At 35.0% G+C, this 57,671-nt stretch carries 49 protein-coding genes (1 of these 49 running past the window's edge); 19 read left to right on the top strand and 30 right to left on the bottom strand.

Annotated features, from left to right (window positions below; translation table 11 throughout):
• Positions 1-591: 591 nt before the first annotated feature.
• The 6 genes from ACL9RH_RS04245 to ACL9RH_RS04220 all read left to right on the top strand — a co-directional run bounded on the left by ACL9RH_RS04245 (position 592) and on the right by ACL9RH_RS04220 (position 10,843).
• Positions 592-2,118 (top strand): hypothetical protein, encoded by a 1,527-nt coding sequence (locus ACL9RH_RS04245; RefSeq protein WP_422692097.1) that lies wholly within the window; start codon positions 592-594, stop codon positions 2,116-2,118.
• A 151-nt stretch (positions 2,119-2,269) separates the two neighbouring features.
• Entirely contained in the window at positions 2,270-5,389 is a 3,120-nt protein-coding gene (locus ACL9RH_RS04240) for a LodA/GoxA family CTQ-dependent oxidase (protein WP_422692096.1), read from the top strand.
• Positions 5,390-5,391: 2 nt separating this feature from the next.
• Positions 5,392-6,513: an NAD(P)/FAD-dependent oxidoreductase gene (locus tag ACL9RH_RS04235; protein WP_422692095.1), complete on the top strand. Its 1,122-nt coding sequence runs from the start codon at positions 5,392-5,394 to the stop codon at positions 6,511-6,513.
• 671 nt (positions 6,514-7,184) lie between these two features.
• Positions 7,185-8,180: a hypothetical protein gene (locus ACL9RH_RS04230; RefSeq protein ID WP_422692094.1), complete on the top strand. Its 996-nt coding sequence runs from the start codon at positions 7,185-7,187 to the stop codon at positions 8,178-8,180.
• Positions 8,167-8,577, top strand: a complete 411-nt coding sequence (locus ACL9RH_RS04225) for a MauE/DoxX family redox-associated membrane protein (protein ID WP_422692093.1) — start codon at positions 8,167-8,169, stop codon at positions 8,575-8,577. Before ACL9RH_RS04230 ends, ACL9RH_RS04225 begins: the two co-directional genes overlap by 14 nt.
• Positions 8,564-10,843: a TonB-dependent receptor domain-containing protein gene (locus tag ACL9RH_RS04220; RefSeq protein WP_422692092.1), complete on the top strand. Its 2,280-nt coding sequence runs from the start codon at positions 8,564-8,566 to the stop codon at positions 10,841-10,843. Before ACL9RH_RS04225 ends, ACL9RH_RS04220 begins: the two co-directional genes overlap by 14 nt.
• A 233-nt stretch (positions 10,844-11,076) precedes the next feature.
• Here ACL9RH_RS04220 and ACL9RH_RS04215 read toward each other — a convergent pair whose 3' ends face one another.
• The 15 genes from ACL9RH_RS04215 to ACL9RH_RS04145 form a co-directional block, all read right to left on the bottom strand.
• On the bottom strand, positions 11,077-11,610 hold the full coding sequence (locus ACL9RH_RS04215) for an OmpH family outer membrane protein (RefSeq protein ID WP_422692091.1): 534 nt from the start codon (positions 11,608-11,610) through the stop codon (positions 11,077-11,079).
• A gap of 135 nt (positions 11,611-11,745) precedes the next feature.
• Positions 11,746-13,257 carry a hypothetical protein gene (locus ACL9RH_RS04210; protein WP_422692090.1) on the bottom strand — a complete coding sequence of 504 codons (1,512 nt, stop codon included), beginning with the start codon at positions 13,255-13,257 and terminating at the stop codon, positions 11,746-11,748.
• 274 nt (positions 13,258-13,531) lie between these two features.
• On the bottom strand, positions 13,532-14,713 hold the full coding sequence (locus ACL9RH_RS04205) for a hypothetical protein (RefSeq protein WP_422692089.1): 1,182 nt from the start codon (positions 14,711-14,713) through the stop codon (positions 13,532-13,534).
• An 83-nt stretch (positions 14,714-14,796) separates the two neighbouring features.
• A complete protein-coding gene (locus ACL9RH_RS04200) occupies positions 14,797-15,762 on the bottom strand; it encodes a hypothetical protein (RefSeq protein WP_422692088.1) in 966 nt (321 codons plus the stop codon).
• 323 nt (positions 15,763-16,085) lie between these two features.
• Positions 16,086-16,889 carry a helix-turn-helix transcriptional regulator gene (locus ACL9RH_RS04195; RefSeq protein WP_422692087.1) on the bottom strand — a complete coding sequence of 268 codons (804 nt, stop codon included), beginning with the start codon at positions 16,887-16,889 and terminating at the stop codon, positions 16,086-16,088.
• Between the two features lie 248 nt (positions 16,890-17,137).
• Positions 17,138-17,470 carry a helix-turn-helix domain-containing protein gene (locus ACL9RH_RS04190; RefSeq protein ID WP_422692086.1) on the bottom strand — a complete coding sequence of 111 codons (333 nt, stop codon included), beginning with the start codon at positions 17,468-17,470 and terminating at the stop codon, positions 17,138-17,140.
• On the bottom strand, positions 17,467-17,901 hold the full coding sequence (locus ACL9RH_RS04185) for a transposase (RefSeq protein ID WP_422692085.1): 435 nt from the start codon (positions 17,899-17,901) through the stop codon (positions 17,467-17,469). The genes ACL9RH_RS04190 and ACL9RH_RS04185 overlap by 4 nt, the downstream gene beginning before the upstream one ends.
• A gap of 213 nt (positions 17,902-18,114) precedes the next feature.
• Positions 18,115-18,576 carry a hypothetical protein gene (locus ACL9RH_RS04180; RefSeq protein WP_422692084.1) on the bottom strand — a complete coding sequence of 154 codons (462 nt, stop codon included), beginning with the start codon at positions 18,574-18,576 and terminating at the stop codon, positions 18,115-18,117.
• Positions 18,577-18,859: 283 nt separating this feature from the next.
• Entirely contained in the window at positions 18,860-20,236 is a 1,377-nt protein-coding gene (locus ACL9RH_RS04175; protein ID WP_422692083.1) for a tetratricopeptide repeat protein, read from the bottom strand.
• A 616-nt stretch (positions 20,237-20,852) separates the two neighbouring features.
• Positions 20,853-21,392, bottom strand: coding sequence for a carboxymuconolactone decarboxylase family protein (locus tag ACL9RH_RS04170; protein ID WP_422692082.1), 540 nt, complete (start codon positions 21,390-21,392; stop codon positions 20,853-20,855).
• A gap of 358 nt (positions 21,393-21,750) precedes the next feature.
• A complete protein-coding gene (locus ACL9RH_RS04165; RefSeq protein ID WP_422692081.1) occupies positions 21,751-22,074 on the bottom strand; it encodes a hypothetical protein in 324 nt (107 codons plus the stop codon).
• Between the two features lie 111 nt (positions 22,075-22,185).
• Complete coding sequence (locus ACL9RH_RS04160) at positions 22,186-22,938, bottom strand: SDR family oxidoreductase (RefSeq protein ID WP_422692080.1); 753 nt, start codon at positions 22,936-22,938, stop codon at positions 22,186-22,188.
• A 56-nt stretch (positions 22,939-22,994) separates the two neighbouring features.
• Positions 22,995-23,480: a DUF1097 domain-containing protein gene (locus ACL9RH_RS04155; protein ID WP_422692079.1), complete on the bottom strand. Its 486-nt coding sequence runs from the start codon at positions 23,478-23,480 to the stop codon at positions 22,995-22,997.
• Between the two features lie 31 nt (positions 23,481-23,511).
• Positions 23,512-24,252 (bottom strand): SDR family oxidoreductase, encoded by a 741-nt coding sequence (locus tag ACL9RH_RS04150; protein WP_422692078.1) that lies wholly within the window; start codon positions 24,250-24,252, stop codon positions 23,512-23,514.
• A gap of 98 nt (positions 24,253-24,350) precedes the next feature.
• Complete coding sequence (locus ACL9RH_RS04145; RefSeq protein WP_422692077.1) at positions 24,351-25,283, bottom strand: helix-turn-helix domain-containing protein; 933 nt, start codon at positions 25,281-25,283, stop codon at positions 24,351-24,353.
• A 201-nt stretch (positions 25,284-25,484) separates the two neighbouring features.
• Here ACL9RH_RS04145 and ACL9RH_RS04140 point away from each other — a divergent pair, with 201 nt between their 5' ends.
• From ACL9RH_RS04140 to ACL9RH_RS04110, 7 genes are all read left to right on the top strand, one after another.
• Complete coding sequence (locus ACL9RH_RS04140) at positions 25,485-25,943, top strand: hypothetical protein (protein WP_422692076.1); 459 nt, start codon at positions 25,485-25,487, stop codon at positions 25,941-25,943.
• A gap of 104 nt (positions 25,944-26,047) precedes the next feature.
• Positions 26,048-27,133, top strand: a complete 1,086-nt coding sequence (locus ACL9RH_RS04135) for an efflux RND transporter periplasmic adaptor subunit (RefSeq protein WP_422692075.1) — start codon at positions 26,048-26,050, stop codon at positions 27,131-27,133.
• A gap of 14 nt (positions 27,134-27,147) precedes the next feature.
• On the top strand, positions 27,148-30,309 hold the full coding sequence (locus ACL9RH_RS04130) for an efflux RND transporter permease subunit (RefSeq protein WP_422692074.1): 3,162 nt from the start codon (positions 27,148-27,150) through the stop codon (positions 30,307-30,309).
• Positions 30,302-31,771 (top strand): TolC family protein, encoded by a 1,470-nt coding sequence (locus ACL9RH_RS04125; protein WP_422692073.1) that lies wholly within the window; start codon positions 30,302-30,304, stop codon positions 31,769-31,771. The genes ACL9RH_RS04130 and ACL9RH_RS04125 overlap by 8 nt, the downstream gene beginning before the upstream one ends.
• Positions 31,772-31,955: 184 nt before the next feature.
• The gene (locus ACL9RH_RS04120) at positions 31,956-32,543 is read left to right on the top strand and encodes a TetR/AcrR family transcriptional regulator (protein WP_422692072.1); all 588 of its coding nucleotides are present in this window, start codon (positions 31,956-31,958) and stop codon (positions 32,541-32,543) included.
• A 96-nt stretch (positions 32,544-32,639) separates the two neighbouring features.
• On the top strand, positions 32,640-33,446 hold the full coding sequence (locus ACL9RH_RS04115; protein ID WP_422692071.1) for an SDR family NAD(P)-dependent oxidoreductase: 807 nt from the start codon (positions 32,640-32,642) through the stop codon (positions 33,444-33,446).
• Positions 33,447-33,612: 166 nt separating this feature from the next.
• The gene (locus tag ACL9RH_RS04110; protein WP_422692070.1) at positions 33,613-33,846 is read left to right on the top strand and encodes a hypothetical protein; all 234 of its coding nucleotides are present in this window, start codon (positions 33,613-33,615) and stop codon (positions 33,844-33,846) included.
• A 44-nt stretch (positions 33,847-33,890) separates the two neighbouring features.
• Here the strand turns inward: ACL9RH_RS04110 and ACL9RH_RS04105 are convergent, their stop codons facing one another.
• Positions 33,891-34,739, bottom strand: coding sequence for a helix-turn-helix domain-containing protein (locus ACL9RH_RS04105; protein ID WP_422692069.1), 849 nt, complete (start codon positions 34,737-34,739; stop codon positions 33,891-33,893).
• A 75-nt stretch (positions 34,740-34,814) separates the two neighbouring features.
• Between ACL9RH_RS04105 and ACL9RH_RS04100 the strand changes: the two genes are divergently transcribed.
• Positions 34,815-36,191 carry an MFS transporter gene (locus ACL9RH_RS04100; protein ID WP_422692068.1) on the top strand — a complete coding sequence of 459 codons (1,377 nt, stop codon included), beginning with the start codon at positions 34,815-34,817 and terminating at the stop codon, positions 36,189-36,191.
• A gap of 207 nt (positions 36,192-36,398) precedes the next feature.
• On the top strand, positions 36,399-36,788 hold the full coding sequence (locus tag ACL9RH_RS04095; RefSeq protein ID WP_422692067.1) for a hypothetical protein: 390 nt from the start codon (positions 36,399-36,401) through the stop codon (positions 36,786-36,788).
• A gap of 141 nt (positions 36,789-36,929) precedes the next feature.
• Here ACL9RH_RS04095 and ACL9RH_RS04090 read toward each other — a convergent pair whose 3' ends face one another.
• The 3 genes from ACL9RH_RS04090 to ACL9RH_RS04080 form a co-directional block, all read right to left on the bottom strand.
• Complete coding sequence (locus ACL9RH_RS04090; protein WP_422692066.1) at positions 36,930-37,580, bottom strand: HD domain-containing protein; 651 nt, start codon at positions 37,578-37,580, stop codon at positions 36,930-36,932.
• 86 nt (positions 37,581-37,666) lie between these two features.
• A complete protein-coding gene (locus ACL9RH_RS04085) occupies positions 37,667-38,530 on the bottom strand; it encodes an AraC family transcriptional regulator (protein WP_422692065.1) in 864 nt (287 codons plus the stop codon).
• A gap of 153 nt (positions 38,531-38,683) precedes the next feature.
• Positions 38,684-39,844: an MFS transporter gene (locus tag ACL9RH_RS04080; RefSeq protein WP_422692064.1), complete on the bottom strand. Its 1,161-nt coding sequence runs from the start codon at positions 39,842-39,844 to the stop codon at positions 38,684-38,686.
• A 192-nt stretch (positions 39,845-40,036) separates the two neighbouring features.
• Between ACL9RH_RS04080 and ACL9RH_RS04075 the strand changes: the two genes are divergently transcribed.
• A complete protein-coding gene (locus ACL9RH_RS04075; protein ID WP_422692063.1) occupies positions 40,037-40,882 on the top strand; it encodes a helix-turn-helix transcriptional regulator in 846 nt (281 codons plus the stop codon).
• 125 nt (positions 40,883-41,007) lie between these two features.
• A complete protein-coding gene (locus ACL9RH_RS04070) occupies positions 41,008-41,625 on the top strand; it encodes a GNAT family N-acetyltransferase (RefSeq protein ID WP_422692062.1) in 618 nt (205 codons plus the stop codon).
• Between the two features lie 47 nt (positions 41,626-41,672).
• Here the strand turns inward: ACL9RH_RS04070 and ACL9RH_RS04065 are convergent, their stop codons facing one another.
• The gene (locus tag ACL9RH_RS04065) at positions 41,673-42,587 is read right to left on the bottom strand and encodes a helix-turn-helix domain-containing protein (protein ID WP_422692061.1); all 915 of its coding nucleotides are present in this window, start codon (positions 42,585-42,587) and stop codon (positions 41,673-41,675) included.
• Between the two features lie 98 nt (positions 42,588-42,685).
• Positions 42,686-43,483, bottom strand: a complete 798-nt coding sequence (locus ACL9RH_RS04060; protein WP_422692060.1) for an SDR family oxidoreductase — start codon at positions 43,481-43,483, stop codon at positions 42,686-42,688.
• Positions 43,484-43,629: 146 nt separating this feature from the next.
• Between ACL9RH_RS04060 and ACL9RH_RS04055 the strand changes: the two genes are divergently transcribed.
• Complete coding sequence (locus tag ACL9RH_RS04055; protein WP_422692059.1) at positions 43,630-46,971, top strand: DEAD/DEAH box helicase; 3,342 nt, start codon at positions 43,630-43,632, stop codon at positions 46,969-46,971.
• Positions 46,972-47,042: 71 nt separating this feature from the next.
• Here ACL9RH_RS04055 and ACL9RH_RS04050 read toward each other — a convergent pair whose 3' ends face one another.
• The 8 genes from ACL9RH_RS04050 to ACL9RH_RS04015 all read right to left on the bottom strand — a co-directional run bounded on the left by ACL9RH_RS04050 (position 47,043) and on the right by ACL9RH_RS04015 (position 54,804).
• Positions 47,043-47,861 (bottom strand): GLPGLI family protein, encoded by an 819-nt coding sequence (locus ACL9RH_RS04050; protein ID WP_422692058.1) that lies wholly within the window; start codon positions 47,859-47,861, stop codon positions 47,043-47,045.
• Between the two features lie 367 nt (positions 47,862-48,228).
• Complete coding sequence (locus tag ACL9RH_RS04045; protein WP_422692057.1) at positions 48,229-49,539, bottom strand: GEVED domain-containing protein; 1,311 nt, start codon at positions 49,537-49,539, stop codon at positions 48,229-48,231.
• Between the two features lie 230 nt (positions 49,540-49,769).
• Complete coding sequence (locus tag ACL9RH_RS04040) at positions 49,770-50,945, bottom strand: acetyl-CoA C-acyltransferase (RefSeq protein ID WP_422692056.1); 1,176 nt, start codon at positions 50,943-50,945, stop codon at positions 49,770-49,772.
• A gap of 148 nt (positions 50,946-51,093) precedes the next feature.
• Positions 51,094-51,594, bottom strand: a complete 501-nt coding sequence (locus ACL9RH_RS04035) for an endonuclease V (protein WP_422692055.1) — start codon at positions 51,592-51,594, stop codon at positions 51,094-51,096.
• 9 nt (positions 51,595-51,603) lie between these two features.
• Positions 51,604-51,966 carry a glyoxalase gene (locus tag ACL9RH_RS04030; protein ID WP_422692054.1) on the bottom strand — a complete coding sequence of 121 codons (363 nt, stop codon included), beginning with the start codon at positions 51,964-51,966 and terminating at the stop codon, positions 51,604-51,606.
• Between the two features lie 305 nt (positions 51,967-52,271).
• The gene (locus ACL9RH_RS04025; protein ID WP_422692053.1) at positions 52,272-53,081 is read right to left on the bottom strand and encodes an SDR family oxidoreductase; all 810 of its coding nucleotides are present in this window, start codon (positions 53,079-53,081) and stop codon (positions 52,272-52,274) included.
• Between the two features lie 57 nt (positions 53,082-53,138).
• Complete coding sequence (locus ACL9RH_RS04020) at positions 53,139-53,726, bottom strand: TetR/AcrR family transcriptional regulator (RefSeq protein ID WP_422692052.1); 588 nt, start codon at positions 53,724-53,726, stop codon at positions 53,139-53,141.
• Positions 53,727-53,763: 37 nt separating this feature from the next.
• The gene (locus ACL9RH_RS04015) at positions 53,764-54,804 is read right to left on the bottom strand and encodes a M28 family metallopeptidase (protein WP_422692051.1); all 1,041 of its coding nucleotides are present in this window, start codon (positions 54,802-54,804) and stop codon (positions 53,764-53,766) included.
• A gap of 161 nt (positions 54,805-54,965) precedes the next feature.
• Here ACL9RH_RS04015 and ACL9RH_RS04010 point away from each other — a divergent pair, with 161 nt between their 5' ends.
• Entirely contained in the window at positions 54,966-56,105 is a 1,140-nt protein-coding gene (locus ACL9RH_RS04010) for an aminotransferase class I/II-fold pyridoxal phosphate-dependent enzyme (protein ID WP_422692050.1), read from the top strand.
• A gap of 171 nt (positions 56,106-56,276) precedes the next feature.
• On the opposite strand, the gene ACL9RH_RS04005 is transcribed toward ACL9RH_RS04010, so the two are convergent.
• Positions 56,277-57,671, bottom strand: the 3' portion of a protein-coding gene (locus tag ACL9RH_RS04005) for a sodium-translocating pyrophosphatase (protein ID WP_422692049.1). It continues 1,335 nt past the right edge of the window; the window shows 1,395 of its 2,730 coding nt (coding positions 1,336-2,730); its start codon lies beyond the right edge, outside the window — the gene reads right to left on this strand; the stop codon is at positions 56,277-56,279.

Raw genomic sequence — 57,671 nt, 5'->3', positions numbered from 1 at the left:
CTTTGTAAAAGCTTCTGCGTCCGTAGGCAGATATGAGTTGACAGTTGTCACGCGTAAAAATACCAAAATGTTCTATATTTTGCTTATCAACCACGTCCTGTACAACGTTGGCTGAATTCGTCGAACTTCTCTGTCTTTTTCATATTAAATATGAACTTCTCCACATGATCGTTAATAAGTCGACAACATGTCTTAACTACTTTCATTACTTGTGCAGTTCCTGCTGCAGCAACAATACTTATATCGACTCGTCCTATCCTCGTTAACATCATCCATTTGATTGGGATTATCTGGTAGCTTTTCAACGTTACTCCCTAACATAAACAATGGTAAAGGCAAGATAAGAGATTCAGTTAAACACTACACGAAAATTTAGAAATCACTCATAATACATTATTTTAAAATTCAGTATTACTACTGAATTATTTTAAAAAAAATAGCATTAATATTGTTTTTATGACAACGCTATATGGTATAAAATGGAATTTATAAAATAGTGTAATATTTTTTTATAATCACCCTAGTTATACCTAAAGAATGATATTTCAATTTTAAAAAGATCATCAACTAATAACTCAAAAATCTAATACCATGAAATTAAAATTCAAAACACTGATGCTTTTAAGCATTACAACGGCTACTTTACTGGGGTTTACATCCTGTAAAAAAGAAACTTACTCTACAACTAGAACAAGCTTAGTAAGTATTTTTGAAGATTACAATAAGAATAACGAAATTAAAAATACAGCTGATACCATAGTTCTTGACAATGATCAAATGTTTGTTGACTGGTCTTGGCAAAAATTTTTATGGTTAACGTCAAATACCAAAGATAATGTTCCTGTATTTATGAAAGAATTAAAACAGGTTAATGATTTTGGTGAAGAAATAAAAATAGATTTTTTAAAAAAGAAAGGATTACCATCTTCATACATAAAAGATGGTAAATTACCCCTCATCTTAGATTTGTATCAACAAGCAGACGGAACAAAATTGAGTGGTAAGAGCGATTCTCTCGTAAGATATTCGATACATGCTAATGACGGAATACTAGAGATGTTTAATTCACCCGATGCATTATCAATTATTAGCCAAGCAGCTAAAATACTAAAAAATGACAGCTTAAAGCGTTCTATTCGTGAGAGTAAAAATCAATATCCCGTTGGTGCAACCGAAATTAAAATAGCTTGGATAAAAACATCTCAAGTAGTAGATTCTACTAAAACTTTTAATATCACTGCAATTGTTAATAAACCTAATAAAAATCCAGGCGAAAATTATAATAACGTTGAGCTACAAAGAATGTCTATGATTGGCTTTCACATATTTACAGTTACAGCAGAGCACCCTGAAGGTGTGTGGTCAACTTTTGATCAACGAGATTTAGCACCGGATAGAACAAGTTTTCATGGAAACCCTGTAAATTCTAAATCAGATCAATACACACTATTCGATGGAAGCTCTGTTGGAAATACAGAAGATGGAATTATTCAGGATAAAACCACTCTTACTCCAAAAGTTAAAAATAAAGTATTTCAATCCTATCCTGAAGGAGTTAGATACAATCAGAAATCTAAAGGGATGGAAGTTATTAAGGAAGATAAAGAGTTTGCTGACATGATTAAATCCAGTAACGAATTAGCTAAAAAAGCCCTTACGAATGTTAAAGTTAAAATATGGGCGAACTATAAATTAGTTGGCTCTATATGGTCAAAAACTAATGCTCCAATTAATGAGTTGCTAGATGGAGATTTATCAAAACCATATGGTATCGATAATGGGCAAAGTTTTGGTAGTTTACATTTAGCAAATGTCACTATGGAAACCACATTCCAAAAAGAAGGAATGAATTGTTTTACTTGTCACTCTATGAATAATAATTTATATAGGACAAATACATCACAAAAAATAAATGTTAAGTCTCCTTTAATTAGCTCACATTTATTTGAAAAATATGCAGAATTAAAAGCAGCATTATTAGCAATTCAAGGGGTAGCCAAAACTGGCATGTATGAAAAATCGGATACTAATCGTAATAATATAGATGAAATTAATAAGTTAAAAAATAGCATTAGGGAATCATCTCGTGAAGAAGCTAGAGAATTACTTAAAAAGTAGTTATAATACCCTTAAAATACTGGATCGATATTTAATTTTATTAAACCACGTCCAAAAAAGAAAGACACAAATTCGATCCAGTATTTAATACAAAAGTAGCTCTACAAAAACCATCATGAGCTAAATAGCAAATTAATTAAAACTAATAAAAATGGAAAAAAAATACATTAACGACCTTAAGGCTCAATTTATTGACACCTACCAAAAAGTCATGATAGAAAATGGTGCACATCCAGCACCAAGAGCCGTATTCAGAAAACAGCATGGTGTAGTACACGGTGAATTAAGTTTAACCAATAATTTCCCGATTGAAAAATTAGTAGGTGATCTTGGTTTCTTTGGAATTAAAGATAAATTTAAATGTGTAATGCGTTTTTCAAGTGATACAGACCCTAAAAAAACAGATGTAAAATCTACCATTGGCTTGGGTTTAAAGATTTTTGATTTACCAAATAATGCTGAAGGGTTTGATGGGCCAAATACAGATTTTATATTTCAGAATATTGATGTTTTTTTCGCTCAAAATGCACAACAAATGGTAGATTTCACTCAAATTTCCGGTTCTGGTGATATCAACCAATTAAACGAATATTACAAAGAAAACAAAGAATTGAAACGTATTTTAGACCAAATGGAAAAATACGAAGAAAGCTGTTTAACCACTGCATACTACCCTATTATACCCTTCCGATTAGGTGAAAAACATATGATAAAACTACGGCTTAAACCAGTAGTTAAAGAAAATTTCCCTGTCATCATGAAGCAGAAAGATTATCTCGCTAAAGATTTACAGCAAAAATTATCCAATGATTCTTACGAATTTATTCTTGAAGGGCAAATCAAAGAGCTTGATGAAAAAATAGCAGATAATTTGCAACTAAAATGGGATGAAGGTTTTATTGAAATTGGTAGATTAAACCTTCCCAAACAAGATTTACATCTGATTGGAGTGAAAGAGCTTGGTGACCATATTAATTTTAATTGCTGGCGTATCAATTCATTAAATCAACCTCTGGGTAGTATTGCTGAAGCAAGAAGAGATGTTTACAAATATGGCGCAGAAACGAGATACAGCGCCAATGCTTTAGAGTTCAGAGAACCTCAAGGACAAATCTGCCCTTTTCATGCGCAAAATAAAGATGAAAAAATAGGTGACCATGAAATTGTGAGCGCTGCAATATATCCTTCAATAGGCATTATGCGTGTAGGAAATAGTGATGAGTATTATATTGGGCCACAAGTTCCAGAACCTATACTATCAAATGATCTTTCATTTTATAGGGATAGAGAAGGCAAAATTAAAAGACAGGCAGCAGAATTTAGAATATATGGTCTGAATATTAAAGGAGAAGTTGTAAAGGAACTTACGCATCCTGATATTAAAGACAAAGTTGAAATTAGCTGGTCGTGCCATTTAGCTAACCAAAAAGCTGCTTGGTATCAATTTAATCTTGCATTAGATATTCCGGAAGCCAATGAAGATGAATATAAATATTCATTCAAAAGAAATTCAGATGTTCTAGATCGTATGAGCCTTGTTATTGATGGAGGGGTAAAAAATATAAATAGTAAATCGATCAACAAATCAGCAAAATTTGAAGGGAAGTTTTTAAAAAATATAGAAGTTTATCTTGGAGAAATGTTTTTCGATAAGAATTCACCAAATTCCAAAAGATTGCATGTACTTGGAGGTAAAGGTATATCCAAAAGTTCTAAAAATGAAATTGCCTTAGATTTTGCCAATAATGATGATTGGTATGATGACACTTCTGATGGACCGGTAACAGCCATTGTAAAATTCAATAATAAGGAAATTAATGTAAAACCTGCCTGGGTAATTTGTGCGCCTCCAGATTATGCTCCTATGCAACAATCGGTAAGAACAATGTGGGATTTAATGAGAGATCTATCTGTAAGAGAACTTAAATTGCCTCCTCCACTTAGTCCTTCATTCTCTTATGACATATTTCCCATCTTTAAGAGAATGACAGAACTACAATGGGTAAACAAAGGTTTTTTAACCACTTTTGGCTTCAGTGGAGCTTATAATTTCAATGAAAATATATGGATTGAAAAATTAAGAGATGGGACTATGAATAACTTAGAATTCAGAAGACAAATGTTTAATCAGTTTAGGCAGTTTGATCTCCCAGGTTCTCAATCTCCGGCTTTATGGCCTTGGTTATATGGAGATGCTATAGAAATAGTAGGAAACGGAAGTCCTAGGCAGCATAGCACCCTTACAGATTTACAAATCAAAATGTTACAGCAATGGGTAGATGGGAATTTCATTGATGATTGGGATCAATATAAAACCAATTATATGAATCCTAAGCCTTTAGATGAATATCCTGTAGAAGAACAGGCTGACTTACTTACAAGAGCAGCTTTAGATTTTTGTCTGGCAGATGCTTTTCATCCAGGTTGCGAAATGACATGGCCGGTAAGAATATCTTCTATGTATGATTCTCCTTTTAGATTTAACTTTGATAAAGATAATCTTATTAAAGACAACCTTGATTACGGCCCTTTTATAGATCAAACGTTACTTAATAAAATAATTAACCCTTTCGAATCTCAAGTTGCAGGCGGTATAACACGTTGGATGGCTATTCCTTGGCAAACAGATACAGCGTCTTGTAAAGATGGATACGACAGTTCATATGACCCTTACATTCCAACTTTTTGGCCAGCACGAGTGCCTAATGAAATTATTACTTACAAGCAATTCAAAGCTTTACAGGAAAAACAAGGAAATCCGAAAGAGCAATTAGAAATATTAAATCAACGTTTTGAGTGGTTAGAAGATTTACCTGGTAATCCCACCATTTATTCCCCGTATCAAGAGATTATTAATAAAATGATTACTCATTTTGATGCTGTAGGCACTGTGCTACCTATAAAATTAGATGAAAAAATCACGAATAACAACACTAAAGTTCCAGGTACTGTGCAAGTTGCCTTAACCAGTTCATACACTAAAATTATCAATATCATTTTAAAAGAAACCAGACAAAAGCAGCTAATAGATAATATCGGAAAAGATAAGGTATTGAAAATAATATCAGATAACGTCTTAAATTCTTCTCAATTACAAATTGATGAAGAAGTAAAAAAAGAAGCAGAGCATATATTAAATAACTCAGAAGAATTAGAAAATCTACTGTCGAAAGTTCAAGAAATGAATGAAAATTTACAAATAGAATATGTTAAACCCAATCAAAAAATAGTAACTATTAATGAAAGATTTAGAAGACGTTTTAATTCTTAATCATGAATAACGATTTCGACATTATAATTATTGGAGGAGGCATAGCAGGGTGTATCGCTGCTATGCACCTCCATTCGTTTTATAAAATTTTAGTTATAGAAAAACCAGAAAACACAAATGTTTTACATGGGGAAACTTTAGTGGCATCCAGTCAACGTATCTTTAGTGAATTAGGTATTGATATTGATGCAATAATGCAAAATCCATTGGTTGGCAAACCTACCATTGGTATGCAATCATATTGGGGAACCTCCCATCCTGTCATACAAGATAGCATTCAGAATCCTGAAGGTCACGGCTGGTCTATCAATAAGAATAATTTTGTAAATGAATTACAAAAAACAACAAGCGAGCGAGGTATTACAATCATTAGAGAAAATATCATTAGTGTTTTAGAAGAGTCTCAACAATGGACTTTGATTACAAAGACAAAGGAGGGTTTTGAAAATAATTATCAAGCCAAATTTATCCTAGATGCTTCAGGACGCAGAAGTTTGATGGCTCAAAAAATGAACATTCAGCGTATCAAAAAAGATCAGCTTATTGGGATTCATGGAAGTATATCCATTCCAACTATGCAAGAACTTTCTACAATTTATACTGTTGAAAAAGGATGGTGGTATATTAGCAAACTACCCAACAATAAACACTTGATTAGTTTCTTTACAGATTCCGATGTATGCGATAAAAAGTTGACAAAAGATGGAGAATTTTTTAAAAATTATTTTTTAGCGGAAAAAGATTTAATGAAAATTTTAGAAATTAAAGAAGAAATATTAGATTATGAATTTTTAGGCACAAAAGCATCACATTCGTCCTATCTTAAATTGCCAGTACAATCAAATTGGATAGCCATTGGAGATTCGTGTTTAGCCTTTGATCCCTTATCATCTCAAGGAATGTTCAACGCTTTAGCAATGGCTGCTCAGTACTCCAAGTTAATCATTCAATCGAATGTAGTTCATACCTTATCAGGAGACATTAAAAAGGCATTTATAACAGAATACAATCGTATGGCAGAAAATATTTGGTCTCGTTATGAATATCATCATTACCTCTATTACAGGATGGAAAAAAGATGGCCCAACCAATTATTTTGGAATAGACGTCAATATCTTAAATAAGTCATGAGATTTACCCAAAATTAATTACCATCATTAAATTAGAATATAGCAACCTGACCTCATGATTTACTTTTGTGTACCAAATTATATTTTCAATCCAATTCTCCATTAATTAAAATCTTAAATCAACAGTCAAAGACAGTTGAAATATATCAGGTTATTCTTTATAAATCAAAGGGCAAAAAAGGATATTTAATAATGATTAATTTACAATAAATCGGGCAAATATGCTAGTATTCAAGGCAATTTTTAAGCAATTTTCATTTTTTTTAAAATAAATTTAATTAAACCATATACATTTACAATAAAATAAAAATCAAACAATATTTATTTTAGGTATTGATACAACAAATAAATACAAAATTTCATGTTTTTTATTCACCAACAAAAGATTTAAACAAATACGAAATCCTTGCAAAGTACCATAAATAGGCATATATTTGCCCTGTTTAATTAACAAATACAACAATAATCATGAGAAGAATTCTTTTTATCCTAGGAGTACTAGGAGTTATGGGACTAGCATCAAGTTTTAAAGACGAAGACACAATCAGCGACGGTGGATGCGGTGGAGGAAGCCGTGTATGTGCTTCAAGTCCTGGAGTAATGCATTTTTAATAATTCTTAAAAATCAGAGGCTTTTTTCAAATTTGGAAAAAGCCTTTTTAAATATGAAAAAGTTTAAAAATATACTATCGATTACCGTTGTATCGATCATTGTACTTAGTGTCTTTCTATATTCATCTATCAGTAATAAATCTAAAATCAAATTAGATACCGAAAGATCAGTAAAAAATTCTCTTAAAACGATTCAAAAACTTGAACTGGGAAACCAATATGATATTATAAAGATATTAAATGATTCTCTATTTTTCATTTCTTGGACAAAAGAAAATCAAGGAAATTTATATCAATTCAATAGTGATAAAAATACCATTGAAAAATATGCATCGCTAAAAAAAGAACTGATAATAGGAAACTATTTTAGAATTAATGATAATGAATTTCTTATTGTGAACAATGCCAAAAAGCAACTTTTAATATTTGGCAATAATGGAGAACTAAAAAAAACTTACAATGTAGACACTCCCATTGCAAGAGGAGTCTTATCAAATAATCTTTTCTTATTTACTTCTTGGGGTGATGATCTAATCTTAAAATTTTATGAATACGATCTTACAAATGGCAGATTAAAACAAATTCAAAATAAAACGTTTGAAGATTCAAGAAAAAATTCCGGAGTATTATATGATGGAGTATTAAAAATGATGGGTAATAAAATTGCCCTGATCCCCTACGCTGCTAATGAAGTACTTTTTTTCGATTCTGATTTTAAATTCACTGATAAGTTAAAGCTCATATCGCAAGAAACAGAGTTTAAACTAACCAAAATGAAAAACGGTGAAATGATGGTAGATCCTAACAATTTGTATCCCAATATTTATGCGGATATATATGGTGAGAATCTATACATACTAACCAACGAATCTGGTGTTTGGGATTCAAAAGACAAGTACTACGTTGATGTATATAACATCCAAGAAAAAAAATATTTGTACAGTTATTACATAGACGATAACACAATACGTCCAAGAGAAATCACTGTAAGAAAAAATCAATTATACGTATTGGGCAAAGACAAATTAAACATCTATGAGATCAAATAAGATAGCACCCATTGAAATAATAAGATACCTACTCATTCTATTATATGTTTATACCTGTTATCATAAAATAGTAGATAGAGATGTCTTTGAACAAACACTAAGTAAATCTAAACTAATTTATAATTATAAAGAAATATTACTGTATCTGATCCCCTTATCTGAGATCATTGCCATTGCTTTATTAATTCCTAATAAGTTTATTAAAGGGCTTTATTTCTCTTTATTTTTAATGATCTCTTTTACAATTTACTTAATTGCAGTAAACAACTTCTCTTTGTATGATGGCTGCTCATGTGGAGGAATATTCAATTCAATGCCCTATTGGCTACATGTCTCTGTGAATGCATTCTTTATCTTAATTAATATTTATGCCATTATTAAATATGAAGATAAATAAATTACCTATATCCTTATTTTTTCTTACTTGTACCACTTTTTTAAGTGCCCAATCTATTTCTGGAACAGTTTCAAACGTAGATAAAAATCACTTAAAAGATATCAAAGTGTCTATTTCTAACAAGGTTAATAATTTTACAGTTAATGTAGATAAGGCCGGATATTATTCTTTCAATGATATAAAAAGAGGGAATTATAATCTTAAAATTTTCAATAAAAAAAGCTTAGTATACTCCGAACCAATTAATATTATTCAAGAGCAGACTATAAAAGATATTTCTTTAAATGGGCATTCTTATCATATTGATGAGGTCGTAGTTGAAAAAAGCAGCAAGGTAATCGAAAGAAAACTTGACAAAATAATATTCAATGTAAGTGAAAGCATGTATTCCAATGGATTCGACGCCGCTGAAGTACTTTCGAAAGTGCCAATGGTTCAGGTCAGTGAACAAGGAATTAACATTCTTAATAGAGGTAAGTTACTATTATTGGTAAATAATAAACGAACTTATATAGAAGGGACAGACTTGATTAATTATTTGAAGACCATGCCGTCAAATACAATATCAAAAATTGAAGTGATTACAAACCCTTCTTCAAATTATGATGCAGAAGGTTCTGTTGGTGTAATCAATATTATTACAAAAAAGGATTTAACAAATCTTTTCAGCATAGGATATTCCTCATCATACACCAAAAGAAAAGGAGAAGGTTTTTTAAATGGATTAAATTTATCTTATAGTAAAAATTCACTTCAAATAACAACAAGATTAAATTATACAGATCAAAGGCGAATCAATACAAGTTACTCTCTTATAAAGAAAGATGGTGCTAGATTCAATGAATCTGATATTGTGCAGAACAATCAAAACTCCGGTTTGAGTTTTTATACGGGAATAAACTATATTTTTTCAAAAAAACTGGAAATAGGTCTTGATTTTGACTTACGCGATATAACAGTAGAAAACAAAAGTAAAAATCTTTTTTATAATTTGGAAAGTGATCAATCAACTATTGATAACAAAAAAAATACATTCAACACTACCATTAATTTATATGGAACATATAAATTGGATTCATTGGGTAAGAAAGTTGAAATTTCAGCGACGTCATTTTTTAATAATAATGATATATTACAAAGCTCAAATAACGACTTTGTAAACAATAATAATGAATTCAATTATCAGATCTTATCTCCACAAATAGATTTTACACTTCCCTTCAAAAATAAAATTGAATTACTTACGGGTGCAAAGGCTACTTTTGTAAAGAATGAACAAAATTATTTTTTCAATCAAAGCTATCGAAATACAAACTTTGAAGAATCAATATATGCAATGTACTTCTCTGCTTCTGGTAAATTATCAAAAAAAATCAATGTTAAAGGAGGATTAAGATATGAAAACTATCAAAATGAGTTTTTTAATGTAATAACGCAAAATATCAACAAGACAAATAAGAGTAGCTTATTCCCTTCTCTATTTGCTGATTATGATTTAGGTAAAAATAGCAGAATTTCGTTATCGTATTCAAGGAGAGTGAATAGACCTAATTTTAGATATTTAGATCCTTTCAGGGTATATTACTCTGACAAATATTACCAAACCGGCAATCCAAATCTACAGTCTTTTTTTACCAACAGTTTAGAGCTAAACTATTCACTTAAAAACTTAAATATATTATTATTTAGAACTGAAAACAGGAATATGTTCAGCAACATTACTAAACTTGATGGAGATAATCAGGTTGATTATTTCGAAAACTTTTTTAATCTTACCACTACCGGAATCAATATAAGATACAGTTTCAACAAGATTAAAAACTTAGAATCAAGCATTATGACAAACATTTCCTACTCAAAAGTAAATATTCTCAATGATGCATTTGTTCCTAGAAATGGAGTGATTTTTTATTATTATTTAGATAATAATTATTATCTAAATAAATCAAAGACCATTTTCCTAAACCTATCCTATCTTCATAGTCTTCCCACAAATTCTATTAATTCATATCTTGGAAATGTAGCGAATTTAGCTGGTGGTGTAAAGGTCTTACTGTTACAAAAGCAAATGCAACTCAATATTACTTTTAGCGATCTATTTAGACAACAAAGAGATAAGGGGGTGTATTACTATAATGGTTATGATAATACAATTAATAATTACGGTGATAACAGATACTTAACAGTGGGTTTTTCCTACAAAATTGGAAAGGCTAAAACAAAAGCTAATAAAAACACGACCTATGAAAGAAACAGGACTGAATAATAAACAAAATATTAGAAAATATCCCCGACCATAATCGGGGATATTTAATTATTAAAATAATGTATTTTATATTATAAAAACGTAGCCAGAACAATTTCAAGTTCTGGCTACCATCAAACATCATTTTTTTTAAGATAATCACTTAAAATCCAAAAAAAATAAAATAGAAAAATAATGATATGAAAAACCTTATTTCTTTAAGGGTTATATTTTTTTGTGTACAATTGTCTCAATCATTTCATGCTCCCAATGATAAGATCTGTAATATCTTTCTCTTTATCATAATAGGCCACTGCTGAAACCATTGTATCAATTTTAAACAGCACATCTATTTTATTTTTTTTACAGTAAGATGAAATCTCCTGCGTAGCCTTGTTGAGAATAGAACCTACTTTTTGTTGATAGATCTGGCTATATTCGTCCTGTTTCGCCTGTATCTTTTTCTCAAAAAGTTTGGCTTCTTCACCCAAAAGCTCATATTTTTTCTTATCAATTTCAGATAATTTGTTTTTGAGATCTTCTGCTGATACCTGACCGTTCAGATTGTACGATTTTAAAAGTTGATTTTCTTTGGCATAAAGAGCTTCCCGCTCTTCTTTGATTTCTGCTGTAAATTTCTTGCTGATTTCGTCTGTCTCTTTTTTTGCATTGGTATAGCCTGGCAGGTTTTGTAACAGCTTTGCTTCATTGATAAAAGCAGTCTTTTGAGCAACAAATTGTGCTGAAAATAACATTACAATAAGTGTTGTAAAAAAAAATTTCTTCATTTTTATTTATTTTTACGAAATCATCAAATTTTATTTGTTTACAAATTATTGGTTATAACGATTTCATCTTTTTGATTGTTAGTTATAAAATAGTTTAGAGATAGCATACAATTGTTTTACTTTGTAAAAGCAAGATTAAGGCATTCTATACGTTTGGAAAGTTCCATCAAAAAATGCTTGATGGTTTTTATTAGCTAACCCTGTACTTGTGTTTATTGCTTTATAGTGTACATTGATGGTTCTACTTATAGGTGAACCTGTATTGTTAGGGATTTCGACGACATGATTCAGTGTAGCAGCATTATGTCCACTCTTCCAAATATTAGGGTTCATTTCTGGAGCATATATTGTAAAAAAACCTGACCCTCTGGTAGATACAGTAGACCCGTTAACTCTAAGTTGAAACTCTCCAGCTCCAAAAGTAAATCTATCTAAATTACCATTAGCTACCTTTGCAGGGTGTTGCGCTATAACATTTCCTGATATAACGACTTTATAAGTTGCATTCGCTGGTACCGTTACGGTGATACTTGTACCATCTATTAGATTGGTTGCCCCTTCTGCTATAATTCTGTTTCCTTGAAAATTTCCAGCATTGATAAATCTAGGTAGATTATTAAGGACTTCTGCAGCAGTTACGCTTTTCACATAACCATTGGGTTCTATTGCTAAAATCCTGTCATTATCTCCTAATGCCATTTGTTTAGTTCCTCTTATCCTAAGAGCCCCATCTATGTCTAATTTCTGAGTAGGATCATCAGTACCTATACCCACATTACCATCATCTAACACCGTAAACCTTCTTTGGGAACCAGTTCCTGAAAAAGCTACAATAGGCTCAGAGGCTTTTTTATTGTCTACTGCTAAAGCAGCGCCCCGCCAATCTGATCCTACACTTAGCTTATCACTGATGATAGCGCTTCCTTTTACATCCAATTTTTGAGTAGGAGTATTTGTTCCTATACCAACTCTATTATTTTGTGCATCTACAGAGAAGGTGTTATCATCAAAATTAATGGCATTATTTTCACTTCCTTTGATGAACAATCGATTGTTGCCATTGGTTGTAATGGTAGTTTGTTCTGTTAAAGTTCCACCAAGCTTTATATTATCTCCTGCTTTGTAAAGACCATTACTTGCAGATACATTATTACCAACAGGCAGCGTAATTGAGTTAGACGCTACACCATTTACTGTACTGATGAGAGAGTTCCCCGTAAGTGTTAGCTGATTTGTTGTCGGGCTGCTTATTTGTTTCCAGGTTCCTCCATTCACATTTTTAGATTTGTTTTCATAATACCAGAATCCGGGTTTCAGTTCTCCCTGTGTAGTACCTACTCCCGCTTTACCTCCATCTTTTGTATTATAAACAATCATCCCGTCATAATAAGTAGCATAGTTGGTAGGAAGTCCAAATGGAGCTCCGCCGAAAGTCGTAAACAATGAAAGATCTGTTTGCGGAAACAGCAATCCTTTACCAAGATTCGGATTACCATTTATAGCGGGGTTTGAAGTAACATCTATAAAAGCAGAGCTATTGGGCGCATTACCAACTGTATCCGAATTTACGGTTCTAATTTGTGCAAAGGAAAAATTGGCTGCAGTAATCGCAAGAATTGCGGCAATATATATTTTTTTATTATTCATGTTTGAAATAATTTTTGTCATCATACTATATTCAGTATTGTGATGACTTTTTATCATTTATTTTTATCTGATTTTGTGTTGTTATTGATCTGAGGCTTTATATACTTGTAAAAAACTATACACAAGCCTAACATTTACTAAAATTGATCAGGAAGAGAATAAAAGAGTTTTATGTTTCACCACAAAACCCTTTTTATTCAGAGGGAACAAGTTGTTGTAACGTATCAATTTTACTGAAGTACTTTACTTATTACTATTTTAATCAAACTATTAATTATGGAACGGGTGAAGCATTGTCACTTCCAGTAATTGAACTCCCTAAGTTGAAAATTTCACTGCCTAAATCAGTTATTTGATCTTTCGATATGATAAGTAATTTCAACCCCCAAGCCATGCTCGCAACGTTTGGACGAACATTGGGAACATCTATATTTAATCTCCATGTTGATCCTTCTATAAATGGAGTTATATTAGGGATATTAAACTGAGTACTTGAACCTGCTTGAAAAAAATTGAATCCAGCATTAGGTCCTTTCAAATTTGTGTCGAAACCTGTAACTACAACAGAATATTTACTGTGTGGAATTTTTGTATCAAAATTCGAAACCCAGTCATCTCCATTATTCTTAACAATTATATAATACTTGTAGTACATCTTAGATACTGATTGCTGAAAATTTGCTACATCAATTTTTTTTACCACCCCATTAGCATCTAATACCATAATTTTATCAGTACCTGATAAGACAGTAGTATTGGTTACTCCTCTCAATCTTATATTTCCGTCAACATCAAGTTTTTGGGTAGGATCAGAAACCCCAACACCTACCCTTCCTGTACCTACTACAGCGAGTGTATTACCTTTGTTATCAATCTCCGTCTTTTTAGTTAAGGCACCTCCCAACTGAATAGTACTACCATCCTTGCTAAGACCATTATTGGCAGGATTATCTATTCCTCCGCCTGTACTGGAAATAGTAACAGAACTTGCTACACCATTCACCGTACTGGTAAGGGTATTTCCCGTGTAAGATAATGTATTGGTGGTAGGAGAGCTTATTTGTTTCCAGGTTCCTCCATTCACGTCTTTAGATTTGTTTTCATAATACCAAAATCCGGGTTTCAGTTCTCCCTGTGTAGCACCTACCCCCGCTTTACCTCCATCTTTTGTATTATAAACAATCATCCCGTCATAATAAGTAAGATAATTATTAGGAATTCCAAATGGAGTTCCTCCGAAAGTGGTAAACAAGGATAGATCTGTTTGCGGAAACAGCAATCCCTTCCCAAGATTAGGATTACCATTTATAGTGGGGTTTGAAGTAACATCTATAAAAGCAGAGCTATTGGGCGCATTACCAACTGTATCCGAATTTACTGTTCTAATTTGTGCAAAAGAAAAATTGGCTGCCGTAATTGCAAGAATTGCGGTAATATATTTTTTTTTATTATTCATGTTTAAAATAATTTTTGTCATCATACGATATTCAGTATTGTGATGAATATTTTCTATGATTTACTTCTTATTTAGCATTTTAGTTAGAAACCTGAAACCTGCGCCCATTTATTATTCCCGTTAGGGCCTAAAAACACAAAAGTCACTGAATTTCCTGCAGATATATTTGGGCTAGGAGGTGCCCCTCTCAAGATTGATGAAGGTACATCTATTGCTCCACTTCCTGTATTCGTTACATAAACTGTTTTGCCGGGTGCTACGTCAACAACAGGCAAAGTTAAAACAGCGTTAGCACCAGAAGCTTTATTATATAATATAACATCCCAGTCATCAGCTGCAGTGAAGGTAAAGTTACCAGTTTGCTCTGGAGAAACTTTTTTAACGGTAGCTGGTAAAGGGTACAACTTTCCTGTTCCATCGGCTGCCAATACCATCATTTTGTCTGTTGTTGCAGCTGTTACTGTTGTGCCATCAACTACTGGTACACCTCTGAATCTTACATTACCATTCACGTCTAACTTTTGTGCAGGAGAAGTCAATCCTATACCTACATTCCCTGTACCCGTACCACTGAATGTCATATGGAAATTACCTAGTGCCACATCGGTATTTTTGCTCAAGGTTCCTCCCAGCTGTGTGTTGCTCGCCGTAGACATTGTAAGTCCGTTATCTGCTGTAGCAACTCCTGATGATGCCCCTGTAGTAATTTTAACCCATGATGCCCCATCAAAATAATAGTAACCTTCTGTAGTAACATTCACTCTTTGTCCAGATGTATTTCCTCCAGTCACATTGGTAATGTAAACTAATGCTCCTTTTTGTTTTAAAGTATATAACAGCTCTCCTTTTGCAGTAAGCTCTGCTCTGGTAAGTCTTGGAGCCTGTAATCCCGTAGCATCTGTAGCTAAAGAAACTCCCGAACCATCGGTTTTTCCATTGACATCTAATGTAGTTGTTGGTGTAGTGGTGTTGATACCTACCCTACCGTCTTGTTGGGCATAATACAGATTAGCAGCTAATACAGCCACTAGCAATAATTTTTTTCTCATTTGCTTTGTAATTTTTTTGATTAGTATATTTTAAATTACTGTGTTTTTATTTTAAAATGTAAAGGAAGTTTCTTACCATGCCGGGAATATGCATTTCATAAGAATTCCGATATTTATCTCAAAAGCAGATAGGCATAACGACTATACAATAAGACATTAAATTTCTCTCTATTTATTATCAAAATCTATCGTTAATGCTCTCTGAAAATAGATATTTTCCTGCTTGAAATGATGCTGCAAATAAACATAGATACTCATTTAACAACAAAAAAACGGGATACTCAACAAGTACTCTTTAATGTAAACCACTGATTAAAAATAATTTAAACATCATCAACATACCTTCGAATCCATACTGCAAAGTCTATTTCATTAGAAAGATTAAGTTTTTTCCTGAGATTATAGCGGTTATTTTCAATTGTTCTCAAAGATTTAAAGGTATAATCTGCAATTTCCTTACTGGAAAAACCAAGATAGATATAAGCACATAATATCAGTTCGGAAATTTTAATATTAGGATGAGTCAGTAACATTTTGTTTAAAAAATGTGGGTACGTCTCCTGGAACTTAGGCCAAAATAAAAGGTCATTATTTTTGGCATATTCTACCACTTCCAAAGATGATATATTGAGTTTCTTTTCCAACTCTGCGATCTTATTGGCTTTTTCATTCAGAGCAATCAAATACACATTCATTTTACTTTTATATTTATTGAGTGTGTAAATGCTTATGAATACTAGTGCTGCTATTATAAAAAAAGAGACTAATAGAATTCTTTCATACAATTTCTTGTAATGACCATGCTCTTTCTCTGGATTTGATTGAAGTGATATGCTCGTATTCTGCATTCCACTAAAACTTTTATTCTGTTCAATCTGAAGATACCTTATGACATCTTGAGCGTTCTTTGGTTGTTTAAAAACAAAACTTCCTGTCAGGTTGGATTCAAAATTTATTTCTTTTGGCCATTCAAAAGGTTTATGAGCATAAATGAAGGCTTTATCATGATTTTTTATAATCAAAAAACCAACATTCTGCAGCTGATCTTTCATCAGCAAATTATCTTCATTTTGAGACAGAAACGGAGAAAATATAAATAGAAACAATACATTAATCAGTTCAAACATTCGTATGATTCTTTCAAAATTATTCAGAAGTAAAAGGGTGTTGGGATGAAAAAAGGTACAATTCAGATAAAAACCTATAATTCGATGAAATTAAGATATACGTTCTATGAGGGTAGGCAAAAATCTACACCAGATAAGGTATATAGCTTTACCGTCACTTCATTCAGATTTTATGAAGCAACTATTCAGTATCGTATTTTTTCGTTTTAGTGTTTTTTAAGAATTATTGAAAAGTATTGATAAAAGCCTCAATTCTTTTGAACATCGTACAATTTCTTCCATTTGGCTACAGTATTCCTACTGAGCTTGTATAAATTGGCAATCTGGTTATTATTCAATTTATTTTTGAATTGAAAGTCCAAAATCTTAATTATACTTTCTTTATCATAAGACCTGTGCTTCTGATCAAATTCTTCAACATCTCTTTCTTTTGTGTTGAAAATAATTTTATTCAACTGAATGACATCTATAGCGTATAGACGTTGTTTTTCCAGTAATGTTCTGCATTCGTTTAACTTATGAGGAAATTTTTGTTGAATGATATCTGTATATATTCTTTGATAATTAGGGCTTTTTTTCATTTCTTGTATTTTTGTATCCATTTGTATAATGTGGTCTTGGGAATTCCGTATTCGCTAATAATCTGACTTTTGGTCTTATTTTTAGTTTCCAATTGTTCCAAAACAAAGAAAATGACTTCCTGGGTATATAGGTTTTTCCTGTAATTGGGCATTACAGATTCTACATTTTCTGTCGTTTTTTTGCTGCCATTTGCTTTTGTAGGCGGAGAATATAGGATAAGATGTTGGGAATATAGTCTGAAAAAGTCATACTCCAACAATTTGCTCCATCGTAAAATAATGTGGGCTTGCAGCGTTTCAGACCGATACATTTCTTCTACTTCTTTTTCGGTACTGTTTAAAAAGTTGCAGATGCGGGAAGATTTTATCTCAAGTTCTAAAACTCTATGATGTATAGCAAAGCCAATATGGATATTTTTAATGTCAATCATAAATTATAATGGGTGTTTCAGATATCATGTTGCTGATATCAAAGTAGTAAACAATTCTTTTGGCTATAAACTACAACCCTATTCAAAATAGCTATAAATAGAAGCATTGAGAACAGGATTGTATTCTTTTTGAGCTTTGTGTTTTTAGAATCGATGCTAAATAGAAAAAGAGGGAATGCATCAGCTCAAATAGAAAAACCATTAAAATATGCTCTATTTTTGAGCAGGTCTGTATCTTTCGTATATACAATTATGGTATCCGTTGAATCTATCCAATCCATAGAAGTCATTCTGAAAATCGAAATATAGAGGATTAAGCTCGGCTTGCTTTTTATATAATTCCTGAACATTTTTTTCAATAATACGATAATTGTATTGATTATCGCCTTCTTCTGTATTCTCGCTATATACTATATCTGGATTATTTTTAAAAGCAGCATTGAGTCTACGTATCGAGGATTGAGCCCTTGTATTTGTTTCCGAAATCGCAAAATGAGGCAACTTCTGTATATCAATCTTAAATTTGTTTTCAGAAATATTAATATCGTTTAAAATATTTTTTGAATTTTTCTTTGCAAAACTAATCTTACCAGAATCAAAAGTCCTTATACCTATTTGGCCATTTGTTGAAATATGGATAAAGGCAATAATTACCACTAAAAATACTTTTTTCATGTGTTTTCATGTTTTCTGATGACAAAGCTAAATCAGAAACTTATATTGTAATAAAAATCACATACTCAAAAAACCCTTAAAACACAAATCACTAAAAAACAGATACTTAAAACAAAAACATATACAAAGAACGTATGTAATAAGTATCTAAACTGATTTTTTTCAAAATCAAATATTATATAATAGATAAAAAATTATCATTATTTCTCACCCTCAATCATCATTAAATTTTTCATTACCTATAAGAGTAAGATAAAACATAAGAACGAATATCTATAAAAGATTAAACAATCTTTTTGAGCTCAACATAGAAATCATTATCAGAACTTAATCCTAATTTTTTTCTTAAGTTATATTTCCTAGTTTGTATTGTGCGGAATGATCTGAATGTATATTCCGCAATTTCCTTTGAGTTCAGATTAAGATAAATATAAGCGAGCAATACAAGGTCACTGGCAGTAAGAGTAGGATTGACATCCAGTAGTTTGGATCTGAAATCCGGATAAAGTAATTGAAATTTTTCGAAAAATAATGGACTGTTATTTTTTGCATCAGACAAGACTTCATCAAGAGAAATTTGAAGTTTCCCTTCTAATTCCTGCGCATATTGAGTGTTTATAATTAATTGATTTTCTTTATTACTCAACTGGTTTTTAATTAATTTGTTTGCCTTTCGATATCTAAAAAGCAAAGCGAAAAATACAATCAAAGAAACGCCGATAATGGAGCCTACTATCAATAATAAGTAAGATTTATGATCCTCATTTTCTTGATTTTGCTCTTTTAAAATACCATTCACAGCTACCTGAATGCTCTTTTTATCCGAATCCTGAAGCTTTTTATATTCCTTAAGATATTGATCAAGATATACTTTCTCATTCTTTTTATCTCCTATAAGTCCATATATGATTGAAATTCTGTGATTAAAATCACTGGATTCAAAAAGATTCAATACATTATATTTTTTCATATCGTTTAAAGCCGATTTATAAGCGCTAATTGCATTCAAATACTTCTTTTCTTTATAAAAGTACTCTCCGAAAGCTTTTAAAGCACTGGATTTCGACTTATCACTGTTTTTTAGAATTTGATATGATTTATTATAATAATATACCGCTGAATCTTTTTTACCTACTTCATAGCATACATATCCTTTTACAAGATATACATCCGTAATTTCCATCCAATTATTTTCTTTACTGAACTTTTCATAAATACCAATTGATTTATTGATATATTTTTCTGCATACTTATACTCTTTTTTATAAAGGTAGAATGAAGATAATCTTGCATTGATTCTGGAAGAGATGTGATTAAAGTAAATATTATCTTCCTTATGGGCGACCAAATCAAGAATTTCACTATATTCTTTCAACTCCTGATCATATAATCCCAGTACAAGATAATTGGAAGCCCTCATTTCTTTGAACAATACCTGGATCTCTATCTCATTTTTTGCAGCTGGTTGCTTAAGTCCTTTTTCAATATATAAAAGACTCTCCTTGTTAAAGCCCAATTGCTCAAGACGGCTAGCCATCTGTAAATATGTTTCACATTTAATCCTCGAATTATTGGTCTTTTCAGCCAGTGCATTTGCTTTTCTAGCGTATTGTAAAGACTTAACGTTGTCTTTAAGGATGTACTCATCAGCTTGATCCATCAGACTATAAATTCGTTCATAATCTTTTTCTTGTGAGGAAAAAATTTGGCTTATAAAAAAAACAAAAACGTATATTTTTTTTAACATATTTCGCTTAATATATTCTAACAAAGAATTCTGATCATATTAACGCTATTAATAAAGTCAAATAATGAGCAAAATTCCATTCATTCCACATTAAATATACAATATAAATGATATATCAGGTAAAATATATTCATACATAATCAGATATTTTTTATGAATAATGAATAAACAGATACTAAGCCATTAGATATTTTGAAGACGTAGAAAACAGTTATATAAAAAAATAATTAGTACCAAATAACACTTTTTACAATGTCATTTGATACTAATTATGCTTAGAAATTTAAATATATAATCAATCTATTATACATCTTTTTCGAAAAATTCTGAAAATTTATCAGCTGTAAGAGATAAACTAATGATTATTAACTTTTATTCTCCACAGCTTTAGATTTTTAATTCAAAAACTAAAAGCTGGAAGAAAGAGTTTAGGCATCCTATTCATTTTGTTTTTATGAAAACATCAACAATCTTAAGGAAGATCTGCTCCTTATATATCCGACTCCCCTCCCTTCCAGCTTTCAGCCTTTTAGTCCAATTTATCAGCTAATGGAAAGTCTACCGGTATTTGGGTAAGTGCGAATGCATAGTTTGTAAATGTTCGTAAGATAACTAATCCTACTAATTCCATAAGTGCTGAATTGTCGAATCCTGCCGCAAAAAAGTTGTCTAATTTTTCAGGAGATGCTTTCCCTTTATTTTCTGAGATTGATTTAGCCAATTCAAGAACTGCATTTAATTTAGGATCTGTAAAGGTTCCTTTTCTAAAATTCAGTGTATCTTCTTTTGAAATCCCTTTCATTCCTGCGATCATTGTATGAGCTGCCAGACAATAGTCGCAATGATTAGTTTCAGAAACAACCAGGTTAATCGCTTCTTTTTCTTCTGCAGTGAATACACTTTTACTAAGCTGCTCATCCAATCCTAGTAATCCTTTTAAAGCATTGGATGAATATCCGATGGTTGCATACAAGTTGGGAACTTTACCCATTCCTTTTTTAATTTGGTCAAAAATCAATTGAGAATCTTCGTTTACTTGTTCTCTTGATGGAACTTTAATCATGTTCATAGCGTAATTATTTAATATTAAATGATATAATCCGATTTTTGGATTGTTTTACTATGGCAAAGTTATCTCTGGAAAGGCTGTAATAAAATGTACAGAACCGGACATTACATGGACAATTGTGACATTTTAAAAGGTTTTTCCCGAAAAGACATTCAATCCACAACATTTTTCCATCGTAAGGTGTTTATTTATGATCCCATTCAGAGATGTTTTTGAAACACAAATGCACGAATACAAGATATTCGTGCATTGAAGACAATTATAGTTTTATGCCCAACTTTTATAGGGGTGATCTTTATAAAAAACAGAAGCTCTCATTGTACTTTTCACATAGAGAACTTCCGTTGGCAATAGATTTCTAGTACTTAGCCTGACCTATTTCAAGCTTGTTTATTTTTCCTTCCTTATTGAAGTGAAATTTAAAATACGCTTTGAAGTCACCGTATTCATCACTGTGAAATGCTCCATAAATAGAATTTCCATGATCTTCTACTTTATCAATGCTCACAAAATTCTCAATCGTAATAGCGTGTGTGGAGAATTCTTTAAGATCTCTGGGATTACCGTCATCCAGCAATATGGCATCTTGGGCAAATAGAGAAGACCATTTTTTAATATCACTTGACTGAAAGGCTTCAATAGCTTGTTTTACAGTGTTATTTTTGATTTTTGAAGTATCCATATCTTTTATTTTTCTGTGTAAATGGCTTTGATTTCGCTGCCCACAGGCATTTAAACTGCAGACCATTACAAGTATTATTGGCAATAGTTTAATCATATTCATCCTCTTAGCTTATTGGTTGGCCCCTCCATTCACCAGTAAATGTTGGCCGTTGACAAATGAAGAAAGGTCGCTGGCAAAAAATTCTGCAATATTGGCCACATCTTCTACTTCTGCCAATCTTCCCATAGGACAGCTGTCTATAAGTGATTTTCTAAGTTCAGGATAGCTGTTTTCTTCTGCAAAAATTCCAGAATGATCTACTGCAAAAGGAATAATGGTATTAACGGTTACTCCACGATGCCCGATCTCCTTTGATAATACGTCTACCAAATATCTTGGTGTTGTTTTACTTCCGCCATAAACGGCCATCCCCTGAACTGGAAATGCAGTTGTGCTTGAAGCAACATAGATGATTCGTCCGTGATCTTCCACCTGTAAAGCGGCTTGCTGCATCGTAAAGTAAGCGCCTTTGGTATTAATGGAAAACAGTCTGTCGAATTGTTCTTCTGTGAATTCTGTAACAGGAGTTTCCACCATTTCAATACCGGCATTGGCTACCACAATGTCTATTTTTCCGAATGCTTTCTTCGCTTCTTCGAAAAGATATTTAATCTCTGAAACTTTGCTTACATCTGCCTTTACGGAGATCACTTTCGCTCCCATAGATCTTATATTACTTTCCACCTCATCGGCAGAAGCTTTGTCACGTGAATAATTGAGTACGATATCTGCACCTAAAGCGGCATAACGTTCTGCGATAGCTTTTCCCAAGCCTCTTCCTGAGCCTGTAATAATGGCTACTTTATTTTGTAATGAATTCATTGTTTTTGATTTTTTTAGTTAAAAATGATTTAATACTATGTAAGTAAGATGGATTTTTATTGAACGGACGATTCCGGAACCTGTCTTTCATGGATTTTTTCGACCACGAAGTTGTTAAGCCACGCGAAAACAAACCCTGAAACAATAGGAATCAATAATTGAAGTACCGGAAGGGGTTCCAATGGTGGATGAACTCCAAAAAGGATGATCAGGCCCAGAAACCATGCGGGTATATTGTTCAGCTTTTTTGTTCTTGCAAAATAGGCCAACGAACCAATGTACAGAAATACAGAAACCGGGAAGCCCAATTTTCCTATAGGCTGTTCTAAAAGTCCGGCTGTAAGCTGTATAAGTATAGCCATTCCCATTCCTAATACAATTTGTAGAAAAGCCCAAAGTGAAGTTTGCCACTTTCTACCAAAAATATAAAAGCTGACCCATGCCACAAACATCACCCATGTGGGCCACTGTTGCGCAAAGGAAACACTTACTGCAATCGCCCCGAAAAGTCCAAAAGCTATTGCAACGGGTAAAGTCTTCATAATATAATGTAAAGGTTATCGACTTCTGTTATCACGCCATTGCTCCATTAGCCCCAATGGTCTGCCCACTGATCCACTTAGCCTCATCGGAAGCAAGCAGAACCACCACTCTCGCAATATCTATAGGTTCTCCAAGACGGTTGAAAGCATTTAAAGAAGCCATTCTGTCGATAAGTTCCTGAGGTTTGCCTGCTGTGAAAAGCTCTGTATTGGTAGGGCCAGGCAGAATAGCATTCACGTTAATTCCTCTTGCGCCTACTTCTTTGGCAAATATGCGGGTTAATTGTTCTACTGCAGCTTTACTCGCTACATAAGTACCATACGTTGGCATCATCACTCTAGTCGTAGTGGAAGAGAAATTAATAATGCTTCCATGATCTGAAAGTCTGGTTGCGGCTTCTCTTAACGTATTAAATGTCCCTTTTACGTTAATATCAAACTGACGGGCAAAATCTTCATCTGTAGTATCTTTGATCAGTTTGGTAATCATAATACCTGCATTGTTAACAAGAACATCAATTCTCCCATAATGCTTGATGGCTTCATCAAAAAGCTGTTTTACGGCATCGGTATTACTTACGTCTGCTTGTAGAGCAATAGCGTCTCCCCCATTGTTTTTTATAGAAGTTACCACTTCGTCTGCTGCATCCTTACGGCCTGCATAATTCACGATAATTTTTGCTCCCGCTGAAGCTAACTGTTGTGCTATTTCAGCACCAATCCCTCTGGACGCTCCGGTCACAAGGATCACTTTGTCATTTAATGTGCTCATATTATTTTCTGTTTTTATCAATGTTTATTTGATAGAACAAAATTGGCACATTGCAACGCCTGAAGACGTACAAAAATTATAGCAGATGTTGTAAATTTCTAAGATTGCTTTCCGAAATACTGTTTCCGGTATTCAGCAGGGCTAATCGAAGTCTGTTTTTTGAAGTAATTACTGAAATGAGAGGTTTCAAGAAAGCCTAAGCGTGCAGCAATCTCTTTGATGTTAAGATCTTCTTTCTGAAGCATTACCTTAGCCTCTGTTGTCGTTTTGTCGGCAATCCATGAACTGATTGTTTTCCCGGTTTTATTACTGATGACACTCGACAGATAATTAACGTGCAGAGCCTGCAAATCTGCATAATCCTGAACTCGTAGCTGGATATTCGTTCTTCCGCTGATCAGGTCTCTAAAATGTTTTTCAATATTCAGTTTAAAGTTTTTGACGATCTGTGAGCTGCGGTTTCCTTCATAAATAGGGTCATAATCCTGAAAAAAATATTCTTTAATCTTTAGCAGCAAAGCAATCACAAGCGCTCCGATGATCTTATTTTTATAAAGTGAATGTCCTTTGTATTCTTTATGAATGAGTCTATACAATTCTTCTATTTGCTGGAATTGTAGTGTAGTAAGAACACGCGGTGATACAACTTCGGATAACAAAAAAGAAAAATCCCGATAAACATCATCATGTACATATTCTTTCAGGAAACCTTCTCCAAAAGTAATCAGGCAGGTGTGTTCCAGCTTTTCCCATTCGAAAACCCTGTAGTTTCCGGGATTGGTAAAATATACTGTATCCGAAGTCACTTCAAACCTCTGATCATCAATTGTATAATGTCCAAAGGCATTTTTTATCAATAAAAAACTGAAATAATTGGGACGAAATGGTTCTGAACGAAATGGCAAATCTCTGAATGTCTCTTCCAGATAATGAATCGTAAAACCGGATTCTTCCTCCAAATAATCTATAGGAAGCCCTAATTGCTGATACAATTCACGCAAAGTACGAACATTAAGATTATCATGGGGCATACGCTAATTTTTGGGTAAATTTAAAAAATTTAATTACGGTTTTCAGCTATTATTTTGCAGTTGAAAGGGAAGTGATTTAAAAAAAATTAAATTATCATAATAAATACGGCTATTTTTTGAGATATCATCGTCTTTTTTTAACACTTTTTTAATCTTTATGGGTTGCAATCGTTTTAAAGTTTAGTTACCTTTGTTATCGGAATGCGAAAAAGGTTTTATCAATATTTATACAGCTTACTGTTTGCTTTACTCACCGTTCTAGGTTGGTATTATGGACAGCTTCAACAGTATATTTCAACAGATACTTCTTCAGACTTTTGTTTTTCTACAGACATTCTTATTCATGAGAAGAAAAACATCGCGGATTCCTTTGCATTTATTAAAGATCATGAAACCAATGATTCTTATAATGTAATCCACCCACGTTACAACAAGATCAGAGCGAATCTTTCTGAAAACGATACAGAAAATGATGACAATGTAGAAACCTCAGCCTCTCCGGAGCTTCTGGCTTTGTTCAGAGAAGGATTCTGGCATTTGATCTCAGACTTCGTCACTACATTTCACGACAGACAAATTGCTGTTTCACTGGCTCAATCTGAGCACATAAAGCTTTTATATGATGATCTGTATATTCAGTACAGAGTCATCCGACTGTGATTTTTATCTTAATTTTTCCGAAAACCTTATATGCTTTCATTTTCTATTTTGAAAGCAGATAACTCTATTTTTCAATTATAAATTATTATAAAAACATTATTATCATGGTCAAGAAAAGTCTCATGTATATAAACCTGTGCCTTATTTTCTTGTTTGTAGGCTGTCAATCTGAAAAAAAGGAAAAAACAGAATCAGCATCATTCAACGTTACAAGCCCTTTAGTAAAAGATACTTTAGTAAATAAAGACTATGTTGCACAAATCCGTTCCATCAACCATATTGAGCTTCGTGCACAGGAAAAAGGATACATTCAGTCTATTTATGTAGATGAAGGACAATTTGTACAAAAAGGGCAACTGATGTTCAAAATCATGCCGAACCTTTATGAATCTGATGTAAACCGAGCCAAAGCTGAAGCAAAGTTCTCCGAAATTGAATATCAGAATACCAAAAATCTTTCCGATAAAGATATTGTAGCCCCTCAGGAAATGGCAATGGCCAAAGCGAAATATGAAAAAGCAAAAGCAGAGCTTTCTTCCATGAATACTCATTTAGGATTCACAGAAATTCGTGCTCCCTTCTCAGGAATTGTAGGAAAACTACACGTTCGAAAAGGAAGCCTTGTGGATGATGGAGAACTTGTTACGGAACTTTCCGACAACAGCAAAATGTGGGTTTATTTCAACGTTCCAGAAGCAGAATACCTGAATCAGATGGATGCCAAAAAAGACAATGCGCCAATGCACGTACGTTTGAGAATGGCTAATGATAAGGAATTCGCTCAGGATGGTATTGTACAGACGATAGAATCTGACTTCAATAATGAAACCGGAAATATCGCTTACAGAGCAACTTTTGCTAACCCGAAAGGTCTTTTGAGATACGGAGAAACAGGGAATATTGTTATTACATCTCCTTATGCCAATGCAATGATGATTCCTCAGAAGGCAACTTTTGAAGAGTTGGAAAAAAAATACGTTTATGTAATTGGTAAAGACAATAAAGTACACGCAAGAGAAATAAAAATTGCTGCGGAGTTACCACACATCTATGTTGTAGCCTCAGGTCTTGGAAAAGATGAAAGAATCCTTCTGGATGGTCTTCGTATGGTTCAGGAAAACCAAAAGATCAATTCGAAGTACCAGAAACCTGAAAAAGTGATGTCGAACCTCGATCTGTATGCAGAGTAACTAAAAGCAGCATTATGTTTAAAAAAGTAATACACCGACCGGTTTTCGCGATCGTGATATCGGTTGTCATCCTATTTTTAGGAGGTATCGCCATGAAGCAGCTTCCTACCGAGCAGTTTCCTAAAATTGCGCCTACAACAGTTGCCGTTTCTATCGCATATCCTGGTGCCAGTGCAGATGTATTGGTAAAATCTTCTTTGATTACCATTGAAAATGCCATTAATGGTGTTCAGGGAATGCGTTACATTACAACAGACGCAACCAGTGCTGGGGAAGCAACCGTAAACGTTGTTTTTGACCCCGGAACCGATCCCAATGAAGCAGTAGTTTTGGTAAAGACAAGGGTTGACCAGGTAATGCCACTGTTACCGGAACTTGTACAGAAAGAAGGGGTTGTTGTAAACCCTATTCAGCCAAGTATGTTGATGTACGTGAACCTTTACAGTACGAATAAAAGTATGGATGAAAAGTTCCTGTACAACTACTCTATGGTAAACATCATTCCTGAAATTAACCGTATTCACGGGATTGCCAAATCTCAGATCCTGGGTAGCCGAAGATATGCCATGCGTATTTGGCTGAATCCGGACCGTATGCGTGCTTATGATATTTCTGTAGATGAAGTAATGAAAGCTATCAGTGAGCAAAGTATCATCGGGCGTCCGGGAAGAATCGGTCAGAGTTCCGGAATTGCAGCACAGTCTTTAGAATATGTATTAACGTATAAAGGCCAGTACAACAAGCCGGAAGAGTATGACAACATTATCGTGCGTTCCAATCCTGAAGGAGAAAATGTTAAACTGAAAGATATTGCAAAAGTAGAATTAGGAAGTGAATTCTTTGATATCTATTCAAACCTTGATGGACATCCTTCTGCTTCTATTGTATTAAAACAGAACTACGGAAGTAATGCCAACGATGTAATCAAAGATGTGAAAGCCAAACTGGCAGAAATGAAAGGAAACTTCCCTCCCGGAGTTGATTATAAGATCAGTTATGACGTTTCCCAATTCCTAGATGCATCCATTGAGCAGGTAATGCATACTTTGAGAGATGCCTTCATCCTTGTAGCGATCGTGGTTTTCATCTTTCTTGGTGACTGGCGATCTACCCTTATTCCGATTATTGCAGTACCGGTTTCACTGATTGGTACCTTCTTCGTGATCCAGTTTTTTGGACTCACGATCAACCTCGTTACCCTTTTTGCCTTAGTATTGGCCATCGGAATCGTGGTAGATAATGCGATTGTAGTAATTGAAGCCGTTCACGCCAAGATGGAAGAAAGCAATATTTCTCCTTATAAAGCGGTGAAAGAAGTAATGGGTGAAATTGCAGGAGCTATTATTGCGATTACAGCCGTTATGGTGGCGGTATTCATTCCGATCTCATTCATGACGGGGCCTGTGGGAACTTTCTACCGTCAGTTTTCCATTACAATGGCCAGTTCTATTGTAATTTCTGCAGTTGTGGCTCTTACTTTAACACCGGTATTGGCGGCGATGTTGTTGAAAAACAATCACGGTAAGCCTAAAAAATCTAATATCTTCACAAAATCATTAGATGCTTTTAACAGCAGTTTCGATAAAGTAACAGGAAAATATGCATCATTCCTTAGAAAAATTGTTAGCAGAAAAGTAGTAACATGGGGAATCCTGATTGCTTTCTGTGCAGGAATTTTCGTTATTAATAAAGTACTTCCGGGTGGTTTCATCCCTAATGAAGACCAGGGAACCGTTTACGCCATTATTCAGACTCCTCCGGGATCCACGTTGGAACAGACCAACAAAGTTTCCAGAACTTTACAGAAAATAGCGATGGGTGTAGATGGTGTAGAATCTGTATCATCACTGGCAGGTTATGAAATTATGACTGAGGGACGTGGATCCAATGCCGGAACCTGTTTGATCAACCTTAAAAGCTGGAACGACCGTGATCATTCTGTAAAAGAAATCATGGAAGAACTTGAAGAAAAATCAAAAGACCTTGGAGCAACAATTGAATTCTTTGAACCGCCTGCGGTACCAGGTTTCGGATCTTCAGGAGGTTTCTCTATGAGATTGCTTGACCTTAACAGAACAACCAATTACCAGGATTTTGACAAGGTTAATAAAGACTTCATTGCCCAACTTAAAAAACGTAAAGAACTTACCGGAGTATTTACTTTCTTCGCGGCCAATTATCCTCAATATGAACTTGTTTTTGATAATAATGCAGCTATGCAGAAGGGAGTTTCTATCGGAAAAGCAATGGAGAATCTAAATATCCTGATCGGTAGTACCTATGAACAAGGGTTTATCCGTTTTGGGCAGTTCTTTAAAGTATATGTACAATCGTCCCCAGAGTTCAGAAGGCTTCCTACTGACATTATGAATCTATATGTAAAAAATGACCGCGACGAAATGGTACCTTACTCTGCTTTCATGACGATGAAGAAAACCCAAGGACCTAACGAGATTACCCGTTACAACATGTACAATTCCGCAGCAATTCGTGGACTTCCGGCAGCAGGGTATACTACTGCAGATGCTATTCAGGCCATTAACGAAACCGCAGCGAAAGCTTTACCTCACGGATACAAAGTAGCTTGGGAAGGATTATCCTATGATGAAGCACAACGTGGTAATGAAGCAATTTATGTATTCCTAGTTGTTCTTGTGTTTGTATATCTTGTTTTGGCAGCACAATATGAAAGCTTCCTGATTCCATTCGCAGTACTATGTTCATTACCTGTTGGGGTATTCGGATCTTTCTTACTGCTAAAAGCAATGGGACTTGAAAATGACATCTATGCACAGGTAGGATTAATTATGATTATTGGATTACTGGGTAAAAACGCAGTACTAATCGTTGAATTTGCAGTGAAAAGACGCCAGGCAGGAGATTCCATTCTGGAAGCTGCTGTAGAAGGTTCCAAAGCCCGTTTCAGACCGATTCTTATGACTTCCTTTGCCTTCATTGCAGGGTTGGTTCCCCTTGTTTTTGCAAGAGGTGCCGGAGCGATCGGAAACCACACGATTGGAGCATCCTCATTAGGAGGAATGTTAATAGGAACATTGTTTGGGGTAATCGTTATCCCTGGTCTCTACTACATTTTTGCCAAATGGTCTGACGGTAAAAAAATGATCAAAGACGAAGATGAATCTCCACTAAGCGAAGACATAATCCATTATGAATAAAAGAAAAATATATCAATATGCAGGTCTGGCAGTGGTCTTATTAAGTCTTACTGCCTGTAAACCTATCGAAATAGAACAGCGAGCTGAAAATAAAAACGTTCCGGAAAAATTTGGCTCAGCAGAAAATGATACCACCAATACCGGAAAGCTGAAATGGAATGACTATTTCAGCGATCCCAATCTTCAGGCATTAATCAATCAGGCTCTTCAAAATAATCAGGAACTGAATATTGTTCTTCAGGAAATTGAAATGTCTAAAAACGAAATCAAGGCCCGAAAAGGAGAATATCTTCCTTCCGTAGGTTTAAAAGCCGGAGCGGGAGTAGATAAGGTAAGCCGTTATACCAATATCGGAGCCATGGAGGCTAACACAGAGATTGAACCAGGTAGAGAAATGCCAGATCCCATGTTTGATTTTGGCGTTGGCGTACAGGCAAAATGGGAAACAGATATCTGGGGAAAACTTCATAATGCTACCAGAGCGCAGGCTCAAAGATACCTTGCAAGTATTGAAGGTAAAAACTTCATGGTTACCCATCTTATCTCAGAAATTGCAGATTCTTATTATGAGCTTCTGGCGTTAGATAATGAATTGGTGATTTTAAATCAAAATATCAAGATTCAGAATAATGCTTTGGAAATCATTAAAGATCTGAAGAAAAATGCGCGTTCCAACGAACTTGCCGTACAAAGATTTGAAGCTCAGGTTCTGAAAACCCAGGGAATGCAGTATGATATTCAACAGCAAATTGTTGAAACGGAAAACAAGATTAATTATTTGGTAGGAAGATTTCCTCAGACGGTAGAAAGAACAAAAGATTCTTTTGATTCTATTGTTCCACAAACGGTATATGGAGGAATTCCTTCTGAGTTGCTTGAAAACAGACCGGACATTAAACAGGCTGAGTATGAACTTGCTGCTGCAAAACTGGACATTAAATCAGCAAAAGCAAGGTTCTACCCTTCTCTGGACCTTGGTGCTGGAGTTGGCCTGCAGGCATTTAATCCTACTTACCTCATCAAACCTGAATCATTCCTGTTTTCTCTTGCAGGAGAACTTACAGCTCCTTTGATTAACAGGAGAGCGATAAAGGCCGCTTATAACAATGCCAATGCCAGACAGGTTCAGGCAGTATATCATTATGAACAGACTGTTTTGAGTGCTTATATCGAAGTAGTCAATCAGCTGTCTAAAATTCATAATCTTGAAAACAGTGTAGGAATTAAGACGAAGGAAGTAAATGCCTTAACAAAGTCTATTGATATTTCTAATGATTTGTTCAAGTATGCCCGTGCCGATTATATGGAAGTTCTTCTTACACAGCGCGACGCTCTGGAGTCTAAGTTTGAACTGGTAGAGAAAAAAGTAAATCAGCTTAAGGCAACAGTAGCCGTTTACAGAGCATTAGGTGGTGGCTGGGATCAGCAACAGCTCACTCCTCCCGATATTACTAAACAGTAAAAAGCCCTATATTTTTTCCAAACGAAGCTTGTCATTCATTTGATGAGCTTCGTTTTTTTTAAAATAACATATTGAATATCAATAAATTGAATAAAAACATGTTAAATATTCAAAAATAAAAGAGAAAAAGTTTTGTTTTATGACCAATCGGTCATATATTTGCATGGTAAATCTTACAGTTATCATGGCAAAAGGTGAACAAACCAGACAATTCATTATAGAAAAAGCGGCTCCTATTTTTAATACAAAAGGAATTGCAGCTACCTCTATGAGTGATATTATGGAGGTAACCAAACTGTCTAAGGGAAGTATGTATGTGCATTTTGAAAACAAGGAAGTTCTTGCATGTGCCGCTGTGGATCATAATATGGGAATGCTGAACAGAAAACTTCAGGGAGCTTTAAGTCAGTGCAAAACATCCAAAGATCAATTATTTGCTTATATAGACTTTTTTAGTGATCCTACTCACCCACCGGTTATAGGAGGTTGTCCTTTACTGAATTTCGGGACTGAGGCAGATGATACCAATCCTATTGTAAAAGAAAAAGTGAATTTCGGGATTAAACAAGGTCAGAAGTTACTTTCAAGTATTATTGAAAAAGGAATTACCAATCAGGAATTTAAAGCAGATTGGAATGCTGCCGATTTTGCAACTGTACTTTTCGCGATGCTTGAAGGTGGTCATTTAATGTCAAGAGTGGCCGGCAAGAACGATAATATGAAAATCATTGGTAATACTCTTAAAAATTTGATAGAGCAAAACAGCATATAATTTTTTTTCTCATAAAAATGACCGATCGGTCATTTTTGCAGAAATTAATCACAATAATTTTAATCAAAAACAATCCATTTAAAAAAACAAAAAACAATGGCAAAAACAGTTTTAATTACAGGAGCGTCAAAAGGTTTCGGAAAAGCTTGGGCAGAAGCATTCTTAACAAGAGGATATAAAGTAGCTGCAACAGCACGTAATGTAGAAACGCTCAATGATTTAAAGGATAAATTCGGAGACTCCGTATTCACCTTAAAGCTCGATGTAGACAACAGAGAAGAATCTCTGTCTGTGGTACAAAAAGTTCATGAGCATTTTGGCTCTATCGACATTCTGATCAATAATGCAGGATACGCTTTAATGGGTGCCGTTGAAGAAAGTAATGAGCAGGAATCCAGAGCGCAGTTCGAAACCAATTTCTTTGGAACCTTATGGCTTACACAGGCTGTACTTCCTATTATGAGAAATCAGAAAAGTGGTCATATTCTTCAGGTTTCATCTATTTTAGGATTGGCAACCTTACCTACAATGGGGCTTTACAATGCTTCAAAATTTGCGGTTGAAGGATTAAGCGAAACGTTAGCTACAGAAGTGAAACAATTCGGAATCAATGTAACATTAGTAGAACCAAACGGTTATGCATCCAACATCTGGCATACGGGAATCAGTACACAAAATAACCCTGCTTATGATGGTATTAAAAAAGCATTCTCAGAATCTGAAACCTCTTTTGGTGAAGTAGAAGCTACAGTACCTGCGATCATAAAATTGGTTGAAACAGAAAACCCTCCGTTGCGTTTATTACTTGGAAAAGTAGCGTTACCATTCGTAAAACAGAGCTATGAGCAACGTTTGAAAGTTTGGGAAGAATGGAATGATGTTTCGGTAGAAGCTCATGGATAATATTTCTAAAGGTAATTGCGCTACCTTCCGTTGATAACGGTTTTTTCATAATTGTAAGATCCGCCGTCGTTTTATTCCAGTACATAAAATGATGGCGGATTTTCTATGGTTATTCAGTTAAAAATTTCCGACATTTGCATTTCAATTTTTGAATGATCAGAAAATAATGGAAGAATTTGAAGTCCCTGTAACATATAAAGGTAAAGAACTCGTTTTCAATGCAAGACTTGGTGCCTTTACTTATGGTTATAAGATTTATGTGGATGTAGACGGTACTGAAGTAGTTTTTGAACGGGATGATGAAGGTAATCTACGAGTGCTTTTACCTGAAGCCGATTCAAACCCACCTGTAGAAAAAGAACTTATTCAGAGTATTGTTGAGGTATTTAACAATCTATAGCTGGAGTTTTGATCATTTTCAAACCGGAAAACAGAGGTGAATAGTTAATGATTCTGTTTTCTATACTGCCCAGGAGTAACGCCTCTGTATTTTTTAAACAGCTTGGAAAGATGGCTTTCATCGCTAAACTGAAGCTCATAAGCAATCTCATTCAGTCGAACGCTGCTGTATTTTAAATAAGTTTCTACAAGTTTAAGCCGGTAATCCAATAGATAATCCTGATAAGAAATCCCGGTTTGCTGCTTAAAATACTCTCCGAAATAATTCGGAGAAATTCCAAAATGCTCTGCAATGACCTGAATACCGGTTTTATCTCTGTCTTTTATATGTTGTTGAATATAAGCAACGATTTTCATAATAGAAAAAGACTTTCTGTTGTCCTGAAGATCAGATGTTTCACTGAGAATAAGATTTCGGGCAATGAGATTCAGGAGAATAGAGATACAGTTTCGAATAATAAGATAATCATCTGCTTTGTTTTTAAATTCCCGGGCAATCTGAAGAATAAGTGTTTCGGCAAAACTTTCATCATTTTCATCACGGAAAACACATCCGGCCTTAGCGTGGTAATTATTACTTATATACTGCAGTTTGTGGAGATTTTCACAACTTTCAATACGATCTGCTTCCAGACGGATTTTATCAATAAATTCTATGGGACATTGTATAGAAATCAGAAAAGCATTTTCACTTATAAACCTATAGGATTCTTCCTGAGGAATTATCAAAAGTTTTCCTTCTTTAAAATCAATACACCGTTCATCGTGGATAAGATTTCCTTTCCCTTTTACAATATATACAAATGACAGAAATACATGAGTTTTAAAGGTAATTTCTTCTCCTTTTAACTGTATTTCTCTTACTTCAATCCCTTCGAGATGCACACCTTTCATGACTTCACCCTTATTTTTCCTCCAAAAATACAATTTTAGCAGAACATAAAGAGGTTAGCTTTGCATAAAAAAATTATGGAGATTTCTTCGAAAAGGTGGCAGGCACTCAATTTCCTCATAACAGGAGCGTTTCTTTCGCCCTTGGATTATTTTATTGTCAATATGGCATTGCCTTCTATCAAGAATGCTTTCAAAGCCAATGATCACCAGCTCCAGATGGTTGTAGCCATTTACGGACTTACCTATGCGGCACTTGTAGTCTGCGGAGGAAGATTGGGTGATATTTATGGAAGAAAAAAGATCTTCACAATAGGATTATATATTTTCCTGTTATCATCTCTTGCCTGTGCTTTTGCTCCTGAGATCAGTTGGCTCATTATTGCAAGGCTTTTTCAGGGAATAGGGGCATCATTAATTGCGCCACAGGTATTGGCTTCTATTCGGGTTTTATTTACCACTGATGAACAGCCTAAAGCAGTAAGCCTTTTCAGTTCTGTATTTGGATTGGCATCTGTAATCGGGCAGCTTCTTGGCGGTTTACTGCTCAGTTTACATTGGCAGAATTTCTCTTGGGAAATGGTATTTTTTGTGAATGTACCTATTACTGTTATTTGTATCTTAGGAATTCATTTCACAATGGATTCTGATCGTGAAAAAGAAAAAACAGGGATTGATTTCATGGGATCTCTATCATTGATTTCTGCTTTACTTTTATTAATATGTCCATTAATTTTCGGACGGAAATATGAATGGATCTGGTGGATATTTGGAATGATGATCGCGGGCGTTGTATTATTAATTGCTTTTTTAAAATATGAAATGTTTCTTTTACGAAATAACCGCCCAATACTCATTGATCCTACCCTTCTACAGCATACTCCCTTCACTTTGAGTCTTTTGATTATCTTCTTGTACAACTTCACAGCCGGATTATTTATCTGCTACCCTTATTACCTACAGCAATTCCTTCATCAGACCTCTATGCAGACAGGATTAGCGATAATACCCTATGGAATAGCCTTTTTTATTGGTCCATGGATTGTCTCAAAATTAAAACTTGTTCCTTATAAAATAATATACGCTGGACTAGGTTTGCTCATGACAGGGTTTATCCTGACAGCACTGATGTTTTATTTTCAACATAAGCCTTCTCTTATAACAGGATTCTCTTTATTTCTTGCCGGATTAGGACATGGTACAATGATGCCTGTCATGATGCGGACGGCAATTTCTCTTATCTCCAAAGATAAAGCAGGACAAGCATCGGGCCTCATCAGCATTGGGATACAGATAGGCAGCGTAACGGGCGGAGCTATTATTGGAACTGTATTTTTTAATATGATCGAAATACTGGGATTTCCAGAAGCTTTTGCGATTGCCATTGCATTGATTGGAGGTTTTCAGATCATTGGACTCGGAATTTCCACCCGATTAAAACCCTTTCTGAAATAATATTTATTAATTAAACCATTAAAATTCTATAATAAAACTGCCTAAACTTACTATTTTAAAACACGTTAGTACACTTTAGAAAATGTAAAAATATCACACAATCAAGTTCACATAAGATGAAAATCTTAAATTTTCAACACAACTTTAGTGTTCAATCATCTTTTGTGACTTTTGTGGTTACATTTAAACCAACTTAATTTAAAACCTATGAACAACACAGAAAAAGTAATAAAGGAGATCATTGATTTTCACCAGAATATTGAAAAATGGTTCAACGGAGTTACCGAAAATCAGGAAGATCTTTATAAAACCCTACTCTCTGGCTTTTCACCCGAATTCAGAATGATCAACGGAAACGGAGATCTTGTAACGTTAACAATGCTTTCAGAATGGCTTCCGACTGTATTTGGAAAATTCCCGGACCGCAAAATCCAGGTTGAAAACATAGAAGTAACTCACTCTGACCATCATGGATTAGCAACTTATACAGAAACACAGATGACAGGAACTGACACCAACAAAAGGAAATCATCCGCTATTTTCCTGCTAAACAATGAAAAAGCATTGTGGCTTCATCTTATAGAAAACTGGATGTAATAAAAGAAAGTGACTCCTCTCATAAGAAGAGTCACTTTTTATACTTTTTAGCCACAAACATCTTTTGCCGATCTAAAAGACATTCATGGCCAAAATAAGATTTTAAATTATCCCATCACCAAATGATGGAAAATGATCTTACTATTCTGACCAAGGAGAATGTAAAATACAGTCGCAGAAATTTTTCCTTTGGAAATTTGGGATCATGAAAGCGCAGACATCGGCTTTTATGTTTCCAAAAGTGGTTTCTGTTTTATGTTCAAAACCACCAAAAAAAGTAGGAATGATTTTGTTCTTAAAGTCATTTCTCGGAAAAGCGCTTATGATTTCCTCTCTGTGCTCCGTACTCAGATGCTCATACCCTTCCCCCATCACATCTAATCCTACACCGGAATACATCAATGCTACTTCGTTTTCCTTGTGCTCTGCAATCCCAATGGTCGTATGAAGGGCAATTGTATCCCATACGAGCTGTAATTTGTCCTGAGCAATACCATAGCTTTTCAAAAAGTCCCGGGCTGCATTCGCTCCATCTACTTCAAACCTAAGATCCGGGCTGCTGTAATGAGAAACAAGCCCCAGGTCATGGAATACGGACGACACGTACAACAACTCTGAATCGTGAGCCATATTTTTGCGTTTTGCATTTAATGAGGAGAATAAAAAGACACGTAATGAGTGGTTGTAGATAAATTCGGTTCCGTGTTCTAATAAAAGTTCTGTTGCTTCTGTGGCAATTTTACTGTCCGGGATGATGATTCCCGCTACTTCTTTCATACGATTTACTGACATAGCTTAAAATTATTTTTCTTCAAAGGTATTTTGATTATATACCCTGGAGAATATCAATATCTACGGATGAAATGTCAAAATTTCGGTCAGACTTTGGTATGAATCGTAATAAACTGATTTCGATAGTTTGCGGGAGCTGTTTTGGTATTCTTCTTAAAAAAGTGACTGAACTGCTCTGATGTACCGAAATTAAGCTGATAAGCAATCTCTTTTACAGAAAAAGAGCTGAACTGAAGTAATCTTTTGGCCTCTCCTATAATCTGACCGTTAATAATTTCTTTTGCACTTTTATTACTGCAGCGCTTACACAGTTCGCTGAGTCTTCTGGAAGTAATATTCAGCATTTCTGAATAATCGTTTACCGCATGGAGCGTTTGGAATTGATGACTCAGAAGTTCCAGAAACTTTCGGTAAATAAGATAATCCTGGCTGTCGAATGTTTCTTCTTTTACAAGCTTTATATTCGCCAGCTTTATCATAATAATTTTCAGATAAGCGGCTAATACATCAATTTGGTTGGTATACTGATGGGTTTCATATTCTACAAGTAAAACTTTACATAAAGATAAAAACTCCTTTAATTCCAAACCATTAGGTTTTAAAATCTGATTAGCTTCGGCATTATTAAAAAGAACCGCTTTACAATTGCTCGCGCTGGAAGGTACTTTTTCCCAAAAGCAATCTCCAAATGAAATCTGGTATCCCTTCATCTCAGATAGTTCATCAAAATGGTAAATCTGTCCTTTTGCCAGTAAGAAAATTTCATTGGCTTTTATTTCAAAAGATCTTCCGTCTACGGTCAACAATCCGGAACCTTTTTCTATGACAATGATCCGGTGATAATTTAATCTTACAAAATATCTGGTGTAGGTAATCTCCCCTTCCAGATATGTAACGAGAAAAGATTGCTCTATTGAAGGTTCATTTACGATTTTTGATGCAGACTTCATGGAAGAAATGTTTTACTAAAGATAAAGCTTTTCAACAGCAGTTGATGACTTTCTTCTCAATTTCATTGGTTTAAACCGACAATATTACGTTTCTGTTTTGGCTTAAAAAATGTCAAAAAAGCAGTAATGAATGTCAAAATCTACCTAAAAACATCAGTTTTTACTTTTAAATATTTTCATCTGCCCGGAAATGATAGTCAAAAGGATTCCAAAGCAGGCAAACAGACCGTAGGAATATCTGAGATCAAAAGCTTCTGCAATATACCCGATAAGAGGAGGCCCCATTAAAAAACCTAGAAACGAAATACTGGACACAAATGATAAAGCGATACCAGGAGCAACGGTACTTACCTGTCCTACGGCACTGTAAACGGAAGGCACACTCAGAGAACCGCCAAGCCCAATGATCATAAAAGCAATAATGCATATCCATAGCTCGGGGAAGAAAACACTTAGGAAAAGACCGCCACTCATCAGAATTCCACAGGTTTGCAATACCGTACGTTTTCCGTATTTTTCAATCACTCGGTTTCCTATAAACCGACCTAAAGTCATCATTAAAATAAAACTCGTATATCCCAGTATGACAAGTTTTTCCGGAGCTTTCACAATCGTCTGAAAATAAACACCACTCCAGTCAAACATAGCGCCTTCAATCGCCATGCTCAAAAAACCTATGATCCCAAGGCCCACAAGCGTAGGGTTCACCGACTTAAAAATAGACTGTCTCTTTGGTTCAACTTTATGAATGATATTGGTTAAATGATTTCTACTATAGAGCCAAAGTCCTGCAACAAGGACGAAAGCGAATACAAAATGATAAAAAGTTCCCACATTCATACTGATCATCAACATTCCAATAACCGCTCCGGACAATCCGGCAAAACACCATGCCCCATGATAAGATGAGAGCAGTGTTCTTTTGGTAACGGATTCGATCTCAATCGCCTGCGTATTCATGGCGATATTGCATAAGTTTCCGGAAACTCCAAAGAAAAACAAAACAACTGCCAACACCCAATAAGATGGAGAAAGCCCGATCAGCAATAAGAAAACCGGATAAATTAAAAAGCAGTTTTGAATGATCTTACTGCTTCCGTACTTACTGATCAGTTTTCCGGCGAGAACCATTGTAGAAAGCTGCCCTATAGGCATTAAAAGTAAAAGAGTCCCTAATTCTGCTTCATTAATCGAAAGTGCGTTTTTAATCACCGGTATACGACTTGCCCAGGAAGAAAAAACCAGGCCATGGGCAAAGAAAAGTAAAAAACAGGCTGTAGGCATTTTCGCATTATATAATTCTCTATCTTGCATTTGAACAGTATTTAGATTTGAATTTTCCGGTTACGAAGTTAGGAACAGTCTTCGAATAAAATATATTCCATTTTTGATATTTTATATTCCATTTTAAACACGGTATGAAAAAAGAGAAATTAACTGCTTACATTTGACCACAGAAATTCGGAACAAAAGGATTCCGATATCCGAAGAGCAATTCACTTTATCATGATAGATATTAAGCCAAAATTTGAAGGGTTGTATATTGAAAAATATAGAGCACATGACATCGACAGGTTTCTTACAAGTGCCAGTAAGCTTCACAAACTGCTGCTTTGTTTTGTTTCGTCCGGTGAATTGAATCTTCAGATCAATTCTTTTCCTTTTCAGATCAAAAGCAATTCGGTGATGATGCTGCTACCTGATACTGATTTAGGAGAATGGTCCGGAAGTGATGATCTTGATATGTCTGTATTTTTTATCTCCTTGGATTTCATCAGTACTTATAGTTTTCTTACCGTTCTTTTGGCTAGCGAAGAAATTAAGTTCAATCCTGTGATGCAGGTAGAAAATACCTCAGAAAATCTTATTTGGTGTACCGTTAGGCTGATAAAGGAACATCACGGCAAAACAAATACGGAAAGTACTGTAGAAGCCGTTCAGTATCTTCTGTATGCTCTTCTCGAAGTGATTTCAAAACTCTATCTTCCCGTTATTAAAAACAACAGTCTTTTGCAGACCAGAAGCCAGGAAATCATTGAACATTTCTTTGAGTTGCTGAATGCGCACGGGCACCTTCAAAGAAGTGTACTATTCTACGCGGACCAACTTCATCTTTCCCCAACGTATTTAAGCAGCCTGATAAAAAAAGAAACCGGAAAACCCATTAAACAGTGGATCAGCTACATGGTTATAAAACACGCAAAAGAACTTCTTAAGACGACCTCTTTTTCCATTAAGGAAATCAGCAATCAGCTACAGTTTGTAGATTCTTCTCTCTTTTGCAGATATTTCAGAAGATGTACAGGAATTACAGCCAATACATACAGAGAAAATTACAAAATCAAGAAATGAAGAAAATTTACTTTCGTAAATTGATTCAAGCACCTATTAATCAATGAAAAAAAATACTTAAATATTCAACTATAGCAAATTCCACAATCAAATCATCAATCTATTAACCTTATCAAAATATTTTTATGAAGACAAAATGGATTCCTTACCCTACCGTTTTAGAAGGAAAAAATGTTGACCTTATTCCTTTGGAAAGAGATCATTTTGAAGAATTATATGAAGCTGCGGCCGATAAAGATCTTTGGACGTTAATTCCTACAGACTGCTCAGAAAAGCCTCTTTTTTATCAGAATTATGAATTGGCATTATCAGAAAGAGAAGCGGGAAATCAATATCCTTTTGTCATAAAGCATAAAAAAACGGGAAAACTGATAGGCTCTACCAGATTTTTTGAAATATACCCTTCAGACAAAAAATTAGAAATCGGCTGGACATGGATTACCAAAGAATACTGGGGAACAGCCATTAATTTAGAATGTAAGTTATTGCTGCTCACCTATTGTTTTGAAGTTTTACAGACCAACAGAGTTCAGCTTAAAACCAAAGATACCAATTTCAGATCAAGAAAGGCCATCGAAAAGATTGGAGGGGTATTGGAAGGAGTTTTAAGAAAAGACCGCATTCAGAATGACGGAACAACAAGAAATGCAGCTTATTACAGTATTTTAGATGAAGAATGGGAAACTTCAAAAAGTATGATTCTCAAGCAAATCGAAGAAAAACAACTCCCTTTCCACAGATAATAAAAATACCCGGCGCAAAAGCCGGGTAAGTAACAAGACATGGTATGTTAATTAAATGATTGTCTGTAGCTCAAAGGAGTTTCATCTGTCTTTTTCTTAAATAGTTTGTTGAATGACTGCGGATGTTCAAATCCCAGCGCATACGCTACCTCCGATACTGAAAAACTGGTTGTCGTAAGATATTCTTTAGCCTTTTCTATCAATTTTTCATGAATATGTTGCTGAGCATTTTGCCCGGTAAGATTCCTAAGCATATCACTCAGATAATGTGGAGAAAGATTCAGCTCCGAGGCAAGAAAATCTACCGTAGGAAGTCCTTTATTTAACGTCTCCTGATTATTGAAATAGTTCTCAAGGATCATATCCATCTTGGTCAGCAAATCGCTGTTCACCGCTTTTCGGGTAATAAACTGCCTTTTATAAAAACGATTACTGTAATTGAGCAACACTTCAATATAAGACACAATAACATCCTGACTGACTTCATCAATGGAGGTATTCAGCTCATTGGTTATACTGTCCAGAAGTCCCGTAATGATGCTCTTTTCCTGGTCAGATAGATGCAGGGCTTCATTCGTATCATAAGAAAAGAACCCAAAATTTTTAATATTCTTTGCCAAAGGATAACTTCTTATAAAATCGGGATGAACCAACAGAGTATATCCGCTGTATTCAGCATTCTCCTCAGTGGAAAGAACCTGCCCCGGAGATGTAAACATCATTCCGCCTTCATTAAAATCATAATAGCCCTGACCGTAGCCCATTTTCCCTACAGTGGAATATTTGTAGGAAATTTTATAAAAATTCAAAATAAAACTCCGTCTCAGCATATCCTTATTCACCGCCATTTTTGTATTATCAACAAGGCTTACCAAAGGATGTAGCGGTTTAGGAAGTTTCAGCATATCATGAAGTTCTGATATGGATGAAATTTTCAAAGGACTATTTTCTTTCTTTTCCATACTATAAATTTAAACTATTTTGACAGAAAAAGGCAGCATAATGTTGCAATGCTTTATACTACCTTTTATGATCATCTACAATTTGAGAGAAAATGTGATTAGATGAATTGTTTTCCAAACTGTTCTCTAAAGGCTTCATCTCCCAATTCAAGACGCTGTGCATATATAGCCTTAGCATCCTCTCCTGCCAAATATCTCAACTTCTTTTTACCGTCTGTAGCAGCTTCATATACTACCTCAGCAATCTGCTCCGGAGAAGAAGCGGCTTCCATCATCCCATCCATTTTTGAAAACAGAGAATCTGTCATTTCCGTATACGCCGGGCTTGTTGCAGAATCCAGAGAACGGCTAACAAAATCTGTCTTAATTCCGCCTGGAGAAACCGTTTTGATATCTACTCCAAACTTATTCAATTCAAAAGCAAGACTTTCACTCCAGCCCTCCAATGCCCATTTTGTAGCATGGTATGTAGATCCTAAAGGAAATGCAATCAGACCGCCAATAGAAGTGGTTGAAATAAACATTCCTGCTTTTCTCTCTCTAAAATAAGGAATAAACGCCTGAGTAACACGAATAACACCCAATAGGTTGGTATCTAACTGTTTTACAATCTGCTCATCCGCAAGAGCTTCCAAAGGACCTATAAGCCCATATCCTGCATTGTTGTAAACCACATCTATATCACCCAGCTCAAGAGCTTGTTTTACGGTGGATTTGATCTGTTCTGGGTTTGTAACATCTAATGGAAGCACTGTTACATTCTCTAAAGCGGCAAGATCAGCTGCTGCTTCAGGGTTTCTCATCGTAGCAATTACTTTCCATCCTTTGTTTTGGAATAACTGGGCAGCTGCTTTTCCTAATCCTGTAGAAGCACCTGTTATAAAAATTGTTTTCATTTTTTTCTTTGTTAAAAATTACATGACAAAGGTCTGTATTCGAAAAAAAGCCCACGTTGCCAAAACGGATTTTCCTGTAGCCAAAATGGATGGATCATCTCAAACGCATTCATTTGTTTTTTGTAAGTTTGTCTTCATCAATTTTTATGGCCGAATATATTCTTGAAAACATCAATATCAGTACACTTTCCGTATATGATCTCTTAAAACATACTACTGAAAGTGCCTTTACCAGTATCAGAGATTTTCATGAAATAGATCCTGTACACCTCGAAAATAATACAGGAATATTCACTAAGAAACCTTCACTTCAGGAATTCCCTGTTGTCACAATAAGTAAGATTGGACGCTCACTGCTCTGCTCTTGTACCTGTAACGCCCCTGAAGGTCAACTTTGTGCACATCAGGCAGAAATTATTCATGCCATTCTGGAAAAAAAGAACTTTCTTGTCTTCTTTGATGATGATCTCCGCAGGAAAACCATTATTCCGAAAGCCAAAATATATGGCATGGAGCATGAATCTAATCTGGATTTGTATTTCCAGGTTAAATACATTGAAGGAAAAATTGAAATCATTCCTAAGATCAAGGAAATGATTCCTATGGACGAACAGATGTTTCAAAGAGATCTTCTTCCTCAGCATCCATCCAAACTGGAAGAACTTTCATTATTGGAAACAGGCAAAAAACAGATTTTGGTCATGGGTAAACACCGCTATTACAATCATCTGGTATTCTCTCTGATGGAAGCGGAAATAACCCAAACTGGCAAGATTAAAAACCCTGTCACCCCAGTAGATGCCATGCAATTGATATGGAAAGCTGAAAAGCCTCAGGAAATAAAATTTTTTACTGCAATTATGACCTTCCAAAATAACTATAACGAAGATTATAATCCTGCGGAACTTGAAGCTTTGAAACTTATTGTACAGAATCCTCTTGCATTGGAAGTGTACTATCACGACCGTGAAATTGCTGAAACGGTGTCTTCAAAGTCTCTTACTCCTACTCAACTTAACACTTTAGATGCAGATATACAACTATCTGTATTTAAGAAAGATCCTTTTTATGAAATAACAGGAGAATTACAATTGAATGACGTTTCTGTCCCTTTCAAAAATATTGTTCTCAGAAATGAGTATTTTGTATATAACCAAAACATTTTCAGCTTTGTAAATCATCCTGACATGCTTAAAGTCATCAGGTTTTTTAAAGCCAATAATGAGATTTTGCTTGTTCATTCTTCAAAATATGAAGATTTCATGCGCAATATTCTTCACACACTTGAAGAACGTATCAATATCAATTACAGCCATATACAGCCTGCAACAAAAGCACAGCTTAAAGATAAAAACTATCAGATAGAAAAAGTAGTTTATCTCCGTCAGCAGGAAAATTATATCGGAATTACCCCGGTCATGAAATATGGAGATGTTGAAGTTCCGGTTTATTCAAGAAAGCAGATTTTTGATACGGACCAAAATGGCAATCCATTCAAAATAGAAAGAAATGATGCAGCAGAAGCCCGTTTCACTTCGCTGATTATGCAACAGCATCCTGATTTTGAGGAACAGATGGACGGATATCAGTATTTTTATCTCCACCGAGATAAGTTTCTGGATAACAACTGGTTTCTTGAAGCATTTGATAACTGGCGCAGTGAAGGCGTTACGATTTTAGGGTTCAATGAATTAAAAAACAACAAACTCAGCCCTCACCGGGCAAAGATCAACATACAGATTACCAGCGGACTGGATTGGTTCAATGCTCAGTTAAAGGTAGGTTTCGGGCAAAAAGAGGCTACATTAAAACAACTCCACAGAACGATTCGCAATAAAAGTAAATTCGTTCAATTGGATGATGGCAGCTTAGGAATTCTTCCAGAGGAATGGATGGAAAAAATAGCGGCTTATTTTCAGGCTGGAGAGATTGATGAGGAACTTTTAAAAATTCCAAAAATCAATTTCACGGAAATATCTTCTCTTTTCGAAAAAGAAGTTTTGAGTAAAGAAGTTCAGAATGAAATCAGCACCTATTTCTCAAAATTCTCAAAGATCAAAAAGATACCCGCTGTTGCTGTTCCGGCGGGTTTAAAGGCAGAATTAAGAGATTATCAGCATGAGGGACTCAACTGGCTGAGCTTTCTTGATGGATTCAATTTCGGAGGTTGTCTGGCCGATGATATGGGGTTGGGAAAAACCATTCAAATCATTGCTTTTATCTTGTCTCAGAAGGAAAAACGAGGACATTCTACTCATCTCGTTGTAGTTCCGACTTCGCTTCTTTTCAACTGGCAGGAAGAGATCAGCAGATTTGCCCCTTCCGTCAAAGTGTTGTTGCACTATGGAGCAGACAGACCCAAGACCACCACTCATATGTCTGATTATGATGTAGTTTTAACGACGTATGGAATGTTGCTTTCCGACATTCGCTTTCTGAAAACCTTTACCTTCGGCTATATTTTCCTAGATGAATCCCAAACAATCAAAAATCCAAATTCGGAACGGTATAAAGCGGCCCGTCTGCTTCACTCCAGAAACAGAATTGTACTGACAGGAACCCCTGTGGAAAATAGTACTTTTGACCTCTACAGCCAACTTTCTTTTGCCTGCCCAGGACTATTGGGAAGTAAACAGTATTTTAAAGATATTTACGCGATTCCGATTGACAAGTTTGAATACAGCAAACGCGCTTTGGAGCTTCAACAAAAAATAAAGCCTTTTATTCTCCGCAGAACCAAGAAACAGGTTGCGACAGAACTTCCAGAGAAAACAGAAACGGTGATCTACTGCGAAATGAATGCTGAACAGCGCCGGATCTATGATGCTTACGAAAAAGAACTTCGCGAGTATATTGCAGCTAATGACGATGATGAGTTGAACAAGAACAGTATTCACATTCTTACAGGGCTTACAAGGCTTCGTCAGATCTGTAATTCGCCTGTTCTCATTAAGGAAGGATACTCCGGGGAACATTCTGTGAAAATAGACATCTTAACAGAGCAGATCCTCGGAAAGTCTAAAGATCACAAAATCCTGGTATTCTCTCAATTTGTCGGAATGCTGGATCTGATTAAAGCCGAATTGGAAAAACATGGTATTGCTTTTGAATATCTGACAGGACAAACCAAAGACCGTGGTGAAAAGGTGGCTAATTTTCAGAACAATCAAGACATCAGGGTATTTCTGATCAGTTTAAAAGCAGGAGGTGTAGGGCTGAATCTTACCCAGGCTGATTATATCTATCTCGTAGATCCATGGTGGAATCCTGCGATTGAAAATCAGGCTATAGACCGCAGTTATCGTATAGGACAAACCAAAAATGTAATTGCAGTCCGCATGATATGTTCCAATACAGTGGAAGAAAAAATTCTTACGCTACAAAAGAAAAAGAGGCAACTGGCTCAGAATCTGCTTAAAAGTGACGGAACAAAGTTTCAGGGATTGTCAAAACAGGATCTGATGGACTTATTAGAGTCTGATTCATAAGTATTATTTCTAAAAATATTTGCCACGAATGTCTTTCCATGTGTAAAAGATATTCGTGGCAATTGTTTATTTTACTGGTAATTAATTTTCCTGTCCAGATCAATAGGATTGTTGTATTTTTTGATGTTTTCTCTCAATCTTTCATTGATTTCCCTTCTGTTGGCTGGGTTTACTTTAGTTCCGTCATTCAGAAAGAACTGATCTGCCTGGTTTCCATTTCTTAAAAAATTGATGGGAGAATCGTAATAGGCCAGTTTTGTCGTTTTATATTTATCCCAAGTGGTAGAAACTCCGTTTTGCTTGGCCATATCAATAAACATATTTTTCACAGGTTTATCGAGCTTGGTGGATTTTACCAATTCAAATTTATAATTGTTCTTATCATCATACAGTTCTACAATAAGCCCCGGAAGCCCATGAAACTTATACGGTCCTTCCTGAAAAGGAATCTCTTTGGCAAACCACGCAGTCCATTCTCTTCCGCCAAAATGAGTCGTTGCTTTTTGTAAGACAAGATCTTTAACTTTTTTGTTTTCGTTTGTTAGTTTCCACTTTTGGGAATCTTTGGTCTGAAGCTTTAAAATGGTATTTTCCAAGAGATCGTATTCATCATAAAGTTCTTCTCCGATTTTGTGCGAAACGATGGAAGAGGTATTGAGTTTAGTATCTTTAGGAAATTGAATATTCCTGGAAATCAACGAATCAGCAATAAAGAAATCTCTTTGGTAATAATCGGTTTTATCTGGGTGAATGTCAAGATGGAAGTTTTCTTTTGTCAAAAATTCTGATCCTTCCTCTTTTTTATACATCACATCGTAAATAAACCGATGAGTTTGAGCCTTTGCCCAGAGCCCTGCAGCCAAAACTGCAAGAAAAATTGTTTTTTTCATGGTATTAGGTTTATCATCGTTATAGTGAAAATTCTTTCAATTATGAATCTACATTCGTGTCTCCATTTAAAAAGTAAACTCTAATTAAAAAAATCATTCACTACATACGATCATCATTAAAAATTTGCTGTAAAAGTACTTGCTATTTCTGAACTTCTCAAAACCCGAACATGATAAAGTTTTACTAATTTTTTGAACTAAATGTTAATACTTATTTTTAAAATTTAACAATTAAGCATTTTAGATTTACTTTAGTTAAAATCCTCTTAAATAAAGCTTTTCAGAAAGTATCAAAAAAACAAAACCGGCAGGATAGAACCTGCCGATAAAAAACAAAAATTGATATGGATATGATTAGATATGTGTTTTACTTTTTGATCACTTTTTCGGTGATTACTTTTTTATCTTTTGTTATAATTTTGATCATGTAAGTTCCCGGAACCAGTTTTTCCATATTAACGGTGACGGAATTTCCTTCCAGAACTCTTTGTCCTGATACAGCGTACACTTCATACTTCTCTACACCTTCTTTTACTCTGATCGTTGCCGAACCAGAAACTGGGTTAGGATAAATTTGTGCTTTAGCTGATGAATCTTTAGAAACTTCCAGTGTTGAAAGGCTTTCCAGCTGTACATTGATGGTATAATCTTCTACCTGGCCTATAAACCACCCTTGAGGGCATGGAAGGTTTTGTAGCGTGCCCATCCACGAGTTCGATTCATAGGCTTTTACCAGCCTGAAACGGGTTTGTCCAAGCAAGGCATTCATAGGAATGGTAATATTGCCCAAAACGACCCCGGATTGATGACCCGCGACCGGATCGGAGTTATCAAGATATCCTAAGTTGAATACTTCATTACTATCGAATACGTTGTTATGATTAAAATCGATGTAAGCATACGCCGATACGGTTGTTTGCCCATGGGTTCCTCCGACTACTTTAATAGGGTAATCGTTTCCCCGGTTGACATTGAAGATAACGCTTGTAAAGTTTTCAAGAACGTCTGAATTTCCATCAATCACACTGTTATTAACGATTCCTGCAAATTCTACTTCACCAATCTCGCTTACGGTAAGACTCGTTATATCCTGAGTACCGCAATAAGGGGCTGGAAAATTGATCGTATTTCCTATAATATTAACGGTGTATTCTTCAGTTTGTCCTGCTCTTAAGCTTGAATCACAGGCTGAATTGATAGAATTGGGGGCATTGGGATTTGAATAGGCTGCAACATTCGTGTTTTTAAGAACTCTCATTCTTGTGCTTCCGTTTACAGCATTCCCCGGAATCAAAATGGAACCGCTGACTGTTTGAGCATTGGCAGGATTGGCCGCTCCTATTCTTCCTAAATAGAAACTTTCTCCGGCATCATCAAAGTTCCCATTTTGGTTGAAATCGATAAAAACCACTACATCACTTGGAAAGGTACTTGACGGACCTTTTACGGATATCGGATATGTATTTCCTGGCTGCAAGTCTGTAGAGATTGTCGTAAAGTTCTCATAAATCTGTGCATTCCCGGAATTGGTTGATGATGAATTATTAATGCTCCCGAAGGTTACATTACTAATCATGTTGCTGTCGGCTCCGTACTGGAATGCAGGCATACAGTATTGTATCTGAGCATTCATCAGTGAGCAGAGCACTACAGCATAAAAGGTAGTTAGTTTCTTCATTTATATTCAAATTTCTTGAGATAAATTTATATTTATTTAGAATCAATAAAAATAAGAATGTAATGATATTTGTCAGTTTATTAATATTTACATCCAATTTAATCTATAAGTATCAACAAATCATGTGATTAATTTTCAATATAAAAATATTAAAAACTACCACCCTTATCTGATCTAAGAATGACAGTTTTTCGCTTTAGATTGTTTACCAGTAATACTTTGCTTTACGTTTAGCCTATGTTTTCGATAAGAATAGCTGAAGCGCCACCACCGCCATTACATATTGCGGCGATACCATATTTACCACCTTCCTGGCGTAAAACATTAACCAATGTAGCAATAATTCTGGCTCCTGAAGCACCAATAGGATGTCCCAATGCCACTGCTCCACCGTATACATTCACTTTGTCCAAATGATAACCCAAAATCTGCTGATTGGATAAAATCACAGAGGAATAGGCTTCATTGATTTCAAAATAATCAATATCTGAGATGCTTAAACCTGTTTCTTTCAATATTTTATTAATCGCTACAGAAGGTGATGTGGTAAACCATTCCGGGGACTGTGCTGCGTCTGCATAGGCAACAATTCTGGCAAGCGGGTTCAGATTATACTCTTGAACGGCTTCTGAAGAACCGAGAACAATAGCAGCGGCTCCATCATTAAGATTGCTTGAGTTAGCGGCAGTTAGGAAACCGTCATTTTCAAAAGCTGGTTTTAAAAGGGCGATTTTTCCGGGGATCAGTTTATCTATATCTTCATCTTTATCTACAAGAATTGTACTTTTTTTACCTTCAATGGATATATTCACCAACTCATTGTGAAATTTATTGTTGGCAGTAGCCTCTTGAGCTCTCTGATAAGAAAGTAAAGCATATTCATCAAGCTGCGGTCTTGTAAGTCCATACTTTTTTACTCCCAGCTCTGCGGCACTTCCCATGTGGAAGTCATTATAGACATCCCATAAGCCATCTTTAATCAATCCGTCTGTGAGGCTCATATCTCCCAATTTTTTTCCCTGTCTCAGGTAAGTGTAATGAGGAACATTGCTCATGCTTTCCATACCACCGGTCATGACGATATTTTCCAGCCCCAGCTGAATTTGCTGAGCACCAATCATCGCAGCTTTCATTCCTGAAGCACAAACTTTATTAATGGTAGTCGCATCTTTTTCTACAGGAATATTAGAAAAAATAGCAGCTTGTCTGGCAGGTGACTGCCCCACTCCTGCACTCAGTACATTTCCCATATACACACTGTCTATATTTTCCGGGGCCAGTTGGATACTTTCATAGGCGTTCTGTATCACAATAGCTCCTAACTGAGGTGCTGTAAAACCCGAGAGACTTCCCATGAATCCTCCAACAGGGGTGCGTTTAGCGGCAATTATAAATACATCTTTCATAATTTCATTGAATTTTATTAAATACTATGGTATATTTTCGATTAAAATGTTTTTAAATATCATATTAACAAATATAAACAAAATATACCGATTGGTATTATTTATGATAAAAAATAGGTCTTACTCTTCCTTGTAAGACCTTTTATGATTATTCTCTGCTTAGCTGATCGAGCTTTTTCAGTAAAGTCGGTATTCTGAAAGCACCGTGCATCTGTTCAATTTTTGATTGTATTTCGTCTACATCTGCGCCTTTTACTGTTAAAAAAAGAGGAGTCTTACTTTCTCCCCGAAGTACACTTCTCCTTTGAGAATCCTCAGAGTTAAAACCATTTTTAGCAATCCCAACAACAGTATACAGTTCCTTCAAAGCTTCGTAAAGATGTCCTCCAAGGCCCATTTTTCCTTCATTGTCAAGGGTTACATAACCATCAACGATAATAATATCACCTGGTTTTAAAGTTATTTTGCTCAAAAGACTCAAAATACATGGCAGTTCTCTTTTGTAGAACGCTCCACTTTCGTATTCAGAATTAACATCGGTTTCTTCTACAAAAACTTCGGTCTCTTTCTCAGATGTCCAATTTTCAAATGCCAGACATACTGTATTGGCATACTCTTCATAATAATAGGTATCAAACGCGTAAATCATACTTCTTTTCTAAAAAAATTCTCCAAAATGCCATAAAATTCCTGACGGATCATGTACAAAACATTCTTTTCCCCAATCCATCGTCCTTACAGGAGTCAGCTTTACGTTTTCATATTTTTCGGTAAGGTCTAAAGCAAGAAGGTTTTGCCAAAATTGATCTGTATTGTCCACTTCAATAAAAATCATGGTATTATCTACCCAGTCTCTGGCATAATAGTCCTGAAGATAAAAAGCGATATCCTGTTTTTTAAACAGTGAAAGTTTTGGTTCTAAAGGAACTTCTTCGAAACCAAGATCTTTATAAAAGTTTCGGCTTATGTCAAAATTCTGTGCTCCTATAAAAGGACGAATGGATTTCAGTTTTGGTATCATAGTATTTTTATTTTCAAGTTTTTTTCAGTCAATGCAAGTTTACCATATTCTTTTGCCTGGGTTTTGTTTTTCTTCAAACCAGACTAGCGTCTGATAATTTCCCCTTATCAAAGTTTAAAACTTTGGAAAAGGGAATCTAATCCTGAACTTGAAAGTCTGCTTCCTTTAGACAAATCTCTATCCGTGAAATCTTTTCGATGTACGAATGATCTTCTTCATTTTATAGATCAGTAAAGATATTTAATTCTAACGAAAAAAACCTGTAAAATTACATTACAGGCTTTCAGAATTTCAGAGATCTGCTATTATTCTCCCAGAAAAATATTTTTAACTTCTTTATGGAAACCGTCCTGTCCTACTGCATTTCTTAATGCAAAAAGATCTTTGGCATCATTTCCTGCAATATATTTCAACTGCGCTTTATCATCAGTTGCTGCTTCGTACACAACTTCGGCAATCTGCTCTGCACTTGAATAAGATGCACGCCTTTCAGGATTACTAAAAACGGTATATATTTTGGAAAACATCTCGTCATAAGCTTCGTGTTTGGAAAGATCCAGACTTCTGCCTGCAAAATCTGTGGTAATACCGCCCGGAGCAACTGTTTTTACTGTAATACCGAAAGGTTCCAGCTCATATGCCAAACTTTCACTCCATCCTTCTACGGCAAATTTAGTAGCGTGATATACAGAATTCATCGGGAAAGTAACAGATCCTCCAATGGAAGTTGTAGAAATAAACATTCCTTGTCCTTTACTACGGAAATGTGGAATAAAAGCTTGTGTAACTCTCATCACTCCTAATAAATTGGTGTTGATATTTCTGAAAATCTGATCTTCATCAGCTCCTTCAAAAGGACCCGCCAAGCCATATCCTGCATTATTGAACACAACATCTACGTCAAATTTTGAAATAACTTCAGCAACAACTTGCTTTACCTGTTCACTGTTTGTAACATCAAGAGCCATCAAAGTCACATTAGGCAACTGATTCAGCTCTTCTTCGTTTTCAGGTTTACGCATGGTTGCAATTACTTTCCATCCTTTATCAGAAAAAAGTTTTACAGCTGCTTTTCCTAATCCGGTAGAGGTACCGGTCATAAAAATTGTTCTCATTTGTATAAATTTTATTGTTTAGAATGAATGTTCATTCCATGTTTGTGTTAAATTTTTTTATTCTTTTATCGCATCCCAAACCATTCTTAGCTGTTGCTCCAAATGTCCGTTATTTTGATCTTCATTTTTCATATTGAGTACCCAGCGCACATAATTGGTTAATGTGCCTCCCAGAAACTGTATGATAGCTTCCATACTTATTTCTTTAATGATCCCTTCTTTTTGACCTTTCAGAATCAATTCAGTTATAGGCAAAAATTCTATACGTCCTTCTTCTCTTGTTTTTTCAGTAATAACAGGAGAATTCTGCATTTGATCCATAAAAAAGAAAAATTCCGGATTCTGGGTGTTGAAGTTAATGAATGCTTTATAATAATTCAGAAAGGTAATTTTCAGAGAAGGTTCATTAGATTCCTGAATAACAAACTGTACTTCAACAGATTTTATATATAAATAAATAGCATTAATCAGCTCTTCTTTGGTAGAAAAATAATTATAAATAGTGCCCATTCCTGTACCAGCAACTTTCGCAATTGCAGACATGGGTGTAGACTGTACCCCTTTCTCTATAAGGAGTTTCATAGCCGCAATAATTATTATTTCTTTTTTATTCACTTTACAAAAATAAAAACATGGAATGATCATTCCATGTTTTTATAGTTAAATTATTCTTAAAATTTAATTATTTTCTGTCAACCACAATTCTTTCTGCTCTGTTTGCAATGTCCCAGGCTGTAGTGAAAATTAACTGAGTTCTCTTTTCTAATAAATTATAATCTATTTTATCAGGATCATCGGTTGGTTTGTGATAATCTTCATGTATTCCATCAAAGAAAAATGCAACGGGAATATTATGTTTCGCAAAGTTATAATGATCTGAACGGTAATACAATTGTTCAGGATCATTCAGATCGTCATATTTATAGTTCAGTTCCAGATTATTGGTTCTTTTGTTGGCGGCTTCGTTGATTACTTTTAGCTCAGAGCTTAGCATTTCAGATCCAATTACATATACATATTGTTTTCCTCTGTTCTCAGGATCATCACGACCAATCATATCGATATTAAGGTCAACTACTGTATTGGCTAATGGGAAAACTGGATTTTGAGAGTAATATTCCGAACCAAAAAGACCATGCTCTTCTCCTGTTACGTGTAAAAACAGCACAGATCTTTTAGGACCTTTACCTGCTTTTTTAGCTTCCTGAAAAGCTTTGGCAATTTCCATAACCGCTACTGTTCCGCTTCCATCATCATCGGCACCATTGTATACGACTCCATTTTTTACCCCAACATGGTCATAGTGAGCAGAAACGACAATGATTTCTTCCGGTTTTTCGCTTCCTTCAATGAAAGCCAGGATATTTTCAGAATCCGGAAGGTTGCCTCCACCTCTTTTCTTCATGAAATCTGCAGGAACTTTCTGATAGTAAGAACCTAATACTTTAGGTGCAGAAATTCCCAGGTTTTTATAATAATTGATGATATACTCTCCCGCTTTCTTCTGGCCCTTGCTTCCTGTGTCTCTTCCTTCCATATCGTCAGCTGCAATCACGTACAGATTCTTTTTTAGGTCTTCTGCTTTAATCATTTTATAAGCGTTAGAAAAAGCCTTGTCGTGTTTTGTAGAAATAGGATGCGATGATGCAGCATCAGGTATTTTGGCCGTTCCACAGCTTACAAGTACAGCTATAGAAAATAGTGGAATAAGTAGTTTTCTCATAAAGAATAAATTTCTTAAAAGTAACAATTTTTATTGAATCTCAGCAATAGTACCATAAGATCTTCTTTTTTCAAAAAAACAGAAACAACATTATAACCTTGGCAAAAATAAAAGCAATGTGATATCAATTTTTTATTACATTTGGGAAAATTACAAAATAGATGAAAGAAATTCAAGGGTTTACTCATTATTCCTTTTTCACCGAAATGTCTGAGCTTGCTGTAAGAAACAACAGCTTTGATCTTTCGCTGGGACTTCCCGATTTCGATATTGATGAAAGACTGAAATCCTTTTTAAAAGAATCTGCAGAACTTGCTCCCCACAATTATGAGCCCCTTTCCGGAAATCCGTTGCTGATTGAAAACATTGTTACTTTCAATGCAAAAAGAAAAAATATGATCTCCGTTACAACCCATGAGGTAACGGTTGTTCCCTGCGCAACTTTTGCTTTATATACAGCCTTGAAATCTATTCTCAATCAAGGTGATGAAGTGATCATTATTCAACCTTCTTATTATACCTACGGACCTTCTGTTGTGATGAACGGCGGGATTCCAGTTTATTATGATCTTAGCCCTGATTTTAGTATAGATTGGAACATATTTAAGGAGTGTATTTCGGAAAAAACAAAAGCTGTGATTGTCAATTCTCCGCAGAATCCAACAGGCACAATATGGAAAAAGGAAGATTGGGCCCAATTGTATGAATTGATCAAAAACAGAGAAATTTATTTGATTTCTGAGGAAATCTATGACACATATTGCTATGATGACGCTGAGCATTACAGTTCATTTATTCATCCTGAGCTAAGAAATCGTACGTTCTGTATTTTTTCTTTTGGGAAAATGTTTCATACTTCCGGATGGAAAGTAAGCTATCTGCTGGCTTCTGAAGAACTAACGGCTTTGTTCCATTGCCATCAACAGTATATTTCCTACAGTGCAAATGCTCCTGCACAATATGCTCTGGCAAAGTATCTTGAAGTATTTGATCCAAATACCAATAAAATAATCATGCAGAAGAAAAGGGACATCTTCAATGAGCTTATCAGAGAAACTCCTTTATTGGTTGAACAACAGGCGGAAGGGAGTGTTTTTCAGATCGTTAATTTCAGGAATGTTTCCAAAACGATGACAGATATTGAGTTTTCAAAATGGCTGACGGTGGAGAAAAAGGTCTCCTGCCTTCCTCTTTCTGCATTTTACAATTCGAGGGAGAATTCGGATTATATAAGATTTAGCTTTGCTAAAAAGGATGAAGTGATTGTGGAGGCTTTAGAGCATTTGAGAAAAAACCTTTGATGCTTAGAGTTTTAAGCACAGATTATTGGGGAGATTTTATGTTGGTGAATATGTTTTTAATGATTACTGATAATGTTATGATAATCCTTTTTGAATATTCTTCTTTGATGTATATAATAAATAAAAAAGCACCGTAACTTGCGGTGCTTTCTTATATTTTATTAAATGATTTTAAATAGCCAGGACTCTTACATCTATTCTTCTGTTTTTGGCTTTGCATTCGTCGGTGTCGTTAGCTTCACAAACGGGATGCTGTGATCCATATCCTTCAGCTTCTACTCGGTCTGCAGGAACCCCTAATTCCAACAGTTTAAGTTTTGCTGTTTGTGCTCTCAGGTTAGAAAGTTTCTGATTACTGTCTTCATTTCCACTGTTATCTGTATAACCTCCCAATTTTATTTTAAGAGTCGGATAAGCATTCAGCATTTCCGCAAGATTGTTGAGCTGTAGCTCGTATCCTGCTTTCAAATCACTTGATCCGGTTTCAAAGTAAAGATTTTCAACGGTGTACCATTTATTTGGATCCAGCACAGATTTATCTTTATTATTAACAGCATTATACAATTGATAAAGCTGACTTTCATCTCCTATCGCTATGGTTTTTCCATTATTCAATTTTATTTTCTGAAGGTTTCCTGTTTCGTATACAAAGTCTCCATTTTCATTGAGATGTCCTTTCACTTCTACAGGAACAGAAGATATTTTGGTATCCGATTGAATACTACCTACATTCCCTGAAGCGGCCATCAGACTCTCTAATTTAGCTTTTCTATTGGCTTCAATTTTATCCTTGTGCAACACTGCTAATGTAGGCGCAATTACTAAAGAAACGATAGACATCAGTTTAATAAGAATATTCATGGAAGGACCGGAAGTATCTTTGAACGGATCTCCAACAGTGTCTCCCGTTACAGATGCTTTATGTGGTTCTGAACCTTTATAGTAAGTCTGACCGTTGATATCCACGCCTTTTTCGAAGGATTTTTTAGCATTATCCCAAGCTCCTCCTGCGTTATTCTGGAACATTCCCATCAACACACCACTTACTGTAGCTCCTGCAAGAAAACCTCCCAACACCTCCGGACCAAATATAAATCCGACCAATAAGGGAGAAATAATAGCAATAGCTCCCGGAAGCATCATTTTTCGGATGGAAGCATCTGTGGAAATAGCCACACATTTTTCATATTCAGGTTGTGCTTTTCCTTCTAAAATTCCAGGGATTTCACGAAACTGTCTTCTTACTTCTTCTACCATTGCCATAGCAGCCTGTCCTACAGCTGTAATGGCTAATGAAGAGAAAATAAAAGGAATCATTCCTCCTACGAATAAGCCGGCCAGAACATCTGCCCGGTAAATATCAATACCATCAATTCCTGCTATACCTACAAATGCTGCAAATAAAGCCAATGCCGTTAGTGCTGCTGAAGCAATCGCAAATCCTTTTCCGGTAGCAGCGGTAGTATTTCCTACAGCATCTAAGATGTCTGTTTTCTCACGTACTTCTTTCGGAAGTTCGCTCATTTCTGCAATACCTCCGGCATTATCAGCAATAGGTCCAAAAGC

Source organism: Chryseobacterium sp. Mn2064, assembly GCF_049319685.1.
Taxonomy (GTDB): domain Bacteria; phylum Bacteroidota; class Bacteroidia; order Flavobacteriales; family Weeksellaceae; genus Chryseobacterium.
This window is presented reverse-complemented; position numbering and strand designations above follow the sequence as displayed.

Bases quoted from the DNA above. Each gene is read 5' to 3' on its own strand.
- ACL9RH_RS04245 (WP_422692097.1), top strand. From the start codon at position 592: ATGAAATTAAAATTCAAAACACTGATGCTTTTAAGCATTACAACGGCT.
- ACL9RH_RS04240 (WP_422692096.1), top strand. From the start codon at position 2,270: ATGGAAAAAAAATACATTAACGACCTTAAGGCTCAATTTATTGACACC.
- ACL9RH_RS04235 (WP_422692095.1), top strand. From the start codon at position 5,392: ATGAATAACGATTTCGACATTATAATTATTGGAGGAGGCATAGCAGGG.
- ACL9RH_RS04230 (WP_422692094.1), top strand. From the start codon at position 7,185: ATGAAAAAGTTTAAAAATATACTATCGATTACCGTTGTATCGATCATT.
- ACL9RH_RS04225 (WP_422692093.1), top strand. From the start codon at position 8,167: ATGAGATCAAATAAGATAGCACCCATTGAAATAATAAGATACCTACTC.
- ACL9RH_RS04220 (WP_422692092.1), top strand. From the start codon at position 8,564: ATGAAGATAAATAAATTACCTATATCCTTATTTTTTCTTACTTGTACC.
- ACL9RH_RS04215 (WP_422692091.1), bottom strand. From the start codon at position 11,610: ATGAAGAAATTTTTTTTTACAACACTTATTGTAATGTTATTTTCAGCA.
- ACL9RH_RS04210 (WP_422692090.1), bottom strand. From the start codon at position 13,257: ATGAATAATAAAAAAATATATATTGCCGCAATTCTTGCGATTACTGCA.
- ACL9RH_RS04205 (WP_422692089.1), bottom strand. From the start codon at position 14,713: ATGAATAATAAAAAAAAATATATTACCGCAATTCTTGCAATTACGGCA.
- ACL9RH_RS04200 (WP_422692088.1), bottom strand. From the start codon at position 15,762: ATGAGAAAAAAATTATTGCTAGTGGCTGTATTAGCTGCTAATCTGTAT.
- ACL9RH_RS04195 (WP_422692087.1), bottom strand. From the start codon at position 16,889: ATGTTTGAACTGATTAATGTATTGTTTCTATTTATATTTTCTCCGTTT.
- ACL9RH_RS04190 (WP_422692086.1), bottom strand. From the start codon at position 17,470: ATGAAAAAAAGCCCTAATTATCAAAGAATATATACAGATATCATTCAA.
- ACL9RH_RS04185 (WP_422692085.1), bottom strand. From the start codon at position 17,901: ATGATTGACATTAAAAATATCCATATTGGCTTTGCTATACATCATAGA.
- ACL9RH_RS04180 (WP_422692084.1), bottom strand. From the start codon at position 18,576: ATGAAAAAAGTATTTTTAGTGGTAATTATTGCCTTTATCCATATTTCA.
- ACL9RH_RS04175 (WP_422692083.1), bottom strand. From the start codon at position 20,236: ATGGATCAAGCTGATGAGTACATCCTTAAAGACAACGTTAAGTCTTTA.
- ACL9RH_RS04170 (WP_422692082.1), bottom strand. From the start codon at position 21,392: ATGAACATGATTAAAGTTCCATCAAGAGAACAAGTAAACGAAGATTCT.
- ACL9RH_RS04165 (WP_422692081.1), bottom strand. From the start codon at position 22,074: ATGGATACTTCAAAAATCAAAAATAACACTGTAAAACAAGCTATTGAA.
- ACL9RH_RS04160 (WP_422692080.1), bottom strand. From the start codon at position 22,938: ATGAATTCATTACAAAATAAAGTAGCCATTATTACAGGCTCAGGAAGA.
- ACL9RH_RS04155 (WP_422692079.1), bottom strand. From the start codon at position 23,480: ATGAAGACTTTACCCGTTGCAATAGCTTTTGGACTTTTCGGGGCGATT.
- ACL9RH_RS04150 (WP_422692078.1), bottom strand. From the start codon at position 24,252: ATGAGCACATTAAATGACAAAGTGATCCTTGTGACCGGAGCGTCCAGA.
- ACL9RH_RS04145 (WP_422692077.1), bottom strand. From the start codon at position 25,283: ATGCCCCATGATAATCTTAATGTTCGTACTTTGCGTGAATTGTATCAG.
- ACL9RH_RS04140 (WP_422692076.1), top strand. From the start codon at position 25,485: ATGCGAAAAAGGTTTTATCAATATTTATACAGCTTACTGTTTGCTTTA.
- ACL9RH_RS04135 (WP_422692075.1), top strand. From the start codon at position 26,048: ATGGTCAAGAAAAGTCTCATGTATATAAACCTGTGCCTTATTTTCTTG.
- ACL9RH_RS04130 (WP_422692074.1), top strand. From the start codon at position 27,148: ATGTTTAAAAAAGTAATACACCGACCGGTTTTCGCGATCGTGATATCG.
- ACL9RH_RS04125 (WP_422692073.1), top strand. From the start codon at position 30,302: ATGAATAAAAGAAAAATATATCAATATGCAGGTCTGGCAGTGGTCTTA.
- ACL9RH_RS04120 (WP_422692072.1), top strand. From the start codon at position 31,956: ATGGCAAAAGGTGAACAAACCAGACAATTCATTATAGAAAAAGCGGCT.
- ACL9RH_RS04115 (WP_422692071.1), top strand. From the start codon at position 32,640: ATGGCAAAAACAGTTTTAATTACAGGAGCGTCAAAAGGTTTCGGAAAA.
- ACL9RH_RS04110 (WP_422692070.1), top strand. From the start codon at position 33,613: ATGGAAGAATTTGAAGTCCCTGTAACATATAAAGGTAAAGAACTCGTT.
- ACL9RH_RS04105 (WP_422692069.1), bottom strand. From the start codon at position 34,739: ATGAAAGGTGTGCATCTCGAAGGGATTGAAGTAAGAGAAATACAGTTA.
- ACL9RH_RS04100 (WP_422692068.1), top strand. From the start codon at position 34,815: ATGGAGATTTCTTCGAAAAGGTGGCAGGCACTCAATTTCCTCATAACA.
- ACL9RH_RS04095 (WP_422692067.1), top strand. From the start codon at position 36,399: ATGAACAACACAGAAAAAGTAATAAAGGAGATCATTGATTTTCACCAG.
- ACL9RH_RS04090 (WP_422692066.1), bottom strand. From the start codon at position 37,580: ATGTCAGTAAATCGTATGAAAGAAGTAGCGGGAATCATCATCCCGGAC.
- ACL9RH_RS04085 (WP_422692065.1), bottom strand. From the start codon at position 38,530: ATGAAGTCTGCATCAAAAATCGTAAATGAACCTTCAATAGAGCAATCT.
- ACL9RH_RS04080 (WP_422692064.1), bottom strand. From the start codon at position 39,844: ATGCAAGATAGAGAATTATATAATGCGAAAATGCCTACAGCCTGTTTT.
- ACL9RH_RS04075 (WP_422692063.1), top strand. From the start codon at position 40,037: ATGATAGATATTAAGCCAAAATTTGAAGGGTTGTATATTGAAAAATAT.
- ACL9RH_RS04070 (WP_422692062.1), top strand. From the start codon at position 41,008: ATGAAGACAAAATGGATTCCTTACCCTACCGTTTTAGAAGGAAAAAAT.
- ACL9RH_RS04065 (WP_422692061.1), bottom strand. From the start codon at position 42,587: ATGGAAAAGAAAGAAAATAGTCCTTTGAAAATTTCATCCATATCAGAA.
- ACL9RH_RS04060 (WP_422692060.1), bottom strand. From the start codon at position 43,483: ATGAAAACAATTTTTATAACAGGTGCTTCTACAGGATTAGGAAAAGCA.
- ACL9RH_RS04055 (WP_422692059.1), top strand. From the start codon at position 43,630: ATGGCCGAATATATTCTTGAAAACATCAATATCAGTACACTTTCCGTA.
- ACL9RH_RS04050 (WP_422692058.1), bottom strand. From the start codon at position 47,861: ATGAAAAAAACAATTTTTCTTGCAGTTTTGGCTGCAGGGCTCTGGGCA.
- ACL9RH_RS04045 (WP_422692057.1), bottom strand. From the start codon at position 49,539: ATGAAGAAACTAACTACCTTTTATGCTGTAGTGCTCTGCTCACTGATG.
- ACL9RH_RS04040 (WP_422692056.1), bottom strand. From the start codon at position 50,945: ATGAAAGATGTATTTATAATTGCCGCTAAACGCACCCCTGTTGGAGGA.
- ACL9RH_RS04035 (WP_422692055.1), bottom strand. From the start codon at position 51,594: ATGATTTACGCGTTTGATACCTATTATTATGAAGAGTATGCCAATACA.
- ACL9RH_RS04030 (WP_422692054.1), bottom strand. From the start codon at position 51,966: ATGATACCAAAACTGAAATCCATTCGTCCTTTTATAGGAGCACAGAAT.
- ACL9RH_RS04025 (WP_422692053.1), bottom strand. From the start codon at position 53,081: ATGAGAACAATTTTTATGACCGGTACCTCTACCGGATTAGGAAAAGCA.
- ACL9RH_RS04020 (WP_422692052.1), bottom strand. From the start codon at position 53,726: ATGATCATTCCATGTTTTTATTTTTGTAAAGTGAATAAAAAAGAAATA.
- ACL9RH_RS04015 (WP_422692051.1), bottom strand. From the start codon at position 54,804: ATGAGAAAACTACTTATTCCACTATTTTCTATAGCTGTACTTGTAAGC.
- ACL9RH_RS04010 (WP_422692050.1), top strand. From the start codon at position 54,966: ATGAAAGAAATTCAAGGGTTTACTCATTATTCCTTTTTCACCGAAATG.